The sequence below is a fragment of the Streptomyces sp. NPDC093064 genome, from assembly GCF_044754605.1.
In the GTDB taxonomy this organism is placed as follows: Bacteria; Actinomycetota; Actinomycetes; order Streptomycetales; family Streptomycetaceae; genus Streptomyces.
The window spans coordinates 1-56,261 of the sequence record NZ_JBIVPK010000031.1 but is presented as its reverse complement, the minus strand read 5'-3'; the positions used below and the strand labels follow the sequence as shown (position 1 = coordinate 56,261).

The following is a 56,261-nucleotide window of genomic DNA, read 5'->3' as shown; positions in this document are numbered from 1 at the left end:
CGTCATGGGGGCTGAACCTTTGTTTGGGGACGGTGTCGGAGATGGCCGGCGAACAGAGCATCAACGAGGTCATCGACCTGCTGGGACCGGCCGTCTTCTACGTCCACTTCCGGGACGTCCGGGGCACGGTGCCGCGCTTTCGCGAATGCTTCCTGGGCGAGGGCAACTTCAACCCCGCACGAGTGATCCGCCGACTCGAGGACGCCGGGTTCGACGGGTTCCTCATCGACGACCATGTCCCGGCGATGATCGGGGACCTGGACACCTGGGGCGACACATCGTCCGAAGCGTACTGCAGCCGGGGCCGGGCCCACGCGATCGGGTACCTACAGGGGGTCCTGAACGGCCTGGCGCTCGACGAGCCGGAGGGCCCGGACTCCGTGCGGAGGCGGTTCACGGCCGACCGGTGACCACCCCGGCCGCAGCGGTACCCGACCACCCGGCGCCACAACCGTGAGCGTGCGTCGGGCGGGTGGCCCCTGCGGCCGGAGCGCGGTGACGCCCCGTCAGTCCTGTCCCGGGCACCGATGAACTACCGCTCCCGGCGCCTTCCGCGGGCCTGCCGGGCGGCCGCAGCGATTCGTCCGCCTCTGCGGCTTCCTTCGAAAGCTGAGCAGTTCACCCGTATAGGTCCATGCAGAGCGGACAGAGCACCACCAGAAAGCATCCGGGCCGGACACCGTCGTCGGGGTCCGCCTGGTCGCCGGCGACGTGCGGGGGTACCGAGAAAAACACGAACAAGAAACGCCGGACGTCGCGATCGACGCGGCAGCAACTGTCGCAATGGTCCCGCGGTCGGCAGGAAGACTACTTTCAGTACAGGACCGGGCTGAAGCTCGAGCACATCAACGAGGCCCACTCCTCGCAGACCTGCCCGAAATGCGACACGCGGACGAAAGTCCGCGGGCGCGAGTCCGTGTGTAAAAACCCTGAATGCGGATTCCGATGCCATCGGGATGCCGTGGGCGGCGTGAATATCGGCACGCGCGCCGACAACGACGGGACATACGTCCCGGACCCAGACCTTGGCGTGAAGGTCACGTATCGCCGGTCCCAGGCCGGCTGGAGCCCGCTCCAGCGGTCACTGCACGCCCACCACCAGAACGCCCTCGGACGTGCTGGTCGGAAAGCGAGCAGGGAAGAACGGCGTAGCGCATCGAACCGGGCCGCTCGCACACGCAGTACCACGTTGGGTGGCTTTGACGCGACATGGTCTTCAAGCTGAGCTGTGCCTCGCGAGCACGTCCTTCATCGTGGGGATGCTTGACACCGTTCTCTCCCGATCACGACGGCGGACGCGATCGTACTCCGCGACGCCGGCACTCCACCGGTCCCGTCCCGTACGAGGCCCGCCGAGGCGGTGTGCCTGGTGGCGTGGCGCGCTCAGCGGGCTCGTCGGACGACCCTCACCCCGCCCGCGGGCACCGTGACGGCTCCCTCGTGGACGGACTCGTCCAGAAGGTCGGTTCCCGACCCGGGGACGGCGGCCTCGGTGTCGCCGTGGTTGATGAGGAAGACGTAGTCGTGCGCAGCCGAGCGGCGCGTCACAACCTCGAGCCCGCCGGCGGACGGCCCGGCCGTCACCCCGGAGCGCTGCACGACGGCCCCCAGCAGCCGGGCCCGGGCGGCGCCGTCCAGCTCCACGCCCACATACCAGGCTTCTCCCTCGCCCCGGCTCACACGGGTGATCGCGGGTGCGCCCGCGAAGTCCCCGGCCCCGCCTGCGTACCGGGCCGCGGCCTGCGCGTCCGTGAGCTCGATCTCCTCGTGCCAGGTCCGGACACGGGCGGGCCCGGTGACCCCTTCGATCTCCACGAAGTCCCCGTCCACCAGCGGCGCGAACTCCTCCACTCGAACGCCCAGCAGCTCGCGGAAGGCCCCGGGGTAACCGCCGAGCCGCACATGGTCGAGCGGATCCACGATGCCGGAGAAGTAGGTCACGACCACGGTCGCCCCCGCCTCCACGGCCGCGGTCAGGGCCGCGGCGTCCTGATCGGACACCAGATAGAGCATGGGTACGACGATCAGCCGGTAGCCCGTCAGATCGGCCGACGGCGCCACGACGTCGGCCGTGACACCCGCCTCCTGCAGGCTCCGGTACCAGGCCAGGGCGGTCTCCTGGTACGACAGGCCGTTGTGGGGGTGGGACTCCCGCTCGGCCGCCCACCACGACTCCTCGGAGAAGAGCAGCGCGCAGTCCGCCAGGACCCTGCTGCCGAGCGCCTCGGCGCAGGAGGCCAGTTCCGCGCCGAGTGCTGCCACCTCCCGGAACTTCCGGCTGTTGGCACCGGCGTGCGGGAGCATGGCGGAGTGGAACCGCTCGGCGCCCGCGCGGGCCGCCCTCCACTGGAAGAAGCAGGTCCCGTCGGCCCCCCGCGCGACATGGGAGAGCACGTCCCGCCGCAGCTGTCCGGAATTCTTCGCCGGGTTGACCGGGCGCCAGCTCGTGGCACCGGTGGCCGTCTCCATGAGCAGCCACGGCCTGCCCTGTGACAGGCCGCGGGCCCGGTCGGCCGAGAACGACAGCTCGGCTTGGGCGTCGGGCGTCGGGCGCAGGTAGTGGTCGCTGGCGACGAGATCCAGGCCGTCGGTCCACGAGCTGTAGTTCATGTTCTTCCCAGCGTCGAACAGCACGAAATTCGTGGTGACCGGCACGGCCGGTGTGACACGCCGCAGCACGGCGCTCTCGGCCCGCAGCTGCTCGCGCAGCTGGTCGGAGCTGAACCGGTCAAAGTCCAGCGCCTGCGTGGGATTGGGGTCGGTGTACGTCGCTCGCGGCGGCTGGATCTCGTCCCACGCGGCGTAGGTCTGGCTCCACACGCCCGTCGCCCAGGCTGCGTTCAGCTCGTCGAGCGAGTCCCGGTAGCGCTCCCTGAGCCAGCTCCGGAAGCCCACCGCGCTCGCCTCACCGTAGCACCTCGAATTGTGGCCGCCGAGTTCGTTGGAGACGTGCCACAGCGCGAGGGCGGGGTGATCGCCGTAGCGCTCCGCCATCTTCTCCACCAGTGCGAGTGAGTGCTCGCGGTAGACGGGCGACGACGGTGACCACGCCTGGCGCCCGCCTGGCGCCATCGTCCGTCCGTGCCGGTCGACGGGCAGCACCTCGGGGTACCGCGTGGTGAGCCACGGCGGGGGTGACGCCGTGGCCGTGGCGAGATCGACGGCGATGTCGTGCACGTGCAGCAGATCCAGCACGCGGTCGAGCCAGCCGAAGTTCCAGCGATCGGACGCTGGTTGCAGCGTCGACCAGGCGAAGACTCCGACCGTGACGAGATTGACGCCGGCCTCCCGCATCAGCCGGACGTCCTCGGGCCACACGCGCTCGTCCCACTGCTCGGGGTTGTAGTCGCCGCCGAAAGCCATGGGTTCCCGGCCGAACCGGGCCACCACGTTGCCGGGCCACCGGATCCACTGTGCCGCCACGAGCCGCTCTCCTCACTGCCCAACGGATGAAGCGCCCGCACGAAGACACTCGGCCGGCCGGATCGCACGGCCGGCGAACGACGCACAGAACAGCGTCGGATGCGCGGTGCGATCACACCCTAGCCGCCTGAGACAACGTTGTTTAGAGTGATGCGGCACCACAAGGTCACCAAATGCCGGAACCGCCGCTGCGGTGGCCACCCGGCAGCGCCGCCTCGAACCCCGCACGGGGCGAGGCCCGTTGACACACCCAGGGAGTGGTTCGTGGCGGAATTCGACGGCAAGGTGGCCCTGGTCACTGGTGGGTTCAGCGGCATCGGACATGCGACGGCCGGTGTCCTCGCGGCGCGCGGCGCGACCGTCGTGGCCGCCGGGATCCCACCGGCGCGCGGCGCGGAACCTCTTCCTCCCGGGGTCAAGCCCGCCTACGCCGACGTCACCGACGAGACGGCCGTCGCTGACCTCGTCGACCACGTCGCAGCCGCACACGGCGGCCTCGACATCCTCGTCGCCGCCGCCGGCATCCAGCGCTACGGCGACACCGCGCAGACCACCGCCGACACATGGAACGAGGTACTCGCGGTAAACGTGACCGGAGCCTTCTACGCCGTCAAGTACGCGCTGCCCCACCTGCGCGCCCGCGGCGCCGGCTCGATCGTGATCGTCTCCTCCGTCCAGGCCTTCGTCACACAGCACTCCGTCGCCGCCTATACCACCAGTAAGGGCGCGCTCAACGCGCTCGCGCGATCGGTCGCGGTCGACGAGGCGAAGCACGGCATCAGGGCCAACACGGTCTGTCCAGCCTCGGTGGACACGCCGATGCTGCGGGCCTCGGCCCGTTCCTTCTCCGACGGCAGCGATCAGGCCGCGCAGGACGTGGTCGAGTCATGGGGGCGGATGCACCCGCTGGGTCGCGTGGCACGCCCCGACGAGGTCGCCGAAGCGATCGCCTTCCTGGCCGGCGACCGCGCCGGCTTCATCACCGGGATCTCGCTGCCGGTCGACGGCGGGCTGCTGGCCAAAGCCGCGGTGGTGCTCCCGCAATGAGGCCCGAGATCGCGATCCCCGGCAAGGCTACGGTGGGCGAGGGCCCGGTGTGGGACGCGGCGGTCGGCCGCCTGCACTGGGTCGACATCCCCGCCGGACACATCCACACCAGCAATCCGGCCACCGGCCGGACCGCGAGTCTCACGTTGTCCACGCATGTCGGCGCCGTGGCTCCACGCCGCACCGGAGGCTTCGTCGCCGCGACAGCGGCGGGCTTCGCCGCCGTCGGCGCCGATGGATCGATGACCGTGCGCCGGGCGTTCCTGCCCGACAGCGAGCGCATGAACGACGGGAAGTGCGACAGGCAGGGGCGCTTCTGGGCGGGCAGTACGACGATGGACTTCCAGCGCGGCAAGGGCGCGCTGCACGTCCTCATGCCCGACTGGACGAGCCGCGTCGTCCTCGACGGACTGGCTCTGCCCAACGGGCTCGACTGGAGCCCCGACGGACGCACCTTCTACCTCGCCGATTCCCTCGCGGGCGAGATCTGCGCCTTCGACACCGACCCGGAGAACGCCGGAATCAGCCGTCGGCGCATCTTGTCGCGGATCCCCGCCGCCACGGGGATGCCGGACGGACTCACCGTCGACGCGGAGGGATGTCTGTGGGTCGCGGTCTGGGGCGGTGAGCGCCTGGTACGGATTTCCCCGGACGGGGATCTGCTCGGTGAGATCCCGATGCCCGTGCACCAGCCGTCCTCCTGCGCCTTCGGCGGGCCCCGCCTGGACATCCTCTACGTCACGTCGGCCCGCGAAGGCCTCGATCTGTCCGACGACGATCCCGCGGGATCCGTCTTCGCCCTCGCCCAGGTGAGTGCCGTGGGGATGCCGTCGACCCGATTCGCCGGATGAGTCACCGTCTCCTGCACCGATGGGCCGCCCAGCCCAGGAGGCACGTCCGCCGAACTCGGCGTGCTCTGCGCCCCGGTCACGCCCCCTCAGACGGCGGCGCCGTCGACGCGCGCACTTTCAGGGTGCTGGGCATGACGTTCTCACGCTGTGCCGGGGGCCGTCCGTCCAAGAGGTCCAGCAGGATGCGCGCCGCCCGCCGGCCCAACTCGACGCTGTGCAGGCTGACACTGGTCAGCGGTGGATCGACTAGTTCCGCGGCCGCCGTGTCGTCGAAGCCCACGACCGAGACGTCAGTCGGCACGCCGCGTCCGTGCTGCCGCAGCCAGCGCATCACACCGAACGCCATGCCGTCGTTGAACGCGAAGATCGCGGTGGGCGGCTTGCCCCGCGTCATCAGCCGTCCGGCCGCCGCGAAGCCGGATCCGTCGGTGAAGTCGCCGTACTCCACCAGGTCGTCGGAGAACTCGCGGCGCGCGTCGACGAAGGCGCGGCGCACCCCACGCAGCCTGGAGGCCATGGCGAGCCGGTTCTCCGTCGGACCGCCCACGACGCCGATCCGGCGATGTCCCAGGGCCAGCAGATGCTGGGCGACCGCATAGGCACCGCCTTCGTCGTCAGGATGGACGCAGCACAGGTCGTCGTCGGAGTAGCCGATCACGACCACGGGGTAACCGGCCGACCGGAGGACGGACAGTGCCTCCTCGCCGGCCCCGGCTTCCACCAGCAGCCCGTCGACCTCACGGCGCCGGGTGAAACGGCGGTAGGCCGAACTCGCATCGTCCGGTACTTCCCTGGTGGACAGCAGTAGTCCGTAACCACGGGCCGCCAACTCCCGCTCCGCGCCTCCGACCAGACGGACCAGGTGATCGTTCGAGAACGCGAAACCAGGATTGTGCGGAACGGCGACACCCACGATTTCCGTGCGCCCGCTCGCCAGAGCACGGGCACCCGCACTCGGACGGTAGTCGAGCAGACGCATGGCCTCGAGCACCTTCTCCCGGACGCTGTCCGTCACGGTCGGGTCGCCGTTCACGACCCGGGACACCGTCTGATGGGAGACACCCGCCCTGACCGCAACGGTGCGCAGAGTCGGTCTGTCCGACACGCAAGGCCCCCTGTTCGATGATAGCGATGACCGTTCACTTCACTTTTGAGCGCATCGTACGGCTCATCTGTGCCTACTGAAAGCCACACGACACATTGACGCACCGCTGGTGCAGCCCTAGTTTCAGAAGCTGTCAAGTGAACGGTCACTCCCGGCATCCGACCGACTGGACGAGGCTCAGACCGACCGGACGAGGCTCACGGAACAAAGGATCCCGATCATGAGCGACAAGGCGTCGGAACGGAACTCCCCGCCGCCCCACACCGGCGCGCTCACTCGTCCTCAGGCGCTGGTCCTGGGCACGAATGCAGCGATCACGGCAGGGCTGGGCAGCACAGTCTCCGTCGTGAGCGCCTCCGGCCGGCATCGACGTCCGCGGATACCTGCACCGGTCCGCGCTCGACAACTACGAGTGGGGCCACTGGGCCCCACGTTCGGACTCATCGCCGTCGACCGCAACACCTTCGAACGGCACCCCAAGCCCAGCCTCGCGTGGCTCGGACAAGTCGCCGCGACGGGCGCCGCGGAGCTGCCCAAGAGGATCACGTCCTTCGAACCCGCCCTCGCGGGGGCGGCCACCGGGGCACTGTCGAAGGACAGCCGCCTCGGCGACATCCTCGACGTCGATCACGGCCGGGCCGTACTCCAGGCGCACGTTCCCAAGCTGATCGGCAACCCGCAGCTCGCACTGGCGCGAGGCTTGTCGCTGGCGAGCATCGCCAGCTTCGCCGCAGAAGTCCTCGGCGACGACGTCCTCGACCGCATCGACAGGGAACTGCGTGCCGGCAGTGACTCCGGTCCCCGGACGCACCGGAGTGCGGACGGGCGCCGGGAAGCACCCGGGACGACGGGACGGGAAGAAACGCAGGAACGCCCTCACGAACAAATGCAGGAGGAATCGGACAAGATGGCCGACACCGACCCCGCCGCCCCCCTTGCCGCTCCCGACGGCACGGTCCGCGCGAAAGACCTCACGCTCGCCGAGAAGGCGTCGCTGACCAGCGGCGCCGACTTCTGGACGACGAAGCCGGTCGAGCGCGCCGGCATTCCGTCGATCATGATGACCGACGGCCCGCACGGCCTGCGCAAGCAGGCCGGAGCCACCGATCACCTCGGCCTCTGTGAGAGCGTCCCCGCGACGTGCTTCCCGCCAGCCGTCGGCCTCGCGTCGACCTTCGATCCCGAACTCGCGCGGCGGGTCGGCGAGGCGCTCGGCACCGAGTCGGCAATCGAGGACGTCGCGGTCATCCTGGGCCCGGGGATCAACATCAAGCGGTCGCCGCTGTGCGGCCGCAACTTCGAGTACTTCTCGGAGGACCCCATCGTGTCCGGTGTGCTGGGCGCGGGCCTGGTGCGCGGCATCCAGTCGAAGGGGGTGGGCTCCTCGCTCAAGCACTTCGCGGCCAACAACCAGGAGCACGACCGCATGCGGGTCAGCTCGGACATCGACCCGCGCCCGCTTCGCGAAATCTACCTGCGCGGCTTCCAGCACGTCGTCGAGGACGCCCAGCCGTGGACCGTGATGTGTTCCTACAACCGCGTCAACGGGGTGTACGCCTCGCAGGACCCGTGGCTGCTCACCGAGGTACTGCGCGAGGAGTGGGGATTCGAGGGCCTGGTCGTCTCCGACTGGGGCGCGGTCGAGAACCGGGTCGAGGGTCTGCCCGCTGGGCTCGACCTCGAAATGCCGAGCAGCGGCGGCCGCACCGACGCGCAACTGGTGGCCGCAGTCGAGGACGGCTCGCTCGAGGAGCGGGCCGTGGATGTCGCGGCCGAGCGCATGCTGGACCTTGTACGCAAAGCGCAGGCGCGGCCCACGGTGGACGGACCGCTCGACGTGGACGCGCACCATGCGCTCGCCCGCGAGGCGGCGGGCCGCTCGATCGTCCTGCTCAAGAACGACGGCGTGCTGCCGCTGGCCCGACAGGTGCGGGTCGCGGTCATCGGCGCGTTCGCCGAGCAGCCCCGCTACCAGGGCGCCGGGTCCTCGCTGATCAACCCGACCAGGCTCGACACGGCGCTGGAGGAGATCCGCGCACTGTCGAGCGGTCAGGTCTCCTACTCGGCGGGCTTCACCGTCGACGGTTCGGGGGACACCGCAGCCCTGCGCGAGGAGGCCGTCACCGCGGCGGGCGCAGCCCAGGTCGCCCTCCTCTTCCTCGGCCTTCCGGCCGCGCAGGAGTCCGAGGGCTTCGACCGCGAGCACATCGACCTGCCGGCCGTCCAGCTTGAACTGCTCGACGCCGTCGTCGCGGCGAATCCGAACACCGTGGTCGTGCTCTCCAACGGCGGTGTCGTCGCCCTGCCCTTCCGCGACCGCGTCCCCGCGATCGTGGAGGGGTGGCTGCTCGGTCAGGCCGGCGGCGGGGCGACCGCCGACGTGCTGTACGGCGTCGTCAACCCGTCGGGCAAGCTCACCGAGACCATCCCGCTGCGTCTCGAGGACAACCCGTCGTACGGCAACTTCCCCGGCGGGTTCGGGCACGTCCGCTACGGCGAGGGTCTCCTCGTCGGCTACCGCTGGTACGACGCCAAGGGCCTTGAGGTCGCCTACCCGTTTGGTCACGGCCTGTCGTACACGACCTTCTCGTACGGCGAGGCGACAGCCTCGCTGAACGATCGTGGGAACGTCGTCGTCACCGTGCCGGTCACGAACACGGGCGAGGTCGCCGGCCGCGAGATCGTGCAGGTCTACACGTCCCTCGCCAGCTCGGCCGTGCAGCGCGCGCCCCGCGAGCTCAAGGCATTCGCCTCCGTCGCCCTCGAAGAAGGGGAGATGAAGGCCGTCGAACTCACCGTACGCCGAGCCGACCTGACGTACTGGGACGTCCGCGTCGACCGCTGGGTGCTGGAGGGCGGCGACTACACCATCGAGGTCGGTGCGTCGAGCCGCGACCTCCGCGCCACCGCCACGGTGACGCTCGACGGCGATGCCGTGAACCTCCCGCTCACCATGGAGTCCTCAGTCGCCGACCTGATGGCCCACCCCGTCGTCGGCCCCATGGTGCAGCAGGCGATGGCCGATGGCTTCGGCTTCTCCCTGGACGACGCCGCCACGGTGAACCCGAATGAGGAGGGCCTGCGGAAGATGATGGCCGCGTTCCCGATCGGCCGCCTCGCGGGCTTCCCCGGGGTGCCCGTCAACCATGAGCAGATCCAGGCACTCGTGGCGATGGCGAACGCGCAGCAGTAGCGTCGGCGATACTCCCCCGCTGATCGCCACCGACCTGCGCAGGAAAATAACGGATGGCCGTGGAAAGCCCAGCTCTCCCCTGTCACCGCCGCGGACATCACCGCCCACGCCGCGCGGATGCCCGGCTACGGCGTGGCCTCCTGCTGGTTCCGGCGGGCCCTGGGACGACGCACCGCCCAGGGCCCTCCGTGCCACGTCGACCGCCGCAGCCTTCCTGAACCGGTCGTGGAGCGGCCCGGCACGGCCACCGCCGGGGCAGTTGCAGCGTGATGTCTGAATACAGTGAGGGCCGCGACTCTTCCTTGGACTCCTTCAGCACCTCCACCGCAACCTCGACCCAGCGCGGATCGGCATTGCCCCGCCCGCCCTCCGCCTGCGCGGTCTTCGGCACCGGCCCTAGCTCGCCGAACTCGCGAGAGGCCCGTGCCCACCGGCCCACCGTCCGCGCGGTCACCCACAATTCCGTCGCCTCGACCTCATACCGAGCCTTCAAAGGCAGGCCAGGGGTGTACTGGCCCCGTCTCGCCTTCTCGCCGCGCGCCGTGAACCTCGGCCCGCGTACACTCCCGGCAGGCCTGCGGGCCCTCATCCGCAATCAGCGGCAGGCGGGCCAAGATGTCCCCTTCAGTAGGAAGGGCAAGACCAAGGGTCGCGGCGGCGCGGTCTCATCTGGCGACGAGGTCTGGCATGTCTTCCAAGTAGTCGGCCGCGAGCTTGCGACTTTCCTGCGCGGTGAACGTTTGGCAGTCGCGCTGCCATGGGGCGACCAAACGATCCGTCAGTTGACAAGCATCATTGGGAATCAGTCAGAGGGCTGCGGCCGTAGGGCACGTCGAGCCGTTGGGCGAAGGCTTCGGGTCTCGCCAGAGCCTCGTCCTCAGATGGCCTTCAGGGCGAGCCACAGCGCGGTCAGATCATTGGTGTCGGCGATCTGCTTCCCGGTCAGCTGCTCGATGCGGCGAACGCGGTAGAGCACTGTCTGCCGGTGGACTTGCAGTGCCTCGGCCGTCCGTTGCCAGGACCTGCGGTTCTCGAAGAACACCCGCAGGGTCGTGAGCAGCTCGTCGGCCTGTCCCTGTGGCAGATCGAGGACGGGACGCAGTACGCGATCGACGAGTGCCCGTGCCTCTGCCGGGTTGCGGGGGCCGAGGAGTGGGTCGGCCTCGGCGTACCGCAGCAGTGGGGTTCCCTGCTCCTTCACGATGTCGAGCGACCACGTGGCCTCCCGTACCGCGTCGGCCATGCGGTCAGCGCGGACGATCAGATCGCTGGCGCCCGCCCGACCGAGCTGCCCGAGGGCCTGCACAAGCACCGGCACAGCGGCGTCGGGAAGGATCGTGAGCGAGGTGTCACCTCGCTGCACCGTGACGTGGCTGACGGCCGAGCGCCACAGTTCGAGGTGGGTGGTTGCGAGCAGATCTGGATCGTCGTCGTTGCGTGCCGCCACGCACACTGCTTCCTCGAGTCGGAGGCCGAACTCCTCCAGCCGGCGCTGGGCTGTGGTCGGTGCCAGTTGCGCGTCGAGGATCTGGAGCAGAAGTTCTGCACCTCTCCTGCGGTCGTGCTCGATCGTCAGGCGGGCTTGGGAAAGCGCCAGCGCGCACACCGTCGCGGCGTGCTGGAGGAGCAGCGCGTCCGGCAGTTCGGTCTGTTCGGGGAGGGCGACGAGGACCGCGTCCGGATGTGTCGGTACGTCGACCAGGAGCGCGTAACGGTCCCCTGCGAGGTGGCTCGCGATGACCCCGGCGCGGAGCCTTCCCCGGCGCTCGGCCACGGCGGTGCGAATCTCCTCGGGGAGCGGAACGACGCCCGGATACCAGTTGCGGCCGGTCGCCCGGTCGCACACCCGGACATCGCAGCCGAGCTCGCGGGACAGGGCACTCGTGAGCGATGTCAGTCCGGAGCTCTGCGAGGAGATCTGCTGCAGCGCCTGGTAGATCCGTTCGGTCCGGATCAGGCGCTGGGACTGTTCGAGGAGGGTCGCCTCGGCGACGGCGCGGGAGATCGCGACGAACGGCATGGGGTAGGCGATCCAGAGCACCGGGAAGCCCAGTTCTTCGCTCGTCCGGGCCAGCAGTCTGGTCAGTGGCGGGGCGTACATCTGCTCGCCGATGGCCAGAGCGGCGGCACCGTGATCGACCAGGTGCCGGATCAGCTCCTTCTGGCCGGACGCACTGCGGGGAATGGGCTTGCCGTTCGTCATGAGGAGTTCACCGCCGGCCACCCAGCGCCATGGCTCGGGCAGGTCTGTCGTGTGCGTCCACGAGACGGGCCGGTCCAGCGCATCGGCCCCTGAGTGCAGCCTCAGGCGCAGATGTGGCATCTCGAGCAGCTCGCCCACCGTGATCGGCATGGGCTCACGGTAGACGGCGTCTGACCATACGCATAGCAGTGTTGTGCGAATGGATAAGCACGATCGAGAATTTTGAGCGCTCCGGGCCTACGCGACGCACGTCACGGCGGCGTACATGTGGACGCCACACCTCCGCACGGCCGCCGCGAGCCAAGGACTCCTCCATGACTGCTCGATCGAACCTCATAGACGACGCGCCTCTGACGCGCTTCCACAAGAAACTGACCGCCTACTCGTCGGGCGGACCGTTCATCGACGGTTACGCGATCGCGGTCATCGGTGTCGCTTTCACGACGCTTACGCCGGCCCTGGACATGACCACCGGCGACAAGGGTCTGGTCGCGGCCGCCAGCCTGGTCGGCATCTTCGTGGGCGGGGCGGTCTTCGGTTACGTCACCGACAAGATCGGCCGGCACATCATGTACATCGCCGACCTCGCTGCTCTCGCGCTGTTCTCCGTGTTGTCCGCCTTCACGACGGAGGTGTGGCAGCTCGTGCTCCTGCGCTTCCTCCTCGGCGCGGCCATCGGTGCCGACTACCCGATCGCCACGTCGCTGCTGGCGGAGTACCTGCCGCGGCGGTTCCGCGGCCGGATGCTCGGTGCGACCTTCGTCGTCTGGGCGATCGGTGCCGCAGCGGCCTACGTCGTGGGCGTGGGCCTGGGGGAACTCGGCGCGAACGCGTGGCGGTTCATGCTCGCCAGCCCGGCCGTGTTCGCCATGGTGACCCTGTTCCTGCGGCTCGGTACGCCGGAGTCGCCGCGCTGGCTGCTCAGCAAGGGCCGTCCCGACGACGCCGACCGGGCGATCAAGAAGGTCTTCGGTCCGCAGTACGGCGTTGGGGACCTGACCGCGGAACCGGCGCTCGCGCGAACTGGCTACACCACACTGTTCCGCCCGCCGTACGTCAAGCGCACCCTGTTCGTAGGCATCTTCTGGACCGCCCAGGTGATTCCGCTGTTCGCGCTCTATTCCTTCGCCCCCGACCTGCTGGCGGGCATGGGAATCACCGGGAACACCGCCGAGGTCTTCCTCGCCGTGCTCTTCGTCATCGGCGGAGTCCCCGGGCTCTGGCTGGTCGAGCGAATCGGCCGCCGGGCGCTGCTGCTGTGGTCCTTCGGGATCATCGCGGTCGCCCTGGGCATACCCGGTCTCGTGCCCGGACTGCCGACCTGGGTCTCCTTCACCTCGGTCTGCGTCTTCGCCCTCGCCTCCGGAGGCTCCAGCTTCCTCGAGGTGGTCTACCCCAACGAACTCTTCCCGACCGCGGTCCGCGCCACCGCCGTCGGTGTGGGAACGGCGTTCTCCCGCATCGGATCGGCCGCGGCCACCTTCCTGATGCCCTTCGCCCTGGCCAAGAGCCAGAGCCTGCCGCTCCTCATCGGCGCCGTCGTGTCGGTCGTCGGGCTCCTGGTCACGCTGGCCTGGGGCCTCGAGACCCGAGGCCGGGCGCTCAGCGACACCGCCGCGGGCGCCGACCACCCGGCCGAGCCGGCTGCTTCCTCCCTCACCACCACCGTGACGAACTGACTGGAGACCGTGATGAACCACGACAGCCGCCCCGCCCCGATCGGAGCCCTGGATGCCACGAAGGTCCCCCGGTTCGCCGGCCTGGGCACCTTCGCCCGGATCCCCGACATCGGCTCGGTCAGCGACTATGACATCGCGGTCCTGGGCGTGCCGTTCGATGGAGGCACGTCGTACCGCCCGGGCGCCCGCTTCGGGCCGATGGGCGTCCGTCAGGCCTCGCGTCACCTGCGCCCCAAGTTCCATGTCGAACTCGACACCGCACCGCTCGAAGCGGTCCAGGTCGTCGACGCCGGTGACGTTCCCTGCACACCCTTCAGCATTGACGAGGCGGTTGCCCAGATCGAGGACTACGCCCGCGACGTCGTGGGACACTCCGACCGGCGCATCGTGACCATCGGCGGTGACCACACCGTCGCGCTGCCCATGCTCCGCGCGGCCAGGGACAAGCACGGCCCGATCGCGCTGGTCCACTTCGACGCGCACCTCGACACCTGGGACACCTACTTCAACGCCCCGATCACCCACGGCACGGTGTTCCGCCGCGCCTTCGAAGAAGGCCTGCTCGCCGAGGACAAGTCCATACACCTGGGCATCCGCGGACCGATCTACGACCAGATGGACCTCGTGAACGACAAGGCGTTCGGCTTCCGCGCGATCCGTGCGGGGGACCTCGACGTGATCGGAATCGAGGGGGCGGTGGACGCCGTACGGCGACGGGTGGGCGACGCACCGGTGTACGTCTCGGTCGACATCGACGTCCTCGACCCCGCATTCGCCCCCGGGACGGGCACTCCGGAGATGGGCGGGTTCAACAGCAGGGAACTGCTTCGCCTGCTCCGCAGCCTCGACGGACTCAATATCGTCGGCGGTGACGTGGTCGAAGTCGCCCCGGCATACGATCACGCCGAAATCACCTGCGTCGCCGCCGCCACCGTGGTCTTCGACCTGGTCACGCTCATGACGAAGAGCAATGTCCCCAAGCCCCTGCTCACATCCGCGAACCACTCCTGATTCAGGACGCGACGGAGCAGCCACCAAGGGCCGTCAAGGCGCCGACCGCTTTGACGGCACCGCCACCTAACCGCGCGTGCGGGGCGCCCCGGCGGATCGCATGCCGAGATGGTCGCGCGGCCGGGAGGCCGGCGACACCACCACCGAATCGATCCGCGCCGGCGCACTTGCTGGGCCACCACGGTCTGCGCGAACTCATGCTGAGAACGGCTGCCACCCGTGGCCTGGACCATCCGGTCTCCTTCACTGAAACCTTGCGCTCTGCCCGGCGCAGCGTGACCTTCACGCCCGGCGGCTCCGAGGCCAGCCCCGCGTCGTGAAACGCAAGATGTCCAACTACCACCTCAAGCGAACTGAACACCGTGTCGGGCCGCAGCCGACACCGGTGGTCAAGCCGTCCTCATCACAAGACCCCAACCGACAGGCCCCTACTGACCTTGGAAGTGTGATGTCGTTGGGGGCTGACGGATCGTTGCGGTATGCCGTTTGTATGAGGTATCCGCAGAGTGGTGTGCTGACGCCTGAACGGCAGGCGTTTCGTGAGCGGATCCGGATGGAGGCGGCCGAACGGTTCGGCGCCGGTGCCTCCAACGCGGAGGTCGCCAAGGATTTGCGGGTGAGCGTGCGTTCGGTTCAGCGGTGGCGCCGCGCCTGGCAACGGCGAGCAGGACGGAGGTGGCCGCGCCTTGTTCCGCTGGCTTCCAGGGCAGGGCGGGGGTGCCGCTGTCGGTATAGCAGACGAGGAGTGCTGGATCGACGTGGCGCATCAGGTTGGTGCGGACCACGCCGGGCATGACGGCGTTGACGGTAATGCCGTCACCGGCCCAGCGGCGGGCGGCTTCGACGGCGTACATGGTATTGGCCGTCTTGGACGGCCCGTAAGCGGACTGCGGGCGAGCGCGCCGACCGAGGCCCCGCAAGCCAGCAGCAGGACCAGCGTGCTGCTTCCCCACAGCCTGTCGAGGGCGTGCCGTGGAATGACGGCTGTCGCGAACCCGGCGTTCACCACCATGACCACAGCTGAGGTGGCCGTCGCCACTCTTATCGCATCCGAACCGAGGCTGGCGTCCGCCCACATGACGACCGGGACGGTGACGAATCCGCCACCGAATCCGAACAGCACCGCCGCGAGTCCGGTGCGGACTCCAATACCGAGCAATACCGCAACACCCACAGGGGCCACTCCACCAGCTTCGGAGCTGTTCCCGCATGCGATGCGAGATTCGCGCGCGCGTACTCGTACATCGCCAGGTTGCCGGGTTGGATCCGAAGTTCGTGACCTGCTAAGGGGTGCCGACGGCCGCGGCCGTCGGGGCGAGTGGGGTGACCGTGGTCAGTCCCGCGACGAAGCCGCCGAGCGCGGCGGCCAGATCGGTGCGCCTGAAGAGTCTCCGCAGAGTGGAGGAGCGCATGGAGGAACTCCCGTAAGTGGTGGGGAGAAGCCGGTGCGACCTGCTGGGGCACCGGTGACCTGACATGTCGGCTTACTGGGAGGGGACCGTACGACCGGTCGGCTGACCCACGCCATGTGACGGGAAGCCAGGAAAGCGGGAGCAGACGTGTCACGTATCCCCATGGCGTCGCCGGTACCGCTGTGACATGAGGGCTTCGGCGGTAGGCGACGCCGTGCAGACCGGGCGGTCACCGCTCACCGCACCGGCCGCCATCCGTCAGCGCATGGCGACGGCAGGACCATGGGGAGACGACGTGCAGACCTGGACCTCTCGTCGGACACTGGAGTGAGGGCGGTGGCCGCAGGCGTAGCCGTGCAGCGCGACACCGGCAGCACCCCCGTTCACGGTGATCGCGCGTCGGCGGCGCTGACCTCCTGCCGAGACGCCATGGGTGCCCAAACGGCGCTGGTGAAAGCGCCAGGCAAGAGGAAACGAGGAGAAGTCGGAGGGTGGCCGTGGCCGCCGACGAGGGCCTGGCCAAAGCCCGCACACAGTGGAGAGCCGAACGATGACGACTGCCAAAGACATCATGACCCCTGCAGCCCAGTGGATTCCCCTCAACGAAACGCTGGACCGCGCCGCGCAGATGATGAGGGACCACAAGGTGGGGGCGCTGCCGGTCAGCGACCCGAACAACGACGACCGAATGTGCGGCATCATCACGGACCGTGACATCGTAGTGAAATGCATCGCCGCAGGTCACGACCCCGCGCAGGTGACGTGCGGTGACCTGTGCGAGGGCACGCCGCGCTGGATCGACGCCAGTTCCGATGTCTCCGATGTCCTGCGTGAGATGGAGGACCACCGGATCAAGCGTCTTCCGGTACTCAAAGACAAGCGCATGATCGGCATGATCAGCGAGGCGGACGTCGCTCGTCACCTCACCGACGACCAGCTCGCCGAGTTCGTTCACCGCGTGTACGCAGGCTGATCCAGGCAGCCACCTTAAACGCGGTCGCTCAGCCGGCGGAGCAGGGACCAGGCGAGGCCGGCCGAAGTGGGGCCGGCGCGGCCGGCGCCGCGCCAGTCGGGCGATCGTGGTACCGCTCCTGACCCTCGCCGGGAACTGGCCGCTGGGCGCCCTGCTGATCGCCGCCGAGTGCAGCGGGCGAGCCATGCGCAATCCGCGCGGGACGCGATACTCGCCCACACCACCGCCACGCTGGGACGCGGCTGGACGTTCGGAGTGGGCACTCGATGCCGCCGGGGCCATGGCCGGGCCGCTGGTCATGGCGGGAGTGCTTTACCACCACGGCAGTTACCGCGCCGGCTTTGCCGTGCCCGCCGTGCCCGCCGTGCCCGCGGTGCCCGCGGTGCTCACGCTGGTCGTGCTGGTCGTGCTGGTCGTGCTGGTCGTGCTGGCAAGTGCCTACTGACGGTCCGCCCACTACCGAACCCGGAACGGTCCCGACCAGCCCCGGCGCCAAGCCCGGGTACGCACCGTGTCCACGGCCTCGCCATTGTTACGGCTCTGGCGCGTACGGGGTGTGCTGCGCAGGTTCCCGCCTACGAACCGGTGGACGAGCGCTGAAGAGGCTGCGTCGTCTGCGGGGTGGCGAGCCCGCCGTCGCCGGACAAGGCCAGCACTGCTGTGTCGGTGCGGATGCGCAGGTACTTCTGGGCGGTGGTGTGCCCGTCCTAGCAAGCGCGGACGTTGCCGGCGAGGACCCGCCTCGCGTGATCGAACCGTGCCAGGTCGGCGGGGTGGACGTCCCATGTGCCCGGGTGCGTCAACGGAGCACGGGTGGTTCTTCGAGCCAGTCGCTGATGCCCTATACAGCGGGGCGCAGGCAGTCCGGTTTTCTTTGTCCAGCAAAGCTGGAAATGTTCTGGCCGTAGGCGTCCTTCCAGAGCTTGTCCAGGATGGTTACCGGGTTGTCGCCGGAGATCTCGACCGTCTGCATGCCCTTGTCCTGATTGGTGAAACAGGGCCTCTGCCCCCGTCTGGACCTGTCGAACTGCGCATACGGTGCCGTCGGCATGAGGCTGAAAACCAAGCCTAGTGGCGGCGGACTGCAAAGCCCGTGCGGTTGTTCCCAGCGTCGAGCCGAGGAGGAAGCATGATTGACCAGCGCGAGGAGACGGACCGCATCGTGGTCGGGGTGGACGGCTCGGACTCATCGAAGCAGGCCCTTCGCTGGGCCGTGCGTCAGGCGGAGCTCACTGGTGGTGTCGTGGAGGCGGTGACTGCTTGGAATCTTCCGCCGTTCCACTACTCGATCCCCCGCTGGTTGCCCCCGGAGACCGGCGATGAAGCAGCTCTCGAGAGCCAGGCACGGACAGAACTCGCGGCAGCTGTTGAGGAAACCGTGGGATCACAGCCACCGGTGGAGGTACGTGCCGAGGTGCGCAACGGCACCGCAGCCACTGTGCTGCTCGACGCGTCCCGTGACGCGTCCTTGCTTGTGGTCGGCAGCCGGGGTCTCGGAGGCTTTTCGAGGCTGCTGTTGGGATCGGTGGCCCAGCATTGCACTCAGTACGCGGCCTGTCCGGTCGTCGTGATCCGCAGCAGCGGACAGTAAGCCCGGCGGTCATAGCCGACCGCCGCCCGGTGGGCACCGGACCCGACCGCGACGGCGTCTCCCGCACGCGAAACACCGAGCTGCCGCTCGCGCCGCGCGCCCAGCTCGCCGCCGAACGCCTCCCCGCCACCCCGCCCGCCGAGCCGAAATCGCGCCCAACGGCCGGGCGCCGCGTGCTCGGTGCCGGCCCCGCCGCGCCAGGACAGGCGACCGACACGGTGACACCGGGTGGCTTTGTACGTGAGCACGCAGCGCAGGCTGCAGCGCTCACCCGGCACTTCGCGTCCGGCAGGCGGGTGCGCACCACATGCCCGCCGCGTATGACTGCGGGTGCAGGACGCGCTGTGCGCCCACGACCGCGCTGGCGCAGATCATCCCCAGCAGCGCGCCCGCGACAACGTCCGCCGGGTAGTGCACCCCGGTGTGGACCCGCGAGTACGCCACCGCGGTCGCCGGCAGGTCCAGCGGAGCCGCCGCCCACGGCAGCTCCGTGCTGACGGCCGTGGCGAAGGCGAACGCGGACGCGGAGTGCCCAGAGGGGAACGACGCGGAGGCTGGCATGGGCACGTGTCGGGCCGGCGGCACTTGGCCGGCGTCCCGGTCCGGGCGGGGGCGTCGGGCGAGGACCTTGACCAGTAGGTTGGCGCTCGCCGAGGCGGCGCCGATCGCCGCGGCCCCGACCAGGGCAGCCCGGCGCGGCGCACCCGGGCGCAGCGCGAGTATCCCGGCGATCGCAAACGAGATCTTGGAGTGGTCTGCCGCTGCGGAGAGCCGCCGCAGGGCGGCGTCCAGCTCCGGGGCGGGCGTGGCCGCGCTCGCCACGTAGACCGCCCGGTCGATGGCGATCAGGTCCCGGACGACGCGCCGGACGCGGGTGCGCTCATCCACGCGCCACCGTCGCTCGCTTCGCAACTGGGGCCGGGGAGGGCGCCTGGCTCGGCCGGCCCAGGGCGATCCGGCCGATTCTCCGCCACTCCACGCGTGGTGCGGGTGGCGCGCCGGGGCGGTCGCGGGGCACGCGGACGTGAAGGGCGCCCGGGGTGATGCTGCAGTGCACGGGGGTCTCCATGGTCAGTGCCTCACCGTCCATGGGGATGCCCCGCAGCTCGTCATCTGGCGTGGACGGCTGGCGGCCCCGGCCGACGCGCAACCGCGCGAGGTGCCACGGTCCTCAGCTGCGCCCGCGCAGCCCACCCCCTCGAAGGCGGCCTGAACCGTGACTCACCGCCTGTCGCCGTTCACGTCGGCGGCTGCCATATGGCAGGCACACGCTGGAAAGGCGTACCCCGGGACGTCGCCCTGCGAGCACTGAGCGAAGGCATCGAGGCCTGCGGGCACTGCCGGCCTGACGCTGAGCTCGGCCACCTGGATGGCTAGGCGCTGCGAGGCGATCACCATGAACTCCTTCAACCGGGTCTCCATCCTCAGCAAGCACCCCGTACGGCAGACCGCCACGCCGCAGCCGGGACCCCCGGTGAACGTACGAACCCCTCCGCACCTACATTTACGCATGGCCGGACACCGGACCCCACGCCCGAAAGGCTCACGATGACCATCGAAATCACCGACTCCCCCGACACGCATCGCTACGAGGCCCGCGTGGACGGGCAGCTCGCCGGCTTCGCCGAGTACCTGCGCACCAGCGAGAGCGGACTTGTCGTCTTCACGCACACCGAGGTCGACCCGGAGTTCAACGGACAGGGCGTCGGCTCGGCGCTGGCCCGCGCGGGCCTGGACGCCGCGCGGGCAGACGGGCTGCGGGTGCTCGCGGTGTGCCCGTTCATCACCGCCTGGATGGCCCGGCACCCCGACTATCAGGACCTCGCCTATCAGAGCCGCAGCAAGGTCGAGGACTAGTACTCCAGCAGCGTTTCGCTATCTGGTCTGGTCAGAGGCGTCGTCGGGAGTGTAGTGGTCTGGTGGTGTGTCAGGGGCGGTCTTGCCGGACTGCCGCCCCAACGAGTGGATCGCGAAAATGGCTGGGCTTTGGTAGGGACTGCGCGCCTCGCGTCCTACGGCCTGCCCTCCCGGCGCGAACGCAACAGCGCGCTGATGGACCTCGCAGCACAGATGCCCCCGCCGTCCTCAGCGGGGTCCTCGGCGTCTCCATCGGAGCGGCCACCGGCTGGGCCGCCGCAGGCGACCCCCGCGCGCAGTACGCCGCCGAACTCAGCCGCCGCTCGAAGAGCGGAGACCAGGGTCTGACTGTGCACGCGACTTCAGATGCCGTTTCGACGTGACTGTGGATGTCATGCCGGCCGAGCTCGGGCTGCGACCGCTCTGGTCTTTTCCTCGACTGCTGCGGGCTCTTGCCCTCGGAGAGTCGCAGGTCCAGGTCGAGCGCCCGCAGCGCAGCGAGGACGTACGACCTGGACGGGCGGCGAGCGACGGCCACAAACGGTCCGCGAGGAAGGGCCGCAGTGACATCCGAAGTGGCCTCGAAACGGCATCCGTACGCACTGACACAGCCAAGGGTCGGATGCTGGCGGTAACACTCTCGAAAGACGGAGGCCACGGCGTGAGTGAATAAGGGACATGCTCTTCGACTTTACGCACGACCACGACGGTGAACGGCTCAGCGGTGTGTACGGCGGTGATCTGTCCGGGGCCACCGCTGTGGTGCTGCATGGCGCAGGCACCAGCAGCACGGAGCGGCTGCTTCCGTTGGTGCGGGAGTTCGTGGCCCACGGTTGTCGCGGGATCGCTTTCAACTTCTCCGGGCACGGCGAAAGCACAGGGAAGCTCAGTGAGTTGAGCCTGCGGCGACGGTTCGAGCAGGCTGTCGCGGTGATCGATGCATACGCAGCCGGGCGACCTCATCCTCCATGTCCCGCCGCCCGTCACGCATGTCGGCGGCCCCCAGGAGCGGGAAGTCGGTGGGCACGAAGGCGCCCGCGGCGGGCGTGGGGTCGAGGGCCGAGCCGTCGTGCAGGGCGAGCCAGGACCGGACGTCCGGATGCGGCTCGAACCGGTTCTCCGTCACAGCCGTTATGAGTGCGGGCTCGGCGGGCGGGGCGAGTTGCCGGAAGTCGCCCGGGGCGTGCTCCTCCAGCCACCGGTCGAGCCGGGCCACGGTCCGGGCCAGTTCCATGGGGTGTACCCCTTCGTCGGACGGAGGTGATGTCGCGCGGCGCTGCCCTGGTCCTGCGAGGAGGGTCTCTCGCAAACGGTCGTTTGCGAGAGACCAGAACCGGAACTGCCGCTACCGCCAACCAAGGTTCCGTTGATCCCCGAGGCCGAACTCGCCGCGCGCTACCCCAACGCCGCAGGCACCTCCCCATCGCCCCCGACCCCAGACCGCGAAACCTCGTGCTGAGCCTCAAGGCATTACGGTACAGGCCCGGCTTTCGCTGCTCCGGCGATCTTTTGTGACGCTCCTCTTGGGCAGTGGCATGGTGGCCGGTACTCCTGGCGGCTTCCAGGGGGCATCAAGACCCCAGATGGGCGAGCACTGTGCGCACGGCGCGGGTCACTGCCTTGCGGGACTCGTCCGTCGGGTCGTGGATCTCGAAGCCATGGACGCCGTGCGGGACATCGATGATCTCGATCGGGGCCTTGGTCTCCTCCGCTGCGGTCACGAACTCCTCGACGGTGGCGGCGATGTGCGGTGTCTCCAGACCCGCCCGGGTGAGCAAGAGGGGCGGCAGCCTCCTTCCGTCGGCCCGGAGTGCGCTGGTCGGGCTGAAACGCCGGGGAACCGCGCCCCAGCCGGGCAGGGGGGCCAGGATCGGATAGGTCAAGGCCAGGCAGCGCAGCCACTCGGGCGGGGCAGTGATCCAGTCCGCGGCGAGCAGTCCAGCGCCGGAGAAGAACCACACGGCGATGCGCTCCGGGTCCACGCGTGGGTCGGCCCGCAGCAGTTCGATGGCCTCGGTCACGTCGTCCGCGGACCGTACGTAGTCGGTGATGCCGTGCAGGCGGTGTTCCGCGATGGCGCCCACCGCGCCCAGGCTCGCTGCGTAGCGGGCGTAGCCGACATAGAACGGCCAGTCGCGCGGCGCGGGGTCGAGGTCGGACGGGAGCGGGCCGCCGTGCACGAACAGCACCGCGGGCCACGGCCCGTGCGGTTCCCCCGGTTCCGGTTCCCCCGGTTCCGGCAGGTGCAGGTCCACGCGCCCATTCCGCACCCGCGGCCGCTCCGGGACCTCCAGCAGGAACGGCCGGAGGAAGGACGGCTCGCCCTCGGGTGCGATCAGCCTCCGCCCCTCGCCCGCGGCCGCGCGGAGCAGGGCCTCGGCCAGTTCGTCCGGGCAGGAGAGCATCGGCCAGTGACCGGTGGCCAGTTCGAAGAAGCCCACCTGCGGATCGGCCAGCTTCCGGAACTGCGGCGGGCCGCTGCGCACCAGCGCCTCGACCGCCTCGATGGTCATCCCTCCCGCCGTGCACAGGATTCCGCTGGTCGGCACGGCCGCCACCGCGCCTGTCAGCCGCAGCGGCTGGGTCAGCGTGCGCGGCGGCTGGGGGCCGGCCAGCCGGCTCAGCAGCTGCAACTGGTGCGCCGAGAGGCCCTCCGTGCTGCCCCACCGGTGCCAGTCCTGCGGCCCCGGCAACGGTATTGGCCGGGGGTTGCCGTCGGTACCCAGCAGTTGATGCACCACCGGGTCCGGAACAAGGGCCAGCGCCGGGTCGCCGTGCTGCGGCAGCCCGGTGTCCAGGTGCACGATGCGGGCGACCCGCTCCGGGAGGCGGTCGGCCGCGCCCAGCACCGGATGGATGGCATAGTCGTGGCCGACCAGCACCACCTGCGGCGGGTCGAGGGAGTCGATCAGCCGGACCACGTCCTCGACATGCGTCTCCAGATCCGCATCGGCCTGCATGCTCAGCGTCACCGGGTGCGCCCCGGCACCCGTCTCCCGAAGCCGGTCGGCCACCGCATTCCAGATCCGCCCGTCGGTGAACGGGCCGGAGACCAGGACGAAAACAGACATCTACGCCTCCAGACAATAGGGTCGTCGCAGGTAACCTAGGAACTCCCCCTGAGGGAGGTTCAACCCTTGCCACCGGACGCCACACTGACCATCGGCGAGCTCGCCGCGCAGGCACGGACCACGGTCAAAACCGTCCGCTTCTACTCCGACCAGGACCTGCTGCCCGAAGCGGCGCGCAGCAGCGGCGGCCACCGGCGCTACGGACCCGAGGCCCTGGCTCGGCTCCGCACGATCCGGTCCCTGCGCTCCCTCGGCGTCCCCGTTCCCGAGATCAAGCGTGTTCTCGACTCCGGGGAGCCCCTGGAAACCGTTGTGGCACGCCGGTTGGATGACCTCGGTACCGAGCTCGCCACCCTGCGCTGGCGTGAGGCCGCCCTGCGGGCACTCCAGGAGGGCGCCCCGGAGCAGATGGCGGAACGCCTGGAGCTGATCGGAGCGGTCAGCGTCCCGCCCAGCACGACCGACATCGCCCACTACTGGCGCCGCCTGCTGCCCGTTCGTCTCTCCGCCCGCCTGCGCTCCACGATCACCGAGGCGGCCGTCCCGCAGCCCCCCGCCGACCCCACCACGGACCAGGTCCTCGCCTTCGCCCACCTGCACGCCCTGGCAACGGCCGCCACCGACCACTGCCTCGCGTCCCACCGGCCCATCACCGCCGAGCACCCGGACCTGCTCTACGACGGCCTGTACGAAGCCCACCAACTGGTGGACGCAGCCGTACGAGCCGACCGCACCCCCGGCCCGGGCGAGGCCCTGGACTGCTACGTCGCCGCCCACGCGCGTGCCTCCGGCACCCGGGACAGCCCCGCCTTCCGCCGCGCCCTCACTGTCCGCCTCGCCGCAGCAGATCACCCGGTGATGTCCCGCTACTGGCAACTGGCAGGAAAACTGACGCCCGAACTCACCCTCGGCGCGGCCGACTCCTGGCTCCGCGACGCGCTGGCCGCCAGCACGACAGCGGGCTGAGCCCACAGCCCTCCGAAGTCCACCTGCAGACGACGACCCCCGATGCGGGTTGACGCCCCACGCCTCAGCTGCCCGCCACCACCCGGCCCCGCGACGTCCGCGGCCGGGCGTGTGCCAGGAACCCGGTCAGCCACCGTGCGTGCTTGGGAACGAGCCTCGGCTCGAACGAGCTATTGCGATCCCGGTGAACCGCCACGGTGGCCGCGCCCGCAACGGACGCCCGGCCCGTAGGCGAGATACGGCGTCAGCTCCAAGCGGATGACGCTGAGAACGTCGTCACGGCTGACGGGGTGCTCCCGGCCAGGATGAGGGAAGGCCCCTGGGCCCGTGAGGGCGGCCCGGGGCTTTCACCCTGCGTGCTCCGGGCCCATATCAGCCGTTGGCGAGCGCCTTCACCCGGTCCAGCGCCCCGTTGAACCTGTCGTGGTCGCCGACGGTCGGGCCGGACGAGGTGTACTGCCACATGGTGTAGTAACCCCAGCCGGCCGGCAGCGTGCCGGCGGTCGAGGCGTAGCGGGCGATCCACAGGGGATTCTTGCTGGCGAAGCCGCCGTAGTTGCCGGTGCACTGGGTCCACCAGCTGGTGGCCGTGTAGATCACGGCTTCCCGGCCCGTGCGGGCCTTGCACGGGTCGCCGAGCCCGTGCATCCACATCCCCCGGCGGCGGGGCGACCGCAGCTGCGTGCTCGGTTGTGGGCGCGGACGGTGGCGCAGGTCACCTTGTCCCGGTTGCCGGCTATCTGGGCGGCACGTGGGCCCTGGTCATCTTGCGCACCTGACCGCACAAGCCACAGGGACGCGTGCCCGGCTGGCGCAGGTCGATGCCCAAAGTTCCAGGCGGTCGCTTGTCAGGCATGCGGAGAGAGTAAGGCCGCTGACCAAGCGGAAGGTTTCATGTCGGCCGGACCGGACAGGACCCGGTGCTACGTCGTTGACGGTGGTCAGGGTATCCGTTGTGTTCTGCGCACGGCACGACGGCGGGGGCTGATCACAAGGTGTCTTCTTATAGAAGACATTCTGAAAGATCGGTGGTCGTCTTGAGGGTGATGTCCGGCGCAGCATGCCTTCGTGCCTGCAGCAAATTTCCCACGAAAGCCATTGACGTGCTGGTGAATGCGCTGGCACAGTGACGCCACTTCGATAAGAGACAGTGTCTTCCTATAGGAGACGGTGCATGGGTACCCAGATTCTCACCTCGTCGCTCAAGACGCTGGAGGTGCTCGCCGCCCTGGCCGACGAACCGCGCGGCGTGGGGGTCTCCGAGCTGGCGCGCCGCACCGGGGGCAGCCGGGGCTATGTGCACCGGCAGTTGGTGACCCTGTGCGCCGGCGGCTGGGCCGAGCAGACCGAGAACGGGACCTACCGGCTCAGTCTCCGCGTCTCCCGGCTCTCCGAAGCGGCGTTCGCACAGGCCGGGCTCGGCCACCGCGCCACCGCAGTGATGGAGGAACTGGCCGGACTGGTCGACGAGACGGTCTCGCTGGCCGTCCTCGACGGCGACTCGGCCCGGATCGTGCAGCGGGTCGAGGTGGACCGGCTGCTGCGCGTCGATGCCCGGATCGAGGCGCGCATGCCGATCTCCGACACCGCCTCGGGCCGGGTGCTCACCGCCTGGGCGCTGCCGCACGATCTGGCCGCGTTGCGCGAGGCGGGTGTGCCCACCGCCGGGGACGATGAGCTGGAACAGATTCGGCTCAACGGCTACGCGATCTCGCTGCCGAACCAGTTGGAGCCGACCGTCGCCGTGGCGGCTCCGGTCTTCGACGCCAGGCGGCGGGTGATGGCGGCGCTGTCCGTGGTCGGTCCCATGGTCCGCTTCGACGCGGAGTCGGCCGCCGCCGACACCATGGCCTGCGCGGCCCGTGTCACCACGATCGTCTCCGGGGCCAGGTGACGCCCGCCACCCGACCCTGCCTCCGACTTTCCCCGGTCTCCTGCCCCGGAACCCGGGGCCCGAGCGCCCGCGTCCGCACGGACACGGCCCGCCGCAGCGCTCCCGCCGCCGCCCCTGACCGGGGCACGCGCCGGGGACCGCTGCACCTTCTGCAGCGCCCGACCGGACCACATCCCGTCAGTCCGTCCCGCCTGCGCCCCAGTCGTCCGGCCACAAGCCGTTCCGCCGCTGCGGCCGGACGCCCCTCAGCCGCACCGCCCCGGCGGCCGGCCCCCTCACCGGCCGCACGCCGCCGGCACTCTCCGGCGGCACCGCACAGCGTGACCCGAACGAAAGGATCCATCCGTGGCATCACAGCCCAGCCGGGCTGGGACCGGTGGCCGTCCGGCCGCCGAGATCATGACTCCCGCCGCGCTCTCCTCCCTCCAGGCCGACCGTCTCTCCTCGGCGCGGTCCCTGGTCAACCGGATGCTCCGCGAGGGGTGGCGCATCGAGCGCCGCTCGCTGACCGTCGAGGCCGACGGCAGCGGCGAGGCCGTCTACCGCATCCACGTCACCGGCCGTGTGATGGACTTCGCCGCCTTCGTCTTCCCGCCCTCTTCGCAAGAGCGCACCTTGCGCATCTTCGACCTCGGCTGGGACATGATGGGCGCCCTGTTCGACGGACCGGCCACAGCCGAGGACATCGAGCACACCCGCAACGAGATGCCGCGCCTCTACCACGGCCGCGCCACTGGACACACCCTCACCTGGTGCCGCTCCAACCGCTCGCTGCGCGTCTTCGAACACGTCGTGGAGGCGCTGGCCGCCGGCCGGCAGCCCGACACCGTCGCCCTCGCCCGCGTCGGCTACCTGATGCGCAACATCGGACTGGACGGCAACGGCACCTTCGGCACCCGCACCTTCCTCGCGTACGGCGAGGCCCACCCACTGGCGGTGCCGTACCACGCCCAGTTGCTGTCCGCGTACATGATGCGCGAGCTGAGCGCGGACCTCGTCGAGGCCTTGGCCGCCCGCCGCTCGGACACAGCCGTGGCACTCGACCCCGAGGTGCGCCGCTTCCTCGGTGTCGGCAACAGCTCGGCGCTCGGCCTGGTGCTGTGGGTCGGCAACCACCCGATGCTGGTGGACCGTTGGATCTCGTTGCGCGAGCAGGTCCTCGCCCATGCCCGCGCCCTCCCGGCCGCGCCCGGCTCGGCCGTCGCGGACACCCTGGTCGCGCTGCTGGAGCGGGCCGTTGCGTACCAGAGCGAGGACGTGAACAAGTACACCTGCTTCACCCCGGCCGAGCGGATCGTCGCCGATCTGCGCCTCGTGCTCGACGCGATCACCGCGCGGGCCGCCGCGGCGGAGACCGGGGGCCGGGTGCCGACCGTGGCCGAGCTGGTGGACGGCGTCGAGGGCGTCTCCGCCGAGGCTGCGGAGGTGGTCAACTCCGTCCTCACCGAGCTGGACCCGGTCGAGTCGGACCGGCTCGCGGCGCGACTCACCGTTGAGGAAACGTTTCGCCGGGATAGCGCGGCGACCACCGGCGAGCTGCGCGCGCTGCTTGCCGACCACTACGCCTGGGCACTCAGCGTCGACCGCACCGCTCCCGGCGCGGTCGCCAACACCTGGTACAAGTCCCGCTCCGCCGAGGAACCGCGCTGCGGCGCCACCGACGAACTGCCCGAGGGCACCATCGACCTCACCGTGGACATCCCCGGCATGGTCCAGGAACTCGACGACGCACTCGCCGCCGAGGACCCGGCCCTCCCCGTCGGCCGTCTCCTCGCCCGGCGTCCCGACCTGCGCGGCGCGGTCGAGCGCCTCCAGTCCCTCGCCGGGCAAGCGTACGCGTTTCCGCACGCCAACATCCGCGACGCCGACTTCGTGCCCGCCCGGATCATCCGCCTGGCCAACGCCGCCCTCTACGGCCTGGAGCGCACCAAGGACTACCTGGGCCGCGACCTGCGCGGCGTCATCTTCCAGGGGGCCCCCACCGCCACCGACCTGGACGGCGCCGACGGTGCCCGCACCTGGTTCTGGCCCGCCGTGCCGCGCCCGGCCGACGCGGTCAGCCTCGACGAGCTCGCACACCACGCCGCCCCGAACGGAGCCACTCGATGACCTCCGCCGCCCTCGTCTGTGCCCCCGGCACCGAAGGCACCGCCGACCGTCTCGGCCGTACCTGGCAGAACGCATCCGACCGCGAGACCCTCCACCTCTCCCTGCGCGAACTGCGCCTCATCACCGAGCGGTTGCTCCAGGCGCAGGGCCTCGCGCTCGGCGCCGTGCACGCCGTACGCGACCTGGTGCTGCACGCCCAGGCCGCCGGACTGCCCGCACTTCATTTCCTCGCCGACGGACTCGGCGACGCCGACCGCGCCCACGCCGGCCGGGTGGACATCGCCGCAGAGAGTCCCGGCGCGCTCGTCGTGGACTGCCTCGGTCAAAGTGCCCTCGTCGTGGCCCCGGCTCTGCTCGACCTGCTCCAGGCGGAACCCGGCGAGCGTGTCGTGCTGTGGGCCGGGCGCGTCGAGCGGGCCGAACTCGCCGCCGTACTGGAGCACCAGGGCGTGGACCGGGGCGTGGTGATCACCGTGGAAGCCGCCGCCTCCTCCGCCGCACCGGCCGCCGGGCTGCCCCAGGTCCCCGGGGCCCTGGCCGGCGAGGGCGTGCTCCTGGTCATGGAGCGCCGCGCGCCCGAGCTGCCCGACGACCCCGAGCTGCGCCGTCTGCTGCCGCTCGTCGGCTCGCTGCCCGCCGCCCGCGCGGTGCACACCGGTGTGGAGACCTCGACCGCCCTGTGGTGGTCGCTGTTCGACGACTCCGCGAAGGCGCTGTCCACCGAGTCGGTGACCTCCCTCAAGCACGCGGGCGCGACCACCGTCGACGACAACGGCGTGATCGAGCCCGACCTGACCGACGACGTGGACTTCGTCGGCAGTACCCGCGGCGACGCGGGCGGCCACAACGACACGGCCACGGCCACGAACGGCGAGGAGCAGCGGTGAACATCGACGGACTCGAGTGCGGCGTCTTCAACCGGACGGTCTTCGAGGAACTGCGCGCCGGCCACGTGGACTGCGTGACCAACACCATCGCGTTCTGGGAGAACGCGGCGGAGACCATGCAGGCCCTCGCCGACTGGTACGAGTTGGAGCGTGAGAACTCCGACCTGATCCGCATCGCGTACTCCACCGCCGACATCGAGGCGGCCGCCGCCGAGGGCCGCACGGCGGTCCTCATGGGCACCCAGAACGCGTCCCCGATCGAGGACCGGCTCGACTACATCGAGCTGTTCGCCCGTATGGGTCTGCGCGTCATGCAGCTCACGTACAACATCCAGAACACACTGGGCGCGAGCTGCTACGAGACCACCGACGCCGGGCTGACCCGCTTCGGCCGCAACGCAGTCGAGGAGATGAACCGCTGCGGCATCGTCGTCGACTGCTCCCACGTCGGCGATCGCACCTCGTACGACGCCATCCACGCCTCAGCCGTGCCGGTGGCGATCAACCACGCCAACCCGCGCGAGTTCTTCGACCACGCCCGCAACAAGCGCCCCGAGGTCCTTGACGCGCTCGCCGAGCGCGGCGGTGTGCTCGGCCTGTCGATGTACCCGAACATCGCCGGCGCGTGGTGCGATTCGGTCGAGGACTGGTGCCAACTGGTCGCCCGCACCGTGGAGCGCATCGGCGTGGAGCACGTCGGCGTCGGCTCCGACCTCGGCCGCTTCCTCACCGAGGAGGACATGGTCGAGATGCGCAAGGGCCACTGGACACGCGGCCCCGAGTACGGCGCGGGCAAGCCGGGCCAGTCGCCGGTCGTGTCGGACCCGGAGTGGTTCGAGACGGCCGCCCAGTTCGGCAACATCCCCGAGGGCCTGGCCAAGGTCGGCTTCTCCCCCGCCGAGGTGGAGAAGCTCTGCGGTGGCAACTGGCTGCGCCTGTACCGCCAGACCATCGACGTGGACCTGCAGGGCGGCCGGCCGGCCGCACCCGCCGCCTGACACTCTCCCGGCCGGCGGCGGACCGCACACCCGCCGCCGGACGGCACGCGCCCGGAACGGGCCCCACTTCCCGGCCCGCCCGGACCCGCCGTACGAAGCGATCCCTCCGCCTCCACCATGCCCATCTCTCCGAGTGGAGACCCCCGTGACCCACCATCCCAGCAGACCACCGGCAGGCGGCCCACCAGCCCGGCTGCGCCACCGCGCCCTGGCCGCCCTCGGCCTGGCCGTCGCCCTGACGGCCTCGCTCACCTCCTGCGCGACCGTGGGCGTGCCGGCCGAGGCCGCCCGCCACACTCTCGTCGTCGACACGGCGTTCAACGCCAAGTCCATCGACCCGGCCCGCGTCTACCAGCCCACCGACTATCTCGTCGACCACGCCCTGTACGAGACGCTGACCACGTACAAGGGCGACGACCTGCGCACTCCCGTGCCCGGCCTCGCCGAGTCGTGGACCAACTCCGCCGACGGGCGGACCTGGACGTTCACCCTCCGCGACGACGCCCGCTTCAGCGACGGCACGCCGGTCGAGGCGAGCGACGTCGTCTTCTCCTTCGACCGCCTCCGTCACGTCGACGCCAGCCCCGCCTACCTGATGTCCGGCCTCACCCTCGAGGCCAAGGGCACGCGGACCGTCGTCCTCACCACCGAGGCCCCCCGCGCCGATGTGCCCGCCATGCTGGTCACTCCGCAGTTCGGCGTACTCAACGCCGACGCGGTGCGCGCCCACGGCGGCACCGACGCGAAGGACGCGGCCACCCAGGACAAGGCCGAGGCCTGGCTCAACACGACGTCCGCGGGCTCGGGCCCGTACCGGCTGAAGAGCTACAGCAACTCCTCGCAGATCGTGCTGGAGGCCAATCCGGAGTACCACGGCGTCACCCCCGCGTACCGGCGAGTGATCATCCGGAACGTGCCCTCGGCGCAGCAGCAGCTGCTCGGCGTACAGTCCGGCGACTCACAGATCGCCCTCGACATCTCCGCGCTGCAGAGCAAGGGCCTGGGCGGCGGCGCCCTCACTGTCGACGACAGCCGGGCCGCCGAGGTGCTCTACCTCGCGGTCAGCCGCGACAAGAGCCTGCCCACCGCCGACGACGACCTGCTGAAGGCCATCCGGCTCGGCATCGACTACAAGGGCCTGGTCGAGATCGCCGGCCCCGGCTCCACCCAGGCCACCGGCATCCTGCCGACCGTCTTCACCGGCGGCCTCGGCAAGGAGGACGCCACTGCCCACGACCCGCGGACGGCCCGCGCGCTCGTCGAGAAGGTCAAGGAACGGCGGGGCCTGAAGAAGATCGAGCTGACCCTCGACTATGCCGGCGACTACCACCGGCTGGCCGGGCTCGACTACGGCGTCCTGTCCCAGCGCATCCAGAGCGACCTGGAGAAGATCGGCGTCACCGTCACGCTCCGCCCCTCGCCGACCTCCACCTCCCTGCAGCGGTACGTGGACGGCAAGACCCAGCTCGCCCTGTGGTCCTACCCACCCGACTACCTCGACCCGCAGAACATCCTCGGCTTCGCGCCCGGCGACTTCCTCTCCAAGCGCGTCCACTGGCCCGCCAAGGCCGCGCCCCAGCTCGCCGCTCTCACCAGGAACGCGTACGCCTCGGTCGCCGAGAAGGACCGGCTCACCGCCTACCGGGCGTGGAACCGCGCGATGAACGAGAGCGGCCCATTCGTCCCACTGCTGGAGCCGAACTTCGTCACCGTGGCCTCCTCCAAGGTCACCGGACTGGTCCGCAACCCGCTCTACTACCTCGACCTGGCCGCGCTCGGCCGCTCGGAGGAGTGACCCCATGACCGACACCGCCCCCAGCGCGGCCCTCGCGGACCGCGTCCCCACCCCCGCCGGCCCCGCTCCCGGACCCGTCCAGGGCCCGCTCCGCGTCCGCCGCAGAATGCCGCCCATGCCGGCGTACGTGCTGCGCCGCGTCGCCTCCTCGGCGCTGATCGTTCTCGGCGTCACCCTGGTCACGTTCCTGCTCAGTTCCGTCGTCCCGGCCGACCCGGCCACCGCCAACCTCGGTCAGCGCGCCCTCGACGACCCCGGGATCGTCGCCCGCTACCGCGCCGAGCAGGGCCTCGACCGGACGCTGCCGATGCAGTACCTCACCTACCTCGGCCACCTCGTCACCGGCGACCTGGGCACCTCGCAGCAGACCCAGCGCCCGGTCCTCGACGACCTCGCTGACAAGCTGCCCGCCACCCTCGAACTGGTCACCGCGGCCACCCTGCTGGCCCTCGTCGTCGGCGTGCTGCTCGGCGTCCTCTCCGCCCGCGGCCGCGGCGGCCGTCTCGACCGGATCGTCCGCACCCTGTCGCTCGCCGGCGTCTCCCTGCCGACCTTCTGGATCGGCATGGTCGCAGCCGTGGTCTTCGTCAAGAACCTCGGCGCCCTGCCCGGCTCCGGACGGCTCGCCCCCGCCCTCGATCCACCGCACCAGATCACCGGCTTCTACACGGTCGACGCGCTGCTCGACGGCGACCTCGACACCTTCGCCTCGGCCACCGCCCATCTCGTCCTGCCGGCCTCGGTCCTCGCCCTGTCTGTCGTCGGCATGGTGCTGCGCTTCACCCGCAGCGCCGTTCTCGAATCGCTCTCCTCCGACTTCGTCAAGGCCGGACGCGCCAAGGGCCTGCGCGAACGGGGCGTCCTGTGGGGCTACGCGGTCCGCTCCTCCTCCGGCCAGCTGATCACCGCCACCACCCTCTCCTTCGGCCTGCTGCTCGCCTCGACCGTCTACATCGAGCAGCAGTTCTCCTGGAACGGCATCGGCCAGTACGCCTTCCGCAGCTCGACCAACCTCGACCTGCCCGCCGTGATGGGCGTCTCCATCCTCACCGCCCTGGTCTTCGTCGTGGTCAATCTGATCGCCGACCTGCTGTACGCCGCCTTCGACCCGAGGATCCGCCTCTCATGACCGCCATCCTTTCCCCGGCCACCGCACCGGGCCGCAGCAGAAGCCGGATGTCCGGCACGCTGCGCTGGGCGCGCCGCCACCCCGCGCAGGGCGTCGCCGTCTGCGTGCTCCTGCTGTGGCTGGCCGTCATCGTCCTCGCGCCCCTGCTCGCCCCATACGACCCACTCGACCAGAGCGCGGTGCCCCTCGAAGGCCCGTCGTCCGCGCACTGGCTGGGCACCGACCCCGCAGGCCGCGACGTGCTCTCCCGCGTCCTGTACGGCGCCCGGCTGTCCGTCCCGGTCGGCCTGCTGCTGGTCACCGCCGCCGCTGTCATCGGCACCGCCGTCGGCCTCGTCGCGGGCTTCTTCGGCGGCTGGGTGGACGAGGTCCTGATGCGCGTCACCGACGTCGTCTTCGCCTTCCCGGTGATCATCCTGGCGATGGCCGTGGCCGCCTCCCTCGGCCCGTCCCTCACCAACGCCGTCATCGCCGGAGCCCTCGTCTGGTGGCCCGGCTACGCCCGGACCGTGCGCTCCACCGTGCTCTCGCTGCGCGAGTCCGACTTCGTGCACGCCAACCGGCTCGCGGGCGTCGGCTCGGTCCGCTCCATCCTCGTGGACCTGCTGCCCGGCGTCGCCGGCTCGCTGCTCGTCCTCGCCATGCTCGACGTCGGCGGCGCGATCCTGCTCCTGTCCGGCCTGTCCTTCCTCGGCCTCGGCACCCGGCCCCCCGCCCCGGAATGGGGATCGATGATCTCCGAGGCTTCGCAGTACTTCAACCAGTGGTGGCTCGCGGTCGTCCCCGGCCTCGCCATCGTCACGGTCGTGATCGCCTTCAACACCCTGGGCGACGCCCTCCGCGACCGGCTCGACCCCAAGCTCTCGACGCCTGGAGAACGGTCATGAGCAGCGACAACACCCTCAACCCGCGCCACGGCGACTCCCTCGACGGACCCGGTCCGGGCCGCGACGCCGCGGACGCGCCCGACGCCGCCGTCCCGCTGGACTCCCGAGCGGGCACCGGCACCGCCCGCACCGGCACCGAGGGCGCCGAACCCCTGCTGCGGGTGCGCGGCCTGACGGTCACCCTGCCCCGTGCCGGGCGCGAGGTCCGGCTCGTCGACGGCGTCGACCTCGACGTCCGTCCCGGCAAGGTCCTCGGCATCGCCGGGGAGTCCGGGAGCGGCAAGACCGTCACCGGCATGACCCTGGTCGGCCTCGGGCCAGACCGGGCCGCGGTGACCGGCTCGGTCCGCTTCGACGGCCGTGAGCTGGTCGGACTGTCCGACAAGGAGTGGGGCCGGGTGCGCGGCCGGGAGATCGCGGTCGTCTTCCAGGACCCGTCCTCCTCGCTGCACCCGATGCTCACCGTCGGACGCCAGATCACCGACCACGTCCGCCGCCACCAGGGCCTCGACCGCAAACAGGCCGCCGCCCGCGCGATCGAACTCCTCGACATGGTCCGGATCCCCGGCGGCGCCTCGGCCGCCGCCCGCTACCCGCACCAGTTCTCCGGCGGCATGCGCCAGCGCATCGCCATCGCCTCCGCCCTGGCCTGCGGCCCGCGCCTGCTCATCGCCGACGAGCCGACCACCGCCCTCGACGTCACCGTCCAGGCCGGGATCGTCAACCTCCTCGACGAACTGCGGCGCGAGACCGGCATGGCGATCGCCATGGTCACCCACGACCTCGGCGTGCTGTCCTCCGTCGCCGACCGGATCGCGGTCTTCTACTCCGGCCGCGTCGTCGAGGCCGGCACCGCCGCCGAGGTCATCGGCGCGCCGCAGCACCCGTACACGCGGGGCCTGCTGGCCGCGCTGCCGCACACCGCGCTCGGGCAGCGCTCCGCGGTCGGCCGCGCCGTGCCGCTGCGTCCCATCCCCGGCTCGGCCCCGGCCGCCGACGCGCTGCCGCCCGGCTGCCCGTTCCACCCGCGCTGCGCCACCGCCGTCGACGGCTGCGACCGCGACCGGCCCCTCCCGGTGACCGTCGGCCCCGCCCGTACGGTCGCCTGCGCACTGGCCGAGCCCGGTGTGATCCGCCCCGCCGACGAGCCGATGGCCCCCGCCCCCGGCGCCCTTTCGGCGGCCGGCACCCCCGCAGGGAGGAACGCATGACCGCGAACGCCGGCGCCACCGCGCCGCCGCTGCTCCGCGTCGACGACGTGGTCGTCGAGTACCCGCGCAAGGGCCTGCCGCCGATGCGTGCCCTGGCCGGGGTGAGCCTGGAGGTCGCCCCCGGCGAGATCGTCGGCATCGTCGGCGAGTCCGGCTGTGGCAAGTCCACTCTGGCGCGTACCGTCACCGGGCTCGTCCCGGCGCACTCCGGCTCGGTCTTCTTCGACGGCACGGCGGTCGGCGCGATGGGGCGCCGCCGCCGCGACCCCGGTCTGCTGCCGCTCCAGATGGTGTTCCAGGACCCGAACGCCTCACTCAACCCGCGCCGCACCGTCGGCGCGCAGATCGAGGACGTCGTGGTCGCCCGTGACCGGGGGCACGGCGTGAGGCGGGCGCGCCGCGACCCGCGGGCGGCCCGCGAGGCCGCCGAGGCGCTGCGCCGGGTCGGCCTGCCGGGCGGGGCGGCGGAGAAGTATCCGCACGAATTCTCCGGCGGTCAGCGGCAGCGTGCGGCGATCGCCCGCGCGCTCGCCTCCCGCCCGAAGATGATCGTCGCGGACGAGCCGGTGTCGGCTCTGGACGCCTCCGCCCAGGCCACGGTGGCGAACCTACTGCGCGACCTGTCGCGCGAGGAGGGCATCGCGCTGGCGTTCATCTCGCACGACCTCGCCGTGGTCGGCGCGCTCGCCGACCGGGTCGTGGTCATGTACCTGGGCCGCGTGGTCGAGACAGGCACCGTCGAGCAGATCTGGTCCGCGCCACAACATCCCTATACGCAGGCCCTGTTGGCAGCCGTGCCCGTGCCCGACGGCACCGGCGCTCGGCCCGAGGCGCTGACCGGTGAGGTCCCGGACCCGGGCAGCCCTCCGCCCGGCTGCCGCTTCCATCCGCGGTGCCCGCTCGCCACCGACCGCTGCCGGACCGAGGAACCGGTGCTGCTGCCGGTGCCGGGCGCGGCAGCCGGAGAGACGGCCGGGTCCCGCGTGGCCTGCTGGGTCGCGCAGGACCGTGAACCGACCGACGCCAGGCGCTGACCCCGCCGACCGCCGGGTGCGGAACGGATGCTCCGAACCCGGCGGTGCCATCCGCCGTCCCGGCTGCGGCCGGCCCCACCCGGATCCGGCAGCCTCTTACGCGACCGCGTCCATCTCCCCCACCACCCACAACCAACTCAGGAATAAGGGGAGAGAGGAGGGTTTTGACGATCCCTCGCTGCCCTGGAAACCTGTTGCGACAAGGGGGAATGCAGGACTCGCTGGTGCCGGGCACGGAAGTGGCTTCGGCAGTGGGAACGCAAGCCCGGCGACGCGGTTGTGCAATCTGTGCGGCTGCGCGGCGGAGCTCACGCCCCTGCTACGAGGCCCGGCAGCGCAGCAGCTGCTCATCACCGTTCATCCGACCAGCCTTCCAACCGGCACCAACAACGCGGGTTTACACAATCCCCATGGCGGTGCAGCCGAAGAAACGGCAACCAGGTCAGACGTGAGGGTCAGCAGCAGGACAGCTTGGCGACATCGGCGGTGTAGGTCTGGGCGGCGAGCTTCAGCGCCTCGGCCATGGTCAGGTATGGCGTCCAGGCGCTGGCCAGCTGGTCGACACTCATCTGCCCACTGATCGCGTAGGTGGCAGTGATCAGCTCCCCCGCCCCGTCGGCAACGGCATGCACGCCGAGCAGCCGGCCGGTAGCCGCCTCGGCGACGAGCTTGACCAGGCCGCGGGTGTCCCGGTTGGCCAGCGCCCGCGGCACGTACGCAAGGGCAGAGTGCGGCAGTCGCAGTGCAGGTCGGCTTCGGTCATCTGGCCGTCGGTCATACCGACGGAGGCGATGGCGGGGCTGGTGAAGATGACCCTGGGCAGTGCGCGGTAGTCCAGGATGCGGTCCGCTCCGGCCAGGCCGTTGTCGGCGGCCAGACCACCCTGCGCCGCGGCCACGTATACGAACTGCGGTCCTCCGGCGACATCGCCCGCCGCCCAGATCCGGGGGTGGGTGGTGCGCTGGTAGTCGTCGACGGTCACCTCGCCGCCCGCCGGTCTTGACTCCCACCGCATCGAGATTCAGGCCCGCCGTAACCGGGCGGCGGCCGGTGGCGATCAGCAGCTGCTCGGCCCGCAACTCGACATCCTCACCGCCGCGGTCGGCGGTGAGGATGTAGCCGGGTTCACCTCGCCGGACAGCCGTCAGACCGGTACCGGTGTGCACGGCGATGCCCTCGCCTGTGAAGACGTCCTCGATGGCGGCGGACACCTCGGGCTCCTCGACGGGAGCCAGCCGGTCCAGGGCCTCGACGACGGTGACCTGGGTGCCGAGGCGGGCGAAGAGCTGGGCCTGCTCCAGACCGACCGCGTTGCCGCCGACGACCACCATCGACTCCGGCAGCACGTCGAGCTCCATCGCGGTGGTGGACGTCAGATAACCGGCCTGCTCCAGACCGTCGACGGACGGGGCCCAGGGCGCGGAACCGGTCGCGATCAGATAGTGGGCGGCCTCGACCCTGCGGGTGCCGCCGCCGCTCAAGGCGACGTCCAGCACCGGGTTCTGTGCGGTCCCGGAGAAATCCGCGGTGCCGCGGCCCGTGCCGCAGACGGCGAGGAAGCTCCTCCTCTCTAACGAGGCAGAGGGATCAGGCGCCGTACTTGGCTGGCCTCGCGACCTCGCCCGTGTCCATATCCCGCGCGAACGCCCTGGTGGATGAGGTGTCACCGCGATAGACGATGACGACTGCTGCGAGGCCGACGGCCAGACCGAGAGCGGTCTGCAGACCGAACGGTTCACCGAACATGAGGGCTCCCCAGACTGCCGTGACCGGAGCCATGAGGAACATGAGCGTATTGACCTTGGTAACTCCGGAGCGCCTCAGGATGAGCCAGTACAGCCCGTACCCGCCGAAGGTCGACAAGGCTACGAGCCAGGTGATCGCGGCCCAGAATGAGAGCTCTGCGGGCGGCTTCGCGACTCCGGCACTCACGGCAAGGGCCGTGAAGATGACGGCACTGGTGGCGCAGTGGATGGTCATCGACACCGCGGGCGCGACCCGCGCGCGGGAGCGGCTTTCGAGGAACGTGGCCGCTACCAGCGAGAACATGCCGAGGAAGGGGATGAGATAGGCGCACCAGGCCGCACCGGTGCCAGCCGCGGCATCGGCCATGGTGACGATGGCGACGCCGCCCATCCCCAGGCACAAGCCGAGCCACTGCTTGCGCGAGGCGTATTGACGCAACAACGGTCCGGCAAGTGCTCCGGTGACGAGGGGCTGGACACCGTCGATCAGGGCTGTGGTGCCGCTGGAGACCCCGAGTTGGATCGCGTAGTAGACGGTGAGCAGATAGCCGCTCTGCGAGAGCACGCCGATCATGGCCTGCCGGGCCACATCCCGCACCGCGAGGCCCCGCCACGACGTTCCGGAAACGGCGGCAATGACGATCAGGGTGACGGCCAGCGGCAGGAACCGCCACATCAGGATCGTGACCGCGGACGCACTGCCCGCGCCGAGCTTGGCCCCAATGAACCCGGAACTCCAGCAGAGCACAAAGGCGATCGAAAGCAGGAAGTTCACGTCTCCCCCTCCACTATACAGATCGGTATACCCAACCGCTCACTATACAGATCGGTATACTGTTGAGCATGGGCACTACCGAGAGGCCGCAACGGATCACGATGACCCCTGCCGCACGGCGCGTCCTGGAGGCCGCCGCGAGGCTGTTCTACGAGCGCGGCATCCATGCCGTCGGGGTGGATCTGATCGCCGCCGAGGCCGGGGTGACGAAGAAGACCCTCTACGACCGGTTCGGCTCGAAGGAGCAGATCGTCGTGGAGTACCTCGCGGATCGCGATGAACGCTGGCGCGCCTTCCTCGCCCAGCGCCTCGACGCCGCACAGTCGTCGTCGGCGGCGCGCGTCCTGGCTGTCTTCGATGCCTCGCGCGCATGGTCGGCGAAGAACAGTTCCAAGGGGTGCAGCATGGTCAACGCTCACGCCGAGATCAGCGATCAGTCTCACCCCGCCTACCCGATCATCACCGGACAGAAGCAGTGGATGCTCGCCCTGTTCACCGACCTCGCCGGGGACATCACCCCGGACAGGGCCGACCATCTGGGCCGGACGCTCATGCTGCTTCACGAAGGAGCGCTCGTCGCGCACGGCCTGAACATCTTCGCGGACCCCATCAGCCATGCCCGCGAACAGGCGCAAGCTCTCCTTGCCGCCACGGGGGACTCCGCAGCGAAGAGGTGAGGCGACACCCAAAGACCGCTTCTGAGAGCCGGAAACAGGGGAATAGCGCACGGTCGGAATGAGTCCTCTGCGCCAGTAGGACGGCGGTGTCGAGGCGGCTGAGAACCGGGTGTGGGTGCCTGCGCCCGACCATGTGCGGCCGGTCGACGGCATCGACTACGACCAGGTCGCCACCGAGCGGCTGGAGCCGTCGCCTCAGTCAGCGGTCCGGGAGGCGCTCGGGGAGCGCCGGCCTTCGGGCTGGGTGCTGGCGAAGGTGCGCGAGGGGCGGGGCCCGGCCCGGGGTGTGCTGCACGCGCCCGACTGTGAGGAGGCGCCGCGGAGCGCACCGCTGCTCGATCTGGAGCACGCCCTGATCACCGCAGAGAACCCGGCGACGCGGCTGTTCACGCTGTGCGGCTGCGCTCTGGAGTTGACCCCGCTGCTGCGGGGCTTCGACCACATCGCCGAGTCCGGCGACTCCTGATCGCCTGGCCCCGGTGAGGCGGCGGCGCCGACGCGCAACCTGGCGAGCGCGGCCCCGATCCCCGCCTGCGTCTGCGTCTGCGCCGTCCCTTCTCCTTCAACTTCAGCAGGGACATGGGCGAAAGCGCCCGCAACGGGGATGTCAGGGGTCCGACCACGCCCGTACGGTGGGGGTGACCTGCACGGATGCGGCGGCGTCGCCGAGGCTCGCGCAAGAGGAGTCGCAAGAGATCCCGCAGAGTAGACGCAAGGGTTGGCGCAGGAGATGTAGCCACGAGGCGGTCCCGGGCCCGGTTCGAACAGCCGTACCTTTGGGTCGTGGCAGCCTCGTACGACTTCCCCCAGGACCTGATCGACGCTCAGGACGAACTCCGTCAGGTCCGCGCTGAACTGCAGACGGTCTCCAAGCGGTTGCCGTGGCCGGGCCGAACCGCTGGACGCGTGGGAGACGCACCGGTCAGGAGATTTCGCCTCTGCTCCCCTTACTTCCGACTGCTGCCGCTTAATGTAGCGGAAGCCCACGCTTAGGGGTGGTGCACAGGGCCATTGCGGTAGCGACGCGACCGGTAACACCGCTCAGCCGCGCGACCACTTCTGCTCGGCCCACGGGAGGTTGGCCGGCGCAACCCAGAAGTTGTTGAAGAACCTCACAACCTGCGTGGAGTCCGGCGCATCCAGCCCGGGTGGGGGCAACTCGCGGCGCTCCGCCGGCCGGGAGCACCCCAGAATGGCCTGCTCGAATCCGGCCGGGGTGTAGTAGTTGAGGCAGTGACAGACTTCCGTCCCAGTCACCTTGAACTCGTGCACGACGTTCCGCGGGAGGTGGCCCAGGCTACTCGGCCCGAGGACGACTTTCTGCCCCCCGATGATGGCTGTCATCTCGCCGGACAGGACGTAAAACGCCTCGTCCTCGAACGGGTGGACGTGCGGAGGTGGGCCGGACCCGACCGGCATGAACTGTTCGATGACGGAGTACTCGCCGTTGGTGTCGTCACCGCTGGCCAAAACCAGCCAAAGGATGTCAAGCAGCCACCGCGCGGGGGCATCGTCCCTGCTACGGGCAAAGGGATTGCCAGATACGATCAGATCCATGGCGATGACCTCCAGGAGCGCTACTTTGCTCCCGGATAGTGGACTGTTCCGACCAGCCTCTTGTTCGCCGGGGCGCCTGCTTGCCAGATGGTCAGGCTCGATGCAACCAGGGTCACGCACAGGCGATCCATAACCCGGCCTGGTGAGCTGCTGGTTTCGACCGACCGGTTATCTTTGGATTCCGCTGAAAATACGCTACCTCAGCTGCATCAGCGCGTCTAACCCATCGCTGGCAGGGGCGATCGTCGGTTCCCGCCACGTGCCCGACGGGATGTCGTCAGCCTTACTCGCGGCGCTCCTTCAGTCTGTGCCGTCTCTCGCCGCAGCATTATCAGTGGTGATCGAAGACAGCCCGGGACCGCAGCAGAGCGGGCCGCCGTACGCCGTCGGCGGTCATGAGGGAAGGTGGGGTGTCGCATCCGGGCGAAGATCGGTCAACTGCTGGCATAGGTGAGATCTACCAGCGCAGCCGTGCCTGGCCACCCACGCTCCCTATCAGCCGCCCATCGGTGAAGACCCGTAGGGCTCGAGACCGGCACCGACTCCTACCGCCTCGCCAGCACACGGGCCCGAGCCGAAGAACCCGCCAAGACGGGCTGGCCTCAGACAGCTACCTCCCTCGACTGCCAGCCGCCCTGACAGGCGGCTGGCAGCCCCGCATTCGTGATGCTCCCAGCAGGCACATCCGGTCCAGGCCGCGCTCGGCCGCCGCAGTGCGTCAACAGGTCTCACGAATCGAGTACGGCGGCGACGGCCTCGATCTCGACGAGCTGGTCCTTATAGCCGAGCACAGTGACGCCCATCAAGGTGCTGGGGACGTCATGGTCGGCGAACGAGTCCCGGACCACCTCCCAGGCCGCCACCAAATCCACCCGCCGGGTCGATGCGACGAGAACCCTTGTACTGATGACGTCGTGCAGTGACGCGCCGGCGGCAGTGAGAGCAGCCTGCATGTTCTCAACGGCTTTCAATGCCTGGCCCGCGTAGTCTCCGATCGCTGCGGTGGAGCCATCGTCGTTCAGTGGACACGCCCCGGCGAGGAAGATCAGGCGGGACTCGGCGGGCGCCGTGGCTGCATAGGCGTACTCGGCGACGTCGGACAGGGAAGCGGAGCGGATCAGAGAGATGGCACGGGCCACGGTCGTAGGGTCCTTTCCCATCGAGTGTTGAGCGCGGACATCCTGCCAACGGCGCGTCGGCGCCGCCTTCCCTTTTCTCGCCCCCCACGGCAACGCCGTCGCTTCTGGTCGACGCTCGTGAGACGGGTGATCACCAACTGACTCCGGAACCCGTCGAGAAACACTGTTTCGAGAGATCAACGAAGCCAACCCCGCGCGGATGTTCCCCAGCTCCCTGAAGCTAGGCGTCGACGACCGGACCACTCCCTGGTGAGGGGCGCAGCGATCTGGCCGCACGGGACGGATGGGGGTGGCAGGCAGTCTTTGGTGCAGACGGCGGTGTCCGGTCAGGAGTCAAGGCCGGTGGTGTATCTACTGATCGGGCTGACCGGGTCGGGCAAGACCACATATGCGAAGCAGTGGCTGGTGCCGGCCGGGGCAGTGCGGCTGTCCGTGGACGAGCGGGTCCACGAGAGGCACGGCTGCTACGGCGTCGACTATCCGGAGCGGGAATATTTCTCCCTGAAGGCCCCGGTGGTTGCCGAGGTCCGCGAGGAGCTGGTCGTGATCACCGCCGGGCAGGACGCCGTGCTGGACCACGGTCTGTGGCTGCGCTCGGACCGTGAGGAGTGGACGAAGCTCGTCGTCGAGGCGGGCGGCCGCACGAAGCTGTTGTACTTCCCCGTCGACCGCGAGGAGCTGCTGCGGCGCCTGGAGGAGCGCAACCGGCGCAAGGACGCGAACGCGCTGACCGTCACGGTGTCGGCGCTGAACGACTTCTACGCCCGGTTCGAGCCCCCTCATGGCGAGGGTGAGGAGATCATCCAGCCCGGCTCGTTCTGACCCGCCGGGGGTCGCCAGGTGGCAACCAGCCGCGTGGCCTCTGCCTCCCACCAGGCAGGGACGGCCCGGAGCGAGACGGGTCGGAAGCCCAGTTGCGGCGAGTCGACGGCGATCCGGCCGCCGTGGCGCTGAAGGTGCTCCAGCAGGCGGCGGGCCTCCGCCAGGCGGGCCAGCGAGGCGGTCTTCCATGTGCCGTCCGCCAAGTGCTGTGCGCGCCGCTCGGCGTCCTGGCGGACGCGGTCGCGCCACTTGAAGTGGTGGACCACGACAGGCGGTCGGTTCACGGGGCGGTGGCCCTCTGCACGATGATTGCCACCCAGGCCACGACCCCGACCATGAGGCCGAGCACGCCTCCGCCCGCGCCGTGTGCAGCCCAACAGAGCCGCAGGTGATCCTCGACCGCCCGGCCGCATGCGTCGATCGTGTTGGACGCTCGACCGATGTTCGCCAGGAACTGCAGCCACCGGTGAGCCTGTTGATGCTCTGCGACAGTGGGGAACTTGCCCTACGGGATGGGGCCATGACCGGAAGGTAGCGGACCCGTAGTCGAGATCGGGTGCAGCTGACAACATCTGACCATCGAGCGCTGGGAGACACACAGTGAACCATCGGGATCGCGAGACAGCACGAGCTGTGGCACGCTACCTGGCGCAGTGGTTGTCCGGCGTCGTTGCCGTCGGCGCCTTGGCGCTGTTGGGCATGATCGGGCTGATGAACGGTCCTCAGATGTTCGTGCTCTTCCTCAAGCGAGGCAGTCTTTCGCCTCTCATCATGATCTTCACTGTATCGGTGTTGGCGTGGCTATTGCTCCTCGTGGCAGGAGCACGATCAGGACGACATGAAGAATGCTGAACGCTGGATCTCTTTGGTCAGCAAGGTGATCGCGTTCGTTTCCACATAAGGCGCATCACCGTGGAGCCCTTGGCCTATCCGCCCTGCTTCTCCGCCACGGCGTCGGGGTTGGTCACTACAACGGCGGCGTGCTGAGCGGAGCGCCCACCTTCGCCTTCAGCAGGGCACGGGCCTCCTCGGCGACGTCCTCCTGCAGCTGCACCTTGTGCTTGCGGCGGACAGTGACAACGACGCCGGACAGGCGGCGGTCGATGGTGGAGGGGATGGTGAGGCGACCCGGGGGCCGGGCGGGGGGCCGGGCGGGCTGGAGCCAGCACCATTCGACAAACAGCACGAGCGTGCCGGAGCGGACGACGAGCGGGGGCAAGTTGGCCTCGGCGCAGAACCTGAGCCAGACCTTGCAGTCGGCGGCGCACGCATCGCGAGTGTTCCGCGGACGCCGCGCGTCGCGTGATGGGTGGCGTCCCGGTCGATGCCGGCGAACCGGCCCGGGCGGATGCCGGCGTCGACCTGACGGATCGTGATGCTCAGCGTGACCGATGACGATGTTGCGCTGCTCAGCCACGTCGGATGAAGAACAAGGCCGCCGCCACAACCAGCACCAGCCCGGCCGCGATGAGGTACAGGCCAAGACGTTCTTCGGGCACTGCCGGTGACCACACCCGCCAGGCCGACGGGGTGTAGCCGTCGGCCGCCAGGAAGGCCCCGTAGACCCTGGGGGGCGCACTGGTCTGGCCGCGCGCCCACAGCAGCACGCCTATGGCGGCGCAGGTCGCGGATATCGCATACAGGACCGTGACGCAGCGCGGGAGCGGTCTGTTCACAGGTTCTCCCTCGCCTCTGTCGTTGTGGTGTATGGACTATCGCTGCCCGTACCGGTCACGTCCGCGCCGGGGTCATCGTGTCAAGTGCCTGTGCGTACAGCGTGGAGCGACATGGTCATGGTGAGCCATCCCGCTGAGACGGGGACTTCCTTGCTGGCGCCCTTGCCGGTGAGGCCGAACAGCGTAGAACACCAGACGTCCACGTCGGCGGTGCTGCCGGTGTAGGTGCGGAGGGATGTTCCTGGCGGCATGGCACGAGAAACGAACCGACTGCCGGCGGGCAGGCGGCCCTGCTCGTCGAGACAGAGCTGAGTGGCCGTCATGACGGCGCTGCACATGCTCATGAAGTGACAGAGGGCTCCGGTCCGCCACTGTTACCGACGTAGCTGTGACGGACCGGAGGACCCTACCGACCGGAGCGTATGGAGCCCGAATAACGGCCCATCCACCCCTGCTTCTGTCCGCCACGGCGTCGGGGTTGCCGGCGCGGGAGGACTCGGTGACCGGTCCGCGGCGGGGGCTGTGACCGGTCGGCCGGATGTCGAGCTGGGCGCGGGCGCCGATGCGGGTGAGGACGTCGCCGACCGACTCTGGGTCGAGTCCGCCTTTCAGCACGGCGTGCCAACGGTTCTGCAGGGGCGATAGGCGAAGGAGTCCGGGTCGGTGTCGGGGCCCAGCTCCTGCTTCCAGCGGCGCCGGGCGCGCACGGGGCAGGCCGCGTTCGTCGGACAGCCACCGTTCACGTGGCCTCCTTGGAACCTACGACAGACCACATGTCAAGCAGCGACTCGCCGACACTTCCCGGCGACCCACCGCCACGGCGGGTGAGCAGACGTCAAAAGATCACCCGCAAGGGCTAATTGTCATTCAATCTCCAAACCGAAGTCGTTTTTGACAGACACTCAGCCCTCCTTCGGAGCGGCGTAAAGGACCTCTACATACCCGATCAGCCCCACAAAGCCGCAGATCCCGACCTCCTCGATATGACAGCAATAGGGGGCGTTAGTACGTTCAATCACGCACCGGCTGCCACAGCGGGCGCTCCTCTCTCCGTCTCAGAAGGAACAAGTCTCCGTCTCAGAAGGAACAAGCGACATGATCATGAACCGTTCCCACGCGACCGCCGCGGCCATCGCGGCCGCTGCGGCACTGACCGCGACCGGCATCACCTACGCCACCGCCGCCACCGCACCCCAGACGGCCCCGGCCGTCGTCAAGCAGGCCCCCGCTCCCGCCTACGCCCCGATGGGCGGCGAGGGCGGACAGGGCGGACAGGGCAAGGGCAACGAGGGCGGCGGCGGCGGCCGCGGCGGCGAAGGCGGCGAGCGCGGCGAGGGCTTCAAGGGCAAGCGCCACCACCGCGAGATCGGCCGGATCTTCATCAACGAGCGGTCGTTCTCCGCGCACCCCGACGGCTGCATCACCGTCGTAAGCGGACTGGGCTCCAGGAGCTTCAACATCCGCAACGACAGCAAGCAGACCGTCGAGTTCTTCCGCGGCGTCACCTGCGACAACGGCGCCCCCATCGCCACCGTCGGCCCCCGCAGCGAGGCCAACAACGTCCGCCCGGGCAAGAACCGGGACGAGGACGAGGACGAGAAGGGCGAGCACGAGAAGGGCGAGCACGAGAAGGGCGAGCACGAGAAGGGCGAGCACGAGAAGGGCGAGCACCACAAGAAGCACCACGAGGAGATGGAGGACGGCGTAAAGGTCAAGAACGGAGTCGTCGGCAGCTTCCGCGTCATCAAGCGCCACCACGGGAAGGGCGAGGGCGGCGAATTCGGCGGATTCGGCGGATTCGACGAAGACTAAAACCAGCAACCGCGTGATGCGCATGCTGGAGAACCCCGGCCCGCCGTAATCGGGCCGGCGCCCTCCGGCCAGGCGCACAACACAGAATCCCGGCCCGCCGCAATCGGGCCGGGATTCTCGTCTGGACCCCGGCCCAAGGACATCCCTTCTCGGAACACCGCCAGTCCACCTTCCACGGCATGACCGGACACATCCCCCTCGTTCCCCCGCCAGTCGGCCAACTGGTGCCGGGGTGAGGGTGTCGGGATGCTCGGGACCGGACAACAAAGCGGTGCGGCTGTGGGCGACGCCCGTCCAACACCTCGGTGACGGTCTTCCCGGAGGAGCGAACGAGCGCGACCGCATCCCGTTTGAACTCCTCCGTGTACCGCCTGCTGCGGTAGCTCTTGCTTCCCACCTGGCGCAACTTCCTCTGGAACCTCACGTCCCAGTCTCCAGGTGTCCACGATCAAGGGGAAAGTTCAGACCGAAGGCACCCGCCGGTTCGTCATGCGGCCCGGACGGCTCCGCGGGTGCGGGTCAACTGCCGCAACTCGGTGCGCACCGCCGGCACCGAGGGGACGGTCTCCCAGTAGGGGTGCCACCACAGGCGTACAGACAGGCGCAGCAGGCGGCGCAGGGCGGTGGTGCCACGGTTTGGCGGGGCGCGGCGCCTCGAACCAGGGCCTGCGGATCCGATCCCATCGACAGCAGCCGCCGCAGGACGTGCTAACGGAGCTGACCGGCTCCCTTGGGCTTCGGTCGACCACAGGCCCGACCACAGCAGCTCACAGCACTGCGCAGACAGTTGAGCCCTTGTGGTGCCGGTTGGTGGCCCAGGCGGCAGGTGTTCCAGCCGCGGCCGTCGCGTATCAGCGCGCCGGACCGTTCCAGGTTGGCCAGGTGGTAGGCGGCCGATGCCGTGCTGCGCATCCCGACGGCATGGGCGAGCTGCCGCATCGACGGTCCCTCACCCTTGTCTTCGATCCACCGGCGAATGCAGTGCAGGATCTCCTCTTCCCGCTCGGTCAGGTGCTCCGGGCGCCGGTTCACCTGCTCCTGCATGGCGCTGGCCTGGTGGCGCAGCTTGGCCCGTGCGGCCGGCATCCGGCCCGGCCCGGTCCAGTAGGGATGCCACAGCAGCCGGACGGACAGCCATTGCAGCCGGCGGCGCAGCACGGCGGTCCGGGCCGGGTACGGCGCGGGGTTGAGGAACATCGACGCCAAAACGTGCGTGTGTCAGTTCTGCAGCCGGATCCGCAGCGGGCCGATCGCCTCAAACCCGTGGCGGATGGCAGCATTCAGATCCTCACCGTGCTCATAGCCGACCACGGGCAGGCCGGGGAACAGCCCATGCACCGCGTTCAGCACCCCCGGCCAGACCGCGTCACCGCTACCGTCCCGCGCGAAGACGTTGGAGATCCCGACCACCTGGTCGCTGCGGCTCGCCACCGCCCCGGCGACCACGTGGCCGTCAGCGAAGCGACCGGCAAGCACGAAGGTGGCCGGATCGTCGGGCCACTCAGGCCGGAACAGGTCCGCGTTGCCCGCCCCGCCGTCCCAGGCGAGCGCCCAGGCCCGCAGCATCTTTGGACTGCGGACCACGTCCCAGGCCAGGTCCGGTGCAGCGGCCGGAGCGCCCGCCGGGCGGGCGGATCCACTGCGCGTCGAACAGCACCTGGAAGCCCGACTGGGCGGATTCCAGGGGTCGTTGCAACACGTGTGATCAACTGACTGTGGCCAGGAGCTTAGCGAGACGCTCGGCTGGGGTTTCCCAGCCGAGCATTTTGCGGGAGCGTCCAGCGCGTCACCTGCCGGAGCTGAACCAGCGATGCAGGGCTTCGTGCACGCTGTCGGGCAGTGCACTGAGCTCCTCAATCGCCTCCCGGTCTCCCGGCCAGGGGGCGATCCCCGCCGCGGTCAGCGCCGCAAGCAGGTCCAGCCGCCGCAGGTCACGAGGATCGACGCGGCAAGCAATACGGGCTGCAGAAACGGGCGGGGCCAGCAGGAAGTCATGCTCCGCGGCACGGTCCCACACTCGATCGGCTGACGCGGTGAAAGTCTGCATGATCTTGCTCCGTTCTGTGTGCGCTTCCTTTTCACGGCCGCGCCGTCCCCGCGGGCCGAGTGTCCTGCGGCTTCCTTCTCTACGGGCCTTGACCTTCTGGCGCGGCGGGCAGATCGATTCGCCGCCCGACGGCAGCCGCCTCTTCGGCCCGTTGCAATGATCGGCACCAGGCACAGTCCGCTCCCGCGTGGTCCTCGCGTCGCCCGCCATCCAGGCACCAGGCGGCCACCGGCTCAGCGGGGCCGGATACGAACTCGTCTCGCTCCACCGGGTCATTGCGCATGCCGGGCCAACCCCATACAGCCGAACCCCGTTACGGGCCACCATCACCCGCAGACCAGGCCGTAACCGCCAGGGCACTTCGTCCCCGAAGGGAATCAGATGTGTCTCCCCCAGCCTGTCGGTGACCGGCACGCATCGCATCCGTGCTACGGCACCCGACGGCGCCCTCACAGCAGGGTGGCCGCCAACCCGCCAGCTGTGGAGCGAGCAGCAGACCGCAACGTACGAGACCGCGTGGCGCGCCTGGCGCGACCTCGCCGGCACCGTCCCAGCCGCCGTTACCGAGTACGCAAAGGATGAAGGCCAGCCACGGAACGAGGTCGAGGCCGGCGCGAAGAAAGCCGCGCGGCACGCAACGGACGACGGCTCCTCGCAACGGCGCGTCGACAACCGCTACTCGCCAACCGCCCCTGCTCCTGCCTACGCGCGGGCGGTGACGCTGACAGCAGCGTCCAGCTGCCGATGGGTCCCGGAGTCTCCCCCCGGCACCGACGGCCGCCCCAGTCACTCGGCGAACACCGCCCTCCAGGGGCCCGTTAGACTAATGAAAACTATTATCGTTTTCATGGGAGGTCTTGGTGTGGATTAAACGTTGGCTGGCCGGTGTTGTGGCCGGGTCGAGCGTGCTGATGGTGGGTGCGGCGGTTTCGGCGCACGAGAATTCACCTCGGGTGCCAGAGGTGAAGCAGGTGAAGGAGCGGTTGCTGGTCTCGGACTCCGAGTCGGGCGACGTCGTGGTTGTCGACGACGGCGCGGTCGGCGAACGGCTTTCGACACCACCAGCTCCCCTGAGCCTGGCGCGCAGCGACGACGGACGGACGGCGGTAGCGATGCGCGGCCGCAACACCGATCGTGACCATGCCACCTTCATCGACACCGGCTACGACGAGAAGACCGGGAAGGCGCGCCGCGCCTTCGTGGCCCGTACCTGGATCGCCCAGTCCCCGGGTGGGGTCACGAACGGGCGGATGCCCGAGGTCGCCGGCAGAATCGGCATCTCCGAGGAAGGCGCGGGCTCGATCACGTTCGTCGACCCGGCCGGGCTCTCGGGGCTCGGCGATACCGACGCCACAACGCTGCGGCTGGCCGGGCCGGATCACTACGCGTTCGTGGTCGGCCGCGACGGACCGGGCGAACCGGTGCTCGCCGTCGGTCACCTCAGGCGCGGCGGGGTGGCGCTACTCGACCCGACGATCGGTCGGCAGACAGCGTGGGTGGGCGGCTGCCCCGTCCTGCACGGCGGCACCACCGATCTCACCGGCCGGCGGGCGATCTTCGGCTGCGCCGACGGGTTGTTGAGTGTGGACCTCGTTGACCACACCAACACCAAGACGCCGTACCCCTCACAGGTGCGCGCCGCCAACTTCCACGCCGGTCCAGAGGGCATCCGCTGGGGAACGACGGAGGGGGCGCAGTCGAGCATCCAGCGCATCGCCACAACCGACCGGCAACCGACTATCGAGCCGGTCGACCTCGCAGTCAACGGCGAACGCCGCACCCAGTTGCGTACCACTGTGGCCACTGACGGGTCGCAGTTGATCGTGCTCACTCACCAGGGCTGGTTGCAGATCCGTGACGGACGCACGGGGGCACTGAGTCGGGAAGTTCGCGTTGACCGGCCGTACCCCCTCGACTACCACGAACACACGGAAAAAGCCGAGATGCCCGACCTCGCCACCGGCGGCGGCGTTGTGCACGTGTCGCTGCCACGTAGCGGCCGTCTGCTCACCGTCGACCTCGACAGTGGCAAGGTCGTTCGCCGGCTCGACCTCGGCGGCATGCCGACCCGCATCATCCGGTTGTCGACGACCCCATAGCACCGTGAACCGATGTTGGCCTCCCGGTCGGCACGCAGCTCGGCCGGGAGGCCGACATCGGCGCAACACCGCTCGGTCGACATGAGCTTGGCGTTTAACGGCCGGCCTCGAACGCGGCATCAAGCTGATCACCCTCACGAGGATTCCCCGTACGTCGGAGCAGCCTTCGCGGAACCGTCACGCTTCCGGGCGCGCTTCTACGACTGCCTGAACGGCAGGAGGGACGCGTTGTTCGAGGCGGGGGCTCGGTTCCCGGAGTCGGCCAGGGAGGTTCCGGCCGCCGCGGTGGAGTACATGGCTCAGCAGGTGAAAGTGCCGGCGGAGGCGTGGGCGGCGTACGACTGGCAGGGCGATCGGGCTGCGGGCCGCCGAGGCCAAGGGCAGCAAGGGCGGCCGCCGCCCTGCCATCCCGACCGGGAAGACCGACGCCGTCCGCACGGCGCACCTGAACGGTCGGTCCATCGCCGCCCTGGCCCGCGAACACGGCGTCAGCCGCGGCCCCATCCGCACGGCCATCGGCGACCTCATGCCCGAGCACACCACCGCCAGCCGCGAAGACGTCCCGGCCCCGGAGCTACCCGTCACCCTCGACACGCCGGGCAAGGTCGCCGACTTCCTCCGCGCCACCGAGATGGGCGACGCCGAGCTGGCCGCGCTCGACCACGGCGTAACCGTACGGCGCGGACAGGGCTACACCCTGCGCGTCAGCGCCACCCCGGCAGTCCACCGCCGGCTCCTCGCCCGCTGCCAACCCCTCGATGGCACCCAAGGCGCCGCAACCGTCCCGGCACAGCGCAAGGCCCGCCGCGAGTACGAGAACCGCGTCAATGCCCTTCAGGCTGCTACAGCCTGACCATGATCAACCTCAGCGCCCACCACGGTTCGATTGATCCCCGGGGCCGGGATCGGTGTGCGCGTGCGGCCCGGGTGGAGCCGCATGGTCAGTTCCGGGCGGTGCCGTCGATGAGCGCCTGGACTCCGTCGAGGAGGCGGTCGAGTCCGAAGGCGAGGGGATCGAGGTCCGTGGCGGCGAACGCGCCCTCGGCGAGGGCCTTGGTCAGCGCGGGGAACCGGTCGGCGTGCCGGTCGAGTAGTTCGCCGGTGAGACGGTTCCACTCGCGGTCGTGCTCCTCGTCGAAGTCGACCAGTTGCTGGGCGAGGTTGCGGACCAGTCCGACGGCCAGCAGGAAGACCTGGTGGCGCTGGGGAGCGGTGAGGCTGGTCGGTTCCAGCACCGCCAGCGCCGCGTCCAGCCACTGGAGTTGGTGGGGACCCATGACCTGGCGGCGCATGGCCACAGCCGCCAGCGCCCAGCGGTGGGTCTCGTACACCCGCAGACACTGCCGGGTCCACTCCCGCATCCCGGCCCGCCAGTCATCGCCCGCGACGGCCGACAGGTCGGGCCCCTCGGCCAGCACCGACTCCACCATCAGCTCGACGAGTTCGGCCTTCCCCGGCACATAGCGGTACAGGGCCATCGCGGAGACACCGAAACCGGCGGCGACCTTGTTCATCGACACGGCGTCCAGTCCCTCGGCGTCGGCGAGGTCGACGGCGGCCGCGGCGATCCGCTGCGGGGACAGGCTGGGCTTGGGCCCGCGGGTCGGCCGGTCCTGTTCCCCCCACAGCAGCGCGAGGCTCGCGCGCAGGTCGCGCGCCTTGTCCTGGTCCGCGCTCCTGCTGCGGCTCTTGGCACTCGCTTTCGGCATGACCATCCTCTCCAACTCCATCTTCCGCGGAGCCTGTTGACTCCCCCTCCAACTGTATATACCGTAAACCGAAACAGAATCTGCTGATGCCATAAACAGTTTAGAGGGAAAACTCATGCTCGGCACTCTCCTCACGGCCTCCGCCGCCACCCTCCTCGCCGCCCCCGTGGCCGGCCTGCTCGGCCACCGCCACCTCAGGCGCTCCGCGAACGCCAAGCGCCTGCGCATCACCACCCCGAACGGCATCGACGAGTCCGGGTACGTCCGCATCGGCGGCATCGACCAGTGGCTCTCCGTCCGTGGCGAGGACCTGGACAACCCCGTGATCCTGGAGCTCCACGGCGGCCCCGGCGCGTCCAACCTGATCCACGCCCCGCGCACCCGCACCTGGGAGCGGCACTTCACCGTCGTGCGGTGGGACATGCGCGGCGCCGGCCGGACCTTCGCCCACGGCGGCCCGGACGGACAGGGCGAGATGAGCCTCGACCAACTCCACCGGGACGCCCTGGAGGTCACCGAGTACGTCCGTGCCCGCCTCTGCGTCGACAAGGTCGTACTGGTCGCCAACTCCTTCGGTACGGTCACCGGCCTGCGCCTGGCCCGCAGCCACCCCGAGCTGTACTCCGCCTACGTCGGCACGGACCAGAACATCGTCGGCGGCGGACACGACCGGTCGGCCTACGAGGCGCTGCTCGACCGCCTGGAGAAGTCGGGCAGGCGCAAGGAGTTGGCCGCGGTGAAGGCGATGGGCGCGGACAGGTCGGCGTGGACGGCGCAGAAGTGGTCGCAGTACGCCAAGACCGTCGTCACCACCGACCCGCTGACCTACGACACCATGAAGACCGTGGTGATCCGCTCACTGTGGTTCTCACCCCTGTACACCCTGCGGGGCCTGCGCTCCTACCTGAAGGGCATGACCTTTGCCGAGCAGTTGGGTCCGCAGGCCATGACCGTCGACGAATGGGCGGAGGGCACCGAATTCCGTCTCCCGTTCTTCGTCTTCCAGGGCGAGAGCGACGTTCTCACCCCGCCGGAACCGGCCCGCCGCTTCGTCGACTCCGTGTCCACCCCGGTCAAGGACTTCGCCCTCATCCGCAACGCGAGCCACTTCGCGTCCTTCCGCCACCCCGACCAGTTCCTGGACCTGATGCTCACGAAGGTACGGCCGGTGGTGATCGCCGCGGAGTCGGCCACCTGCTGATCCGCGAGAACCGCCCCGCTTTGCCGCGGGAGGCGGACAGCCGGTACAGCGCCGCCGCTCACACGGACTCGCTAGTGCTGTGACCACATAGGTTCGCCGGGTTGGCAGTGGGAGCGGTTGGATGGGCGGTGACGTCCGTTCCAACCGCTGGAGGTGTGGTGGCCGAGCCTGTGCGGGTGCGCAGACTGACCGATCAGGAAGGGCAGAAGCTGCAGCAGATCGTGCGCCGGGGCAGTACCAGCTCGGTGCGCTACCGGCGGGCGATGATGCTGCTGGCGTCCGCCGGCGGAAACCGCGTCCCGGTGATCGCGCAGCTCGTCCAGGCCGACGAGGACACCGTCCGGGCCGTGATCCACCGGTTCAACGAGATCGGCCTGTCTTGCCTGAACCCTCGATGGGCGGGAGGCCGTCCCCGCCTGCTCAGCGATGACGACGAGGATTTCGTCATCCAGACGGCCATCACCCGCCCCACCAAGCTCGGCCAGCTCTTCACCCGCTGGTCGATCCGCAAGCTCGCTGCCTACCTGCGCCGCGTGCACGGACGCGTCGTCCGCATTGGCCGTGAGGCCTTACGGTGCCTGCTGCGGCGCCGCGGCATCACGTTCCAGCGCACCAAGACCTGGAAGGAGTCCCCCGACCCCGACGCCAAGCTCGACCGGATCGAGGAGGTGCTGGACCGCTTTCCGGACCGGGTTTTCGCCTTCGACGAGTTCGGCCCCCTGGAGATCAGACCCACCGCCGGCTCCTGCTGGGCCGAACAGGGCAAGCCCGACCGCCTGCCGGCGACCCACCGCCGCACCCACGGCGTCACCTACTTTCACGACTCTTAATGGGTTTGGTCAAGCTGCCTGAACCTCGCCGGTGGCCTTCTCCCGGGGGTTGTACTCCTTCTCATAGAGCCGGCCATCCCGGAGTATGGCCCACAGGATGGAGACTCGTTGGCGGGCAACAGCGATGACAGCCTTCTTGTGACGACCCCTGTCGTGCGTGTAGCCCTGGTACTTGCGTAGGTACATTTCCTTCTCCCATGTCCCCGCAGTCAGGCATGCGGCCTGGCTCGACAAGAGGAACGCTCGTTGCAGGGGACGGCTGTACTGAGTTGGCCGGTGGCGGTTTCCGGTGTTCGATCCGGAGTCCCTGGGGACGGGGGCCATTCCTGATGCGACAGCAAGCCGTCCAGCACTCGGGAACCGGGAAATATCGCCGATCGCTGCGAGGAGTTCAGCCGAGAGGAGCTCACCGAAGCCGGGCATGGAAAGGACAATGGGCGCCTGAGGGTGCTGGGAGAGGAGTTCCTTGATCTTGTTTTCCAGTTCCTTTAGGCGGACGTTCATCTGCGTGATCGTCTGGGCGAGTTCGGCTACGAGTTCGGCCGCCAAGTCCTCTCCGCTGGCCGCTGATTCCTGGGCCTTAGCGGCCGTCACGGCCTTCTCTGCGATGGTCACAGCCTTTCTCACTCCGCGCTTGGCGAGCCAGGCCGTGAGCCTGCTCTCGCCCATCCGCCGGATGGCTGCTGGTGTCTGGTATCCGCAGAGCAGGACCAGCGGTCCGTCGGATCTGGCGAACTCGAACGACCGCTCCAGCTCCGGGAAGATGCTGGTCAACAGGGCCCTCATGCGGTTGACGGTCCTGGTTCGCTCGGCTGAGAGGCAGCTGCGGTGGGACAGGATCAGCGTGAGTTCCTTGGTGATCCTTGAAGGCGCTGGCACAGGGACCGTCTGTCGCCGGAGGCAGCGGGCGAACTCAGCAATGATGTAGGAGTCCTTCAAGTCGGACTTGCCCTGGCCGCTGAAGCTCTTCTTGAACGCCGCGAACTTCGAGCCGGTGACGTACCGCGGATTCTGGCCGTGGCTGGCCAGTGTTCCCAACAGCAAGGCTGCTGGCCCGTCAACGAGGTCGAGAGCCCATGTCACGTGGTCCGCCGTATCCATGACCTCACCGAATGCGGCCAGGATGTCGGACTCGGAATTGATCACTTTGCGGTTCCACAGAGCGTCGCCGTCGGCGTCGACCACGGTGATCCATTGATGCCCTTTCCCTACGTCGATGCCGGCCCATACCTGTGGCGGCCGTTGCGTCATCTCGTCTCTCCAGGTCGAACACGAACAGGCAGTGCCAGGCCACCCCTCGAGCAAGTCCGTACGAGCGATCGAGATCGCAGCTCTTAATCAGTTATGGCGGGTGACCAGAAGGCTGGTCGACGGAGTCAGCATGAGCCCCATGACGGGCAGGAGTACAAAAGTCGCATCCAGCCTTCCTGGCTATAGATGCAACGATCATCAGACAGTCGGGACACCCACCGGCAAGTCCGTACGAGCGATCGAGTCGCCACTCTTAATCAGCGGTTACGGGGCGTCTCGGAAGGCCGGCCGACAGAGTCGTGAAGAGCCCTTTGATGGGCAGGCTGCTACGAGTCGCCTCCGGCCTTCCTGACTGGACGCGGAGTTTACAGCCCGACCGGGTGCCCACCTGCACGCCCGTACTGTAGCGATCCTGATCGCAGCTCTTAATTAGCAGCGAGGGCGAGCAGCGGCACCAGTGTCCCGGGGCTGCCGCTCATGCCCGATCGAGCCTGACTGAACCCGGATCCACCGGCTTGATGTCTGTGGATAGCTTCTCCGGAGACGAGGAAGTGCCTTGTGACCTGCGATGATGGGAGTTCTTCACGCTTCCAGC

General features: G+C 69.6%; 51 protein-coding genes and 7 pseudogenes (1 of these 58 running past the window's edge). 33 read left to right on the top strand and 25 right to left on the bottom strand.

The features are described from left to right. Window positions 1-410, top strand: partial view of a mannonate dehydratase gene (locus ACIQFZ_RS29540; RefSeq protein ID WP_365430523.1) — the 3' portion only. It extends 667 nt beyond the left edge of the window; only the last 410 of its 1,077 coding nucleotides appear in the window; its start codon lies beyond the left edge, outside the window; it ends in the stop codon at window positions 408-410. A gap of 224 nt (window positions 411-634) precedes the next feature. After that, window positions 635-1,225, top strand: coding sequence for a zinc ribbon domain-containing protein (locus ACIQFZ_RS29535; protein ID WP_365775889.1), 591 nt, complete (start codon window positions 635-637; stop codon window positions 1,223-1,225). Between the two features lie 158 nt (window positions 1,226-1,383). Here ACIQFZ_RS29535 and ACIQFZ_RS29530 read toward each other — a convergent pair whose 3' ends face one another. Continuing rightward, complete coding sequence (locus ACIQFZ_RS29530) at window positions 1,384-3,423, bottom strand: beta-galactosidase (RefSeq protein WP_402692620.1); 2,040 nt, start codon at window positions 3,421-3,423, stop codon at window positions 1,384-1,386. A 264-nt stretch (window positions 3,424-3,687) separates the two neighbouring features. Here ACIQFZ_RS29530 and ACIQFZ_RS29525 point away from each other — a divergent pair, with 264 nt between their 5' ends. Further along, the gene (locus ACIQFZ_RS29525) at window positions 3,688-4,470 is read left to right on the top strand and encodes an SDR family NAD(P)-dependent oxidoreductase (protein WP_402692619.1); all 783 of its coding nucleotides are present in this window, start codon (window positions 3,688-3,690) and stop codon (window positions 4,468-4,470) included. Next, a complete protein-coding gene (locus ACIQFZ_RS29520; protein WP_402692618.1) occupies window positions 4,467-5,321 on the top strand; it encodes an SMP-30/gluconolactonase/LRE family protein in 855 nt (284 codons plus the stop codon). Before ACIQFZ_RS29525 ends, ACIQFZ_RS29520 begins: the two co-directional genes overlap by 4 nt. Window positions 5,322-5,397: 76 nt before the next feature. On the opposite strand, the gene ACIQFZ_RS29515 is transcribed toward ACIQFZ_RS29520, so the two are convergent. Continuing rightward, window positions 5,398-6,426, bottom strand: coding sequence for a LacI family DNA-binding transcriptional regulator (locus tag ACIQFZ_RS29515; RefSeq protein ID WP_365430533.1), 1,029 nt, complete (start codon window positions 6,424-6,426; stop codon window positions 5,398-5,400). A 362-nt stretch (window positions 6,427-6,788) separates the two neighbouring features. On the opposite strand from ACIQFZ_RS29515, the pseudogene ACIQFZ_RS29510 reads away from it, so the two are divergent. Next, window positions 6,789-6,946 (top strand): annotated as a pseudogene (locus tag ACIQFZ_RS29510) (family 1 glycosylhydrolase); the annotation flags it as partial. A 366-nt stretch (window positions 6,947-7,312) separates the two neighbouring features. Continuing rightward, complete coding sequence (locus ACIQFZ_RS29505) at window positions 7,313-9,619, top strand: glycoside hydrolase family 3 C-terminal domain-containing protein (RefSeq protein WP_402692617.1); 2,307 nt, start codon at window positions 7,313-7,315, stop codon at window positions 9,617-9,619. Window positions 9,620-10,496: 877 nt separating this feature from the next. On the opposite strand, the gene ACIQFZ_RS29500 is transcribed toward ACIQFZ_RS29505, so the two are convergent. Further along, window positions 10,497-11,972 (bottom strand): PucR family transcriptional regulator ligand-binding domain-containing protein, encoded by a 1,476-nt coding sequence (locus tag ACIQFZ_RS29500; RefSeq protein ID WP_365433412.1) that lies wholly within the window; start codon window positions 11,970-11,972, stop codon window positions 10,497-10,499. Between the two features lie 164 nt (window positions 11,973-12,136). Between ACIQFZ_RS29500 and ACIQFZ_RS29495 the strand changes: the two genes are divergently transcribed. The 3 genes from ACIQFZ_RS29495 (at window position 12,137) to ACIQFZ_RS29485 (ending at window position 15,308) form a co-directional block, all read left to right on the top strand. Beyond that, on the top strand, window positions 12,137-13,501 hold the full coding sequence (locus ACIQFZ_RS29495) for an MFS transporter (protein ID WP_402692616.1): 1,365 nt from the start codon (window positions 12,137-12,139) through the stop codon (window positions 13,499-13,501). A 12-nt stretch (window positions 13,502-13,513) separates the two neighbouring features. After that, entirely contained in the window at window positions 13,514-14,512 is a 999-nt protein-coding gene (gene speB / locus ACIQFZ_RS29490; RefSeq protein WP_402692615.1) for an agmatinase, read from the top strand. A gap of 328 nt (window positions 14,513-14,840) precedes the next feature. Next, a complete protein-coding gene (locus tag ACIQFZ_RS29485; RefSeq protein ID WP_402692632.1) occupies window positions 14,841-15,308 on the top strand; it encodes a helix-turn-helix domain-containing protein in 468 nt (155 codons plus the stop codon). A 10-nt stretch (window positions 15,309-15,318) separates the two neighbouring features. Here ACIQFZ_RS29485 and ACIQFZ_RS29480 read toward each other — a convergent pair. The 3 genes and pseudogenes from ACIQFZ_RS29480 to ACIQFZ_RS29470 form a co-directional block, all read right to left on the bottom strand. After that, window positions 15,319-15,366 (bottom strand): annotated as a pseudogene (locus ACIQFZ_RS29480) (hypothetical protein); the annotation flags it as partial. 38 nt (window positions 15,367-15,404) lie between these two features. Further along, window positions 15,405-15,686, bottom strand: a pseudogene (locus ACIQFZ_RS29475) (sulfite exporter TauE/SafE family protein); the annotation flags it as partial. Between the two features lie 109 nt (window positions 15,687-15,795). Beyond that, window positions 15,796-15,924 carry a hypothetical protein gene (locus ACIQFZ_RS29470; protein WP_383061077.1) on the bottom strand — a complete coding sequence of 43 codons (129 nt, stop codon included), beginning with the start codon at window positions 15,922-15,924 and terminating at the stop codon, window positions 15,796-15,798. A gap of 550 nt (window positions 15,925-16,474) precedes the next feature. Here ACIQFZ_RS29470 and ACIQFZ_RS29465 point away from each other — a divergent pair. Beyond that, a complete protein-coding gene (locus ACIQFZ_RS29465; protein WP_365437812.1) occupies window positions 16,475-16,897 on the top strand; it encodes a CBS domain-containing protein in 423 nt (140 codons plus the stop codon). 106 nt (window positions 16,898-17,003) lie between these two features. Next, a complete protein-coding gene (locus ACIQFZ_RS29460; RefSeq protein WP_402692614.1) occupies window positions 17,004-17,342 on the top strand; it encodes a hypothetical protein in 339 nt (112 codons plus the stop codon). A gap of 396 nt (window positions 17,343-17,738) precedes the next feature. Here ACIQFZ_RS29460 and ACIQFZ_RS29455 read toward each other — a convergent pair whose 3' ends face one another. Then, on the bottom strand, window positions 17,739-17,870 hold the full coding sequence (locus ACIQFZ_RS29455) for a hypothetical protein (protein ID WP_365436640.1): 132 nt from the start codon (window positions 17,868-17,870) through the stop codon (window positions 17,739-17,741). Window positions 17,871-18,026: 156 nt separating this feature from the next. Between ACIQFZ_RS29455 and ACIQFZ_RS29450 the strand changes: the two genes are divergently transcribed. Then, on the top strand, window positions 18,027-18,488 hold the full coding sequence (locus tag ACIQFZ_RS29450) for a universal stress protein (RefSeq protein ID WP_365775892.1): 462 nt from the start codon (window positions 18,027-18,029) through the stop codon (window positions 18,486-18,488). 267 nt (window positions 18,489-18,755) lie between these two features. On the opposite strand, the gene ACIQFZ_RS29445 is transcribed toward ACIQFZ_RS29450, so the two are convergent. Beyond that, window positions 18,756-19,376: a phosphatase PAP2 family protein gene (locus tag ACIQFZ_RS29445; protein ID WP_383061075.1), complete on the bottom strand. Its 621-nt coding sequence runs from the start codon at window positions 19,374-19,376 to the stop codon at window positions 18,756-18,758. Between the two features lie 369 nt (window positions 19,377-19,745). Here ACIQFZ_RS29445 and ACIQFZ_RS29440 point away from each other — a divergent pair, with 369 nt between their 5' ends. Further along, window positions 19,746-19,865, top strand: a complete 120-nt coding sequence (locus ACIQFZ_RS29440; protein ID WP_365436631.1) for a DUF6233 domain-containing protein — start codon at window positions 19,746-19,748, stop codon at window positions 19,863-19,865. Window positions 19,866-20,036: 171 nt separating this feature from the next. Then, entirely contained in the window at window positions 20,037-20,345 is a 309-nt protein-coding gene (locus ACIQFZ_RS29435; protein WP_361427159.1) for a GNAT family N-acetyltransferase, read from the top strand. Window positions 20,346-21,231: 886 nt separating this feature from the next. Here the strand turns inward: ACIQFZ_RS29435 and ACIQFZ_RS29430 are convergent. Together ACIQFZ_RS29430 and ACIQFZ_RS29425 are read right to left on the bottom strand one after the other, a co-directional pair. Beyond that, window positions 21,232-21,579 carry a hypothetical protein gene (locus ACIQFZ_RS29430; RefSeq protein WP_402692613.1) on the bottom strand — a complete coding sequence of 116 codons (348 nt, stop codon included), beginning with the start codon at window positions 21,577-21,579 and terminating at the stop codon, window positions 21,232-21,234. A 337-nt stretch (window positions 21,580-21,916) separates the two neighbouring features. Further along, a complete protein-coding gene (locus ACIQFZ_RS29425; protein WP_402692612.1) occupies window positions 21,917-23,416 on the bottom strand; it encodes an alpha/beta hydrolase in 1,500 nt (499 codons plus the stop codon). 66 nt (window positions 23,417-23,482) lie between these two features. Here ACIQFZ_RS29425 and ACIQFZ_RS29420 point away from each other — a divergent pair, with 66 nt between their 5' ends. Next, complete coding sequence (locus ACIQFZ_RS29420) at window positions 23,483-24,382, top strand: MerR family transcriptional regulator (RefSeq protein WP_365426774.1); 900 nt, start codon at window positions 23,483-23,485, stop codon at window positions 24,380-24,382. Window positions 24,383-24,754: 372 nt separating this feature from the next. On the opposite strand, the gene ACIQFZ_RS29415 is transcribed toward ACIQFZ_RS29420, so the two are convergent. Continuing rightward, a complete protein-coding gene (locus ACIQFZ_RS29415) occupies window positions 24,755-25,036 on the bottom strand; it encodes a GH25 family lysozyme (RefSeq protein WP_383061468.1) in 282 nt (93 codons plus the stop codon). 520 nt (window positions 25,037-25,556) lie between these two features. Here ACIQFZ_RS29415 and ACIQFZ_RS29410 point away from each other — a divergent pair. The 9 genes from ACIQFZ_RS29410 to ACIQFZ_RS29370 all read left to right on the top strand — a co-directional run bounded on the left by ACIQFZ_RS29410 (window position 25,557) and on the right by ACIQFZ_RS29370 (window position 36,326). Next, entirely contained in the window at window positions 25,557-26,276 is a 720-nt protein-coding gene (locus ACIQFZ_RS29410; protein ID WP_365426768.1) for an IclR family transcriptional regulator, read from the top strand. A 345-nt stretch (window positions 26,277-26,621) separates the two neighbouring features. Beyond that, the gene (locus tag ACIQFZ_RS29405) at window positions 26,622-28,385 is read left to right on the top strand and encodes a hypothetical protein (protein WP_365426765.1); all 1,764 of its coding nucleotides are present in this window, start codon (window positions 26,622-26,624) and stop codon (window positions 28,383-28,385) included. Continuing rightward, on the top strand, window positions 28,382-29,272 hold the full coding sequence (locus ACIQFZ_RS29400; protein WP_402692611.1) for a hypothetical protein: 891 nt from the start codon (window positions 28,382-28,384) through the stop codon (window positions 29,270-29,272). Before ACIQFZ_RS29405 ends, ACIQFZ_RS29400 begins: the two co-directional genes overlap by 4 nt. Continuing rightward, window positions 29,269-30,270 carry a membrane dipeptidase gene (locus ACIQFZ_RS29395; protein ID WP_402692610.1) on the top strand — a complete coding sequence of 334 codons (1,002 nt, stop codon included), beginning with the start codon at window positions 29,269-29,271 and terminating at the stop codon, window positions 30,268-30,270. Before ACIQFZ_RS29400 ends, ACIQFZ_RS29395 begins: the two co-directional genes overlap by 4 nt. Window positions 30,271-30,415: 145 nt before the next feature. Then, window positions 30,416-32,065: an ABC transporter substrate-binding protein gene (locus ACIQFZ_RS29390; RefSeq protein ID WP_402692609.1), complete on the top strand. Its 1,650-nt coding sequence runs from the start codon at window positions 30,416-30,418 to the stop codon at window positions 32,063-32,065. Between the two features lie 4 nt (window positions 32,066-32,069). Further along, entirely contained in the window at window positions 32,070-33,194 is a 1,125-nt protein-coding gene (locus tag ACIQFZ_RS29385; protein WP_402692608.1) for an ABC transporter permease, read from the top strand. Continuing rightward, on the top strand, window positions 33,191-34,081 hold the full coding sequence (locus tag ACIQFZ_RS29380; protein WP_365426750.1) for an ABC transporter permease: 891 nt from the start codon (window positions 33,191-33,193) through the stop codon (window positions 34,079-34,081). The genes ACIQFZ_RS29385 and ACIQFZ_RS29380 overlap by 4 nt, the downstream gene beginning before the upstream one ends. Further along, window positions 34,078-35,292: an ABC transporter ATP-binding protein gene (locus tag ACIQFZ_RS29375; protein WP_402692607.1), complete on the top strand. Its 1,215-nt coding sequence runs from the start codon at window positions 34,078-34,080 to the stop codon at window positions 35,290-35,292. Before ACIQFZ_RS29380 ends, ACIQFZ_RS29375 begins: the two co-directional genes overlap by 4 nt. After that, complete coding sequence (locus ACIQFZ_RS29370; protein WP_365775895.1) at window positions 35,289-36,326, top strand: ABC transporter ATP-binding protein; 1,038 nt, start codon at window positions 35,289-35,291, stop codon at window positions 36,324-36,326. Before ACIQFZ_RS29375 ends, ACIQFZ_RS29370 begins: the two co-directional genes overlap by 4 nt. A gap of 455 nt (window positions 36,327-36,781) precedes the next feature. Here ACIQFZ_RS29370 and ACIQFZ_RS29365 read toward each other — a convergent pair. The 3 genes and pseudogenes from ACIQFZ_RS29365 to ACIQFZ_RS29355 form a co-directional block, all read right to left on the bottom strand. Further along, window positions 36,782-37,039: pseudogene (locus ACIQFZ_RS29365) on the bottom strand (mercuric reductase); the annotation flags it as partial. Beyond that, window positions 36,925-37,822: pseudogene (locus ACIQFZ_RS29360) on the bottom strand (FAD-dependent oxidoreductase). The pseudogenes ACIQFZ_RS29365 and ACIQFZ_RS29360, both read right to left, overlap by 115 nt. 91 nt (window positions 37,823-37,913) lie before the next feature. Next, complete coding sequence (locus tag ACIQFZ_RS29355) at window positions 37,914-38,846, bottom strand: DMT family transporter (protein WP_365435818.1); 933 nt, start codon at window positions 38,844-38,846, stop codon at window positions 37,914-37,916. Between the two features lie 68 nt (window positions 38,847-38,914). On the opposite strand from ACIQFZ_RS29355, the gene ACIQFZ_RS29350 reads away from it, so the two are divergent. Then, a complete protein-coding gene (locus ACIQFZ_RS29350; protein ID WP_376653216.1) occupies window positions 38,915-39,523 on the top strand; it encodes a TetR/AcrR family transcriptional regulator in 609 nt (202 codons plus the stop codon). Between the two features lie 115 nt (window positions 39,524-39,638). Beyond that, window positions 39,639-39,989, top strand: coding sequence for a DUF6233 domain-containing protein (locus tag ACIQFZ_RS29345; protein ID WP_383061455.1), 351 nt, complete (start codon window positions 39,639-39,641; stop codon window positions 39,987-39,989). Between the two features lie 575 nt (window positions 39,990-40,564). On the opposite strand, the gene ACIQFZ_RS29340 is transcribed toward ACIQFZ_RS29345, so the two are convergent. Then, window positions 40,565-41,080, bottom strand: coding sequence for a cupin domain-containing protein (locus ACIQFZ_RS29340; RefSeq protein WP_383061454.1), 516 nt, complete (start codon window positions 41,078-41,080; stop codon window positions 40,565-40,567). A 728-nt stretch (window positions 41,081-41,808) separates the two neighbouring features. Then, window positions 41,809-42,219: a RidA family protein gene (locus ACIQFZ_RS29335; protein WP_402692606.1), complete on the bottom strand. Its 411-nt coding sequence runs from the start codon at window positions 42,217-42,219 to the stop codon at window positions 41,809-41,811. A 342-nt stretch (window positions 42,220-42,561) separates the two neighbouring features. On the opposite strand from ACIQFZ_RS29335, the gene ACIQFZ_RS29330 reads away from it, so the two are divergent. Beyond that, window positions 42,562-43,041 (top strand): ATP-binding protein, encoded by a 480-nt coding sequence (locus ACIQFZ_RS29330; RefSeq protein ID WP_365436582.1) that lies wholly within the window; start codon window positions 42,562-42,564, stop codon window positions 43,039-43,041. Here the strand turns inward: ACIQFZ_RS29330 and ACIQFZ_RS29325 are convergent. Then, window positions 42,999-43,325: a hypothetical protein gene (locus ACIQFZ_RS29325; protein WP_402692605.1), complete on the bottom strand. Its 327-nt coding sequence runs from the start codon at window positions 43,323-43,325 to the stop codon at window positions 42,999-43,001. The genes ACIQFZ_RS29330 and ACIQFZ_RS29325 overlap by 43 nt on opposite strands. 349 nt (window positions 43,326-43,674) lie before the next feature. Between ACIQFZ_RS29325 and ACIQFZ_RS29320 the strand changes: the two genes are divergently transcribed. Next, on the top strand, window positions 43,675-43,893 hold the full coding sequence (locus ACIQFZ_RS29320) for a hypothetical protein (RefSeq protein WP_365436576.1): 219 nt from the start codon (window positions 43,675-43,677) through the stop codon (window positions 43,891-43,893). Window positions 43,894-44,008: 115 nt separating this feature from the next. Here the strand turns inward: ACIQFZ_RS29320 and ACIQFZ_RS29315 are convergent, their stop codons facing one another. From ACIQFZ_RS29315 to ACIQFZ_RS29305, 3 genes are all read right to left on the bottom strand, one after another. After that, entirely contained in the window at window positions 44,009-44,458 is a 450-nt protein-coding gene (locus ACIQFZ_RS29315) for a hypothetical protein (RefSeq protein WP_402692604.1), read from the bottom strand. Continuing rightward, a complete protein-coding gene (locus ACIQFZ_RS29310; protein WP_365436570.1) occupies window positions 44,451-44,717 on the bottom strand; it encodes a hypothetical protein in 267 nt (88 codons plus the stop codon). Before ACIQFZ_RS29310 ends, ACIQFZ_RS29315 begins: the two co-directional genes overlap by 8 nt. An 80-nt stretch (window positions 44,718-44,797) precedes the next feature. Beyond that, window positions 44,798-45,061: a hypothetical protein gene (locus tag ACIQFZ_RS29305; RefSeq protein ID WP_376654665.1), complete on the bottom strand. Its 264-nt coding sequence runs from the start codon at window positions 45,059-45,061 to the stop codon at window positions 44,798-44,800. A gap of 751 nt (window positions 45,062-45,812) precedes the next feature. Here ACIQFZ_RS29305 and ACIQFZ_RS29300 point away from each other — a divergent pair. Then, window positions 45,813-46,529, top strand: coding sequence for a hypothetical protein (locus tag ACIQFZ_RS29300; RefSeq protein WP_402692603.1), 717 nt, complete (start codon window positions 45,813-45,815; stop codon window positions 46,527-46,529). 708 nt (window positions 46,530-47,237) lie between these two features. Here the strand turns inward: ACIQFZ_RS29300 and ACIQFZ_RS29295 are convergent. The 3 genes and pseudogenes from ACIQFZ_RS29295 to ACIQFZ_RS29285 form a co-directional block, all read right to left on the bottom strand. Then, complete coding sequence (locus ACIQFZ_RS29295) at window positions 47,238-47,726, bottom strand: hypothetical protein (protein WP_402692602.1); 489 nt, start codon at window positions 47,724-47,726, stop codon at window positions 47,238-47,240. A 21-nt stretch (window positions 47,727-47,747) separates the two neighbouring features. Next, a pseudogene (locus ACIQFZ_RS29290) lies at window positions 47,748-48,195 on the bottom strand (hypothetical protein); the annotation flags it as partial. A 120-nt stretch (window positions 48,196-48,315) separates the two neighbouring features. After that, window positions 48,316-48,576 carry a hypothetical protein gene (locus tag ACIQFZ_RS29285; protein ID WP_365431239.1) on the bottom strand — a complete coding sequence of 87 codons (261 nt, stop codon included), beginning with the start codon at window positions 48,574-48,576 and terminating at the stop codon, window positions 48,316-48,318. 857 nt (window positions 48,577-49,433) lie between these two features. Here ACIQFZ_RS29285 and ACIQFZ_RS29280 point away from each other — a divergent pair. Both ACIQFZ_RS29280 and ACIQFZ_RS29275 read left to right on the top strand, forming a co-directional pair. Further along, entirely contained in the window at window positions 49,434-50,675 is a 1,242-nt protein-coding gene (locus ACIQFZ_RS29280; RefSeq protein ID WP_402692601.1) for a hypothetical protein, read from the top strand. 526 nt (window positions 50,676-51,201) lie between these two features. After that, complete coding sequence (locus ACIQFZ_RS29275; protein WP_365431230.1) at window positions 51,202-51,528, top strand: resolvase; 327 nt, start codon at window positions 51,202-51,204, stop codon at window positions 51,526-51,528. Window positions 51,529-51,616: 88 nt separating this feature from the next. Here the strand turns inward: ACIQFZ_RS29275 and ACIQFZ_RS29270 are convergent, their stop codons facing one another. Beyond that, window positions 51,617-52,384: a TetR/AcrR family transcriptional regulator gene (locus ACIQFZ_RS29270; protein WP_383064391.1), complete on the bottom strand. Its 768-nt coding sequence runs from the start codon at window positions 52,382-52,384 to the stop codon at window positions 51,617-51,619. 115 nt (window positions 52,385-52,499) lie between these two features. Here ACIQFZ_RS29270 and ACIQFZ_RS29265 point away from each other — a divergent pair, with 115 nt between their 5' ends. Both ACIQFZ_RS29265 and ACIQFZ_RS29260 read left to right on the top strand, forming a co-directional pair. Next, window positions 52,500-53,585: an alpha/beta fold hydrolase gene (locus tag ACIQFZ_RS29265; protein ID WP_402692600.1), complete on the top strand. Its 1,086-nt coding sequence runs from the start codon at window positions 52,500-52,502 to the stop codon at window positions 53,583-53,585. 158 nt (window positions 53,586-53,743) lie between these two features. Then, a pseudogene (locus ACIQFZ_RS29260) lies at window positions 53,744-54,406 on the top strand (helix-turn-helix domain-containing protein); the annotation flags it as partial. Between the two features lie 18 nt (window positions 54,407-54,424). Here ACIQFZ_RS29260 and ACIQFZ_RS29255 read toward each other — a convergent pair. Further along, window positions 54,425-55,666, bottom strand: a complete 1,242-nt coding sequence (locus ACIQFZ_RS29255) for an IS110 family transposase (protein WP_402692599.1) — start codon at window positions 55,664-55,666, stop codon at window positions 54,425-54,427. Window positions 55,667-56,261 lie beyond the last annotated feature (595 nt).

Coding starts and splice junctions, on each gene's coding strand:
- ACIQFZ_RS29535 (WP_365775889.1), top strand. CDS start 635: ATGCAGAGCGGACAGAGCACCACCAGAAAGCATCCGGGCCGGACACCG.
- ACIQFZ_RS29520 (WP_402692618.1), top strand. CDS start 4,467: ATGAGGCCCGAGATCGCGATCCCCGGCAAGGCTACGGTGGGCGAGGGC.
- ACIQFZ_RS29505 (WP_402692617.1), top strand. CDS start 7,313: ATGCAGGAGGAATCGGACAAGATGGCCGACACCGACCCCGCCGCCCCC.
- ACIQFZ_RS29500 (WP_365433412.1), bottom strand. CDS start 11,972: ATGCCGATCACGGTGGGCGAGCTGCTCGAGATGCCACATCTGCGCCTG.
- ACIQFZ_RS29495 (WP_402692616.1), top strand. CDS start 12,137: ATGACTGCTCGATCGAACCTCATAGACGACGCGCCTCTGACGCGCTTC.
- speB (WP_402692615.1), top strand. CDS start 13,514: ATGAACCACGACAGCCGCCCCGCCCCGATCGGAGCCCTGGATGCCACG.
- ACIQFZ_RS29485 (WP_402692632.1), top strand. CDS start 14,841: ATGTCCAACTACCACCTCAAGCGAACTGAACACCGTGTCGGGCCGCAG.
- ACIQFZ_RS29470 (WP_383061077.1), bottom strand. CDS start 15,924: ATGCGCTCCTCCACTCTGCGGAGACTCTTCAGGCGCACCGATCTGGCC.
- ACIQFZ_RS29465 (WP_365437812.1), top strand. CDS start 16,475: ATGACGACTGCCAAAGACATCATGACCCCTGCAGCCCAGTGGATTCCC.
- ACIQFZ_RS29455 (WP_365436640.1), bottom strand. CDS start 17,870: ATGCAGACGGTCGAGATCTCCGGCGACAACCCGGTAACCATCCTGGAC.
- ACIQFZ_RS29450 (WP_365775892.1), top strand. CDS start 18,027: ATGATTGACCAGCGCGAGGAGACGGACCGCATCGTGGTCGGGGTGGAC.
- ACIQFZ_RS29440 (WP_365436631.1), top strand. CDS start 19,746: ATGGCAGGCACACGCTGGAAAGGCGTACCCCGGGACGTCGCCCTGCGA.
- ACIQFZ_RS29435 (WP_361427159.1), top strand. CDS start 20,037: ATGACCATCGAAATCACCGACTCCCCCGACACGCATCGCTACGAGGCC.
- ACIQFZ_RS29430 (WP_402692613.1), bottom strand. CDS start 21,579: ATGGAACTGGCCCGGACCGTGGCCCGGCTCGACCGGTGGCTGGAGGAG.
- ACIQFZ_RS29425 (WP_402692612.1), bottom strand. CDS start 23,416: ATGTCTGTTTTCGTCCTGGTCTCCGGCCCGTTCACCGACGGGCGGATC.
- ACIQFZ_RS29415 (WP_383061468.1), bottom strand. CDS start 25,036: ATGTGGATGCACGGGCTCGGCGACCCGTGCAAGGCCCGCACGGGCCGG.
- ACIQFZ_RS29410 (WP_365426768.1), top strand. CDS start 25,557: ATGGGTACCCAGATTCTCACCTCGTCGCTCAAGACGCTGGAGGTGCTC.
- ACIQFZ_RS29400 (WP_402692611.1), top strand. CDS start 28,382: ATGACCTCCGCCGCCCTCGTCTGTGCCCCCGGCACCGAAGGCACCGCC.
- ACIQFZ_RS29385 (WP_402692608.1), top strand. CDS start 32,070: ATGACCGACACCGCCCCCAGCGCGGCCCTCGCGGACCGCGTCCCCACC.
- ACIQFZ_RS29380 (WP_365426750.1), top strand. CDS start 33,191: ATGACCGCCATCCTTTCCCCGGCCACCGCACCGGGCCGCAGCAGAAGC.
- ACIQFZ_RS29375 (WP_402692607.1), top strand. CDS start 34,078: ATGAGCAGCGACAACACCCTCAACCCGCGCCACGGCGACTCCCTCGAC.
- ACIQFZ_RS29370 (WP_365775895.1), top strand. CDS start 35,289: ATGACCGCGAACGCCGGCGCCACCGCGCCGCCGCTGCTCCGCGTCGAC.
- ACIQFZ_RS29350 (WP_376653216.1), top strand. CDS start 38,915: ATGGGCACTACCGAGAGGCCGCAACGGATCACGATGACCCCTGCCGCA.
- ACIQFZ_RS29340 (WP_383061454.1), bottom strand. CDS start 41,080: ATGGATCTGATCGTATCTGGCAATCCCTTTGCCCGTAGCAGGGACGAT.
- ACIQFZ_RS29305 (WP_376654665.1), bottom strand. CDS start 45,061: ATGAGCATGTGCAGCGCCGTCATGACGGCCACTCAGCTCTGTCTCGAC.
- ACIQFZ_RS29300 (WP_402692603.1), top strand. CDS start 45,813: ATGATCATGAACCGTTCCCACGCGACCGCCGCGGCCATCGCGGCCGCT.
- ACIQFZ_RS29295 (WP_402692602.1), bottom strand. CDS start 47,726: ATGTTCCTCAACCCCGCGCCGTACCCGGCCCGGACCGCCGTGCTGCGC.
- ACIQFZ_RS29285 (WP_365431239.1), bottom strand. CDS start 48,576: ATGCAGACTTTCACCGCGTCAGCCGATCGAGTGTGGGACCGTGCCGCG.
- ACIQFZ_RS29275 (WP_365431230.1), top strand. CDS start 51,202: ATGCCCGAGCACACCACCGCCAGCCGCGAAGACGTCCCGGCCCCGGAG.
- ACIQFZ_RS29270 (WP_383064391.1), bottom strand. CDS start 52,384: ATGCCGAAAGCGAGTGCCAAGAGCCGCAGCAGGAGCGCGGACCAGGAC.
- ACIQFZ_RS29265 (WP_402692600.1), top strand. CDS start 52,500: ATGCTCGGCACTCTCCTCACGGCCTCCGCCGCCACCCTCCTCGCCGCC.
- ACIQFZ_RS29255 (WP_402692599.1), bottom strand. CDS start 55,666: ATGACGCAACGGCCGCCACAGGTATGGGCCGGCATCGACGTAGGGAAA.